A 56,944-nucleotide genomic window follows, 5' to 3' on the forward strand; every position below is an offset into this window, starting at 1 on the left:
CGCCGCCGCGTAAGACGCCCGAGCACGTCCGCAAAAGCGTCGAAACCATCCCGCAGAACAGGATAGAGTTGTGCACCCGCCTCGGTCAGCACGACCTTGCGGGTGCGGCGCTCGAAGAGTGCTAGCCCGCTATTCTCCTCAAGCGCGCGAATTTGGTGACTGACGGCAGTCGGCGTGACGGCAAGTTCCTGGGCAGCCAGCTTGAAGCTACCGGGGCGAGCGGCCGCCTCGAAGGCGCGGAGCGCCGAGAGTGGCGGAAGGCGTCGTGCCATGGCTGAGCATGCCTCATCTGTCGGATGACGATTCGGCGTTTGTCATAGACGAGCCGGATGCCGATCTTCCAGCCATCAAGGCGGGTGACGATCAGTCCACTTCGCTTGACCCCGATGGAAAGGAACAAGACGATGAAGCTGGAGCGTGTAGAAACCACTCCCGACAATTATGCCCCGTTTCTGCTGTCGCAGGGCATAAAGTTCGGCAATCTACTCTTCATTTCCGGTCAGGCCGGCGCCGGTGATGACGGGAAGGTCGTCGAGGGTGGCTTCCGGGCGCAGGGAAGGCAGGCCTTTGCGAACCTGCGCCGCGCGCTGGAGGCTGGCGGATCAAGTCTCGATGACGTCATCAAGGTGACGATCTTCATCACGGACATGGGCAATTTCAAGGACGTCGTCGAACTGCGCCGCGAGTTCTTTTCGGAGCCTTATCCCGCCGACACGATCGCGGAAGTACGGGCGCTCTACGACCCCGAGGTCATGATCGAGATCGAGGCCATCGCCGCAGTCCGCAACAGCAAGGACGATTGAGATGGACGTCGTCGCAACGACGGAAGGGCGCGCCGCAGCGGCGCGTTTCTTCGATCCCCTGACGATCGGCGGGCTTGCGATCCGCAACCGCCTCGCGGTCGCGCCGATGACCCGCGTCAGTGCCACGGATACGGGACACGCAACCGGTCGCATGGCCGATTATTACGCCGCATTCGCCGACGGCGGATTCGGCCTGATCATCACCGAGGGCCTGTATCCGGACGAGATCTGGTCGCAGGGCTACCTGCACCAACCCGGGCTGGCGGATGACACGCAGGGCGACTCCTGGAGGCCGATCGTCGAGCGGGTCCATGCGGCAGGCGCACGCTTCATCGCCCAGCTCATGCACGCCGGCGCCATTTCGCAAGGCAATCGCTTTCGCACCGACACCCGCGGCCCCTCAGCGATCCGACCGGCGGGTCAGCAGATGCCCTTCTATCGTGGATCGGGGGAGTATCCGGTTCCGGTCGAGATGACCCCGGCCGAGATCGAAGAGGCAGTCGCGGGCTTCGCATCGGCAGCGATCCGGGCGCGCGAGGCGGGGTTCGACGGGGTCGAACTGCACGGCGCCAATGGCTATCTGCTCGACCAGTTTCTGACGGAGGGCGTGAACCAGCGCACCGACGCTTATGGCGGCGACGCCACAGGGAGGCTGAGACTCACGGTCGAGACGGCGCACGCGGTGCGCGCGGCGGTCGGGCCGGACTTCATTGTCGGCGTCCGCAGTTCGCAGGGCAAGGTCAACGACTTCGTACACAAATGGCGTGGGGAGGATGAAGCAGCGGCCATATACGACCTGCTCGGGCAGCTCCCCATCGACTATCTTCACACCACCGAGTTCGAAGCATGGCAGCCCGCCTTCCGCGACGGCTCCAGCCTTGCCGCGCTTGCTAAGCGGCATAGCCGCCTGCCGGTGCTGGCAAACGGATCTCTTCATGATCCGGCACGCGCGACCGAGCTACTCTTGGAACATGGGGTCGACATGGTCACGCTGGGGCGTGGCGCCTTGACGCATGCCGATTGGCCGCGACGGGTGGCAGCGGGGGCTCAACTCGACGACTTCGACCGGCGCATCCTCGCACCGCTGGCCGATCTCGCGAACGCGGATCGCTTCCATCAAGCCCGAGACTAGCGCGTCCTCAAAGGACTCGGGCCGGGCATCGCCATGAAGCGGTTCAACGGCGAAGCATGTCCATCACCAGGGTGTCGGCCCGACAGATACTCGAACGCGCATCCACGTGTGCCCTTCATGAGCATGACCGAGGTGGGATCTGGCGATCCCGGCGCTAGTCTCGTGCAGCGCATGAAAGGGCAAGGTATCATGTTTCCTCAAGTTCATGAGGGAGGTGCGACACTACAGCGAGGCCTGCAATCGCTCCTGTTGCAGCTCCCGGTGGCCTTTGTCCTCGCGAAGACACACCTGACCTTCACCTGCTAAGGCGACGAGTTGAATAGTGAAACGGACTGGCCCGCGTTCTCCGGCGGGACATGTGGCTGCCCACCGTACCCGGCTTACCGGTTGTTGCATCGGCCCGACAGTGCCGTGACGGAAACAGCAAGTCAGCACGCCGTCCTGATGATCACGCGGCATGGCCCTGCGCATCCATCAGACCGCGCGACGCCACAGGTTCGCCGATCCGCGGCAGGATGAGGTGGATGAGCGCGAGCGCGATCAGATAGGCGCTGCTTGCCCATAGCAGGACCGGCCAATACGAGCCGATCGTATCCAGCACGTGCCCGACATACTTGGCCATGATCATGCCGCCTACCGCGCCTGCGGCGCCGCCGATCCCCATGACCGACGCGACCGACCGGCGCGGCACGCTGTCGGATACCATCGCGTAGAGGTTGGACGACCAGCCCTGGTGCGCCGCGGCGGCAAGCCCGAGGATGGCCACTGCCATCCACAGGTTCGCCGCGCCTGCCGCGGCGAAGACCGGCACGACGCACAGCGCACAGATCAGCAACGCAGTCTTCCGGGCGGCGTTGACGCCCCAGCCCCGCTTCATCAGCGCCGAGGAGAGCCAGCCGCCGCCGATGCTGCCGGCGTCCGCGAGCAGGTAGATGACGATCAGCGGCGGGCCGAAGGTCTTCAGATCGAGGTCGTATTGTTTCGACAGCAGATCGGGCAGCCAGAAAAGGAACAGGTACCAGACCGGATCGGTCAGGAACTTGGCGACCGCAAACGCCAGCGTCGATCGCTGCCGGAACAGGGCGCGCCACGGCACATGCGGCTGGAGCTCGACCGTGGCATCGGCGTCGATATAGGCCCGCTCCGACGCAGATACCCGCGGGTGGTTCGCGGGCGCGCGATAGAAGACTAGCCACGCCGCGAGCCATGCGAAGCCGAGCAGGCCGGTAACGATGAACGCCGCCTCCCACCCGAAATAGATGGTGAGGAGCGGCACCACGATCGGGGTCGCCAGCGCGCCGACGTTCGCGCCGGCATTGAGGATGCCCGCCGCCAGTGCGCGCTCTTGTCGTGGAAACCATTCCGAGACGGTCTTGATCGCAGCGGGAAAGTTTGCCGACTCACCGAGACCGAGCAGGAACCGCGCGCCCGAGAAGCCGAACGGAGTACGCACGAACGCGTGGAGTACGGAAGCGAAGCTCCACAACGCGATCGCGGCGGCATAGCCCAGTCGCGAGCCGAGCCGGTCGATCAGCGGCCCGCATGCGAGCAGCCCTATCGCATACGCCGCCTGGAACCAGAAGACGATCGTACCATAGTCGCTTTCGGTCCAGCCCAGTTCGCCCTGCAACGTCGGCTTCAGGATGCCGATGATCTGTCGATCGATATAGTTGATCGTGGTCGCGAGGAACAGCAATGCGCAGATGATCCATCGCACATTGCTTTCTGGCCGGATTGCCGTCGCGGTCCTGGCCGGCGCCGCCCCTGAACTGTTCCGCGTCGCCATGCCGCTCCCCTTTTCCTTATGTCGTTCTCGTGCCCTGGTCAGGCGAGAGCGTACGCGATTCCGTGTTCCAGCCCGCGCAGCTCGGCCAGCCCGCGCATCCGGCCCAGCAGCGAATACCCGGGATTGGTGCGCCGGCCGAGATCGTCCAGCATCTGGTGTCCGTGATCGGGGCGCATCGGAATCGAGCGTCCGCTGACGCGCTGCAACCGGTGAAGCGCGGCGACGATTGCCGCCATGCCTGCATCGCCCTCTAGATGCGCGGCCTCGTGGAACGAGCCGTCAGGTTCGTGCGCCACCGATCGCAGGTGGACGAAGCCGATGCGATCGCCGAAGCGCTCGACGATCCCCGGCAGGTCGTTGTCGCGCCGCGCGCCGAACGAGCCGCTGCAGAAGCACAGCCCGTTCGACGGGTTCGGCACGCGCGCGAACAGCGCGGCGACATCCGCCTCGGTGCTGACCACGCGTGGCAGTCCGAAGATCGGGAAGGGCGGATCGTCGGGGTGGACGACCAGTCGCAGGCCGAGCTCGTCGGCGACCGGGCAGACCGCCTCCAGGAACACCGCGTGATGCTCGCGTAGCCGCGCCTCGTCCACATCGGCGTAGCCGTTGATGGCCTCGAGCAGCCCGGCGGAGGTGAAGCTCTCCTCGCTGCCCGGCAGCCCCGCGATCACGGTCTGCTCCAGCGCTTGCCGCGCGTCGTCGTGCATCGCGGCGAACCGTCTTTCGGCCGCGGCCTGCACCGCCGCGTCGTAATCATCCGCCGCGCCGCCGCGCCGGAGGATGTGGATGTCGTACACTGCCAGCGCGAGCGGCTCGAACCGGAGCGCCAGCGCGCCATCCGGCATCGGCCAGGCGAGATCGGTCCGCGTCCAGTCGAGCAGCGGCATGAAGTTGTACGTCACCACTTCGACCCCGCCAGTCGCAAGATTGCCGAGGCTTTCGCGATAGTGATCGATATAACGGTCGCGGTCGGCGGTGCCGAGCTTGATCGCCTCGTGCACCGGCAGGCTCTCGACTACCGTCCAGCCCAGCCCGGCCGCCTCGATCTCGGCGCGGCGGGCGCCGATCGCCGCCGCGCTCCAGACGGCACCGTTGGGCACCTCGTGCAATGCGGTGACGACCTCGGTCGCGCCCGCCTGACGGATGTCGCGCAGCGATACCGGATCGCGTGGACCGAACCAGCGCATGGTTTGCGTCATCAACATCGTACCGGCTTCCCACCCCGTCTTTCTCTCTCGAACGGTCGGCACTATGATTGCCGAAATGTCGCCACGCGGGCGCCCCGTCCGTCGATCGATCGTACACACTGGTCAGGCCACACACAAGCTATTGCCTGACATACCACCCACTCCCGCATGGCGTTCGGCTATATCGCTCTCGCCACCTTTGTCGACGGTGCCACTTCCAAACCGCCTGCGCATGTCGGCGGTCGAGCGGCTCGTCGTAGTCTCAACCGGAAACAGCATGACACGACCGGCCTGCGAACAGCGCGACGCGGCTCGGCGCCCGACGCCGGACCGCTGTCAACTACCCATGTCAGCATCGCTACCGCTACTGGTCAGGCCGCTTTCCTGCTGCTAACCAGTCAAGCAGGGAGAGTTCAATGCGCAATCGACTGTCCAGTCACGACTGAACGCGGTTGCGGGAGATTGTTATATGACTCGGCCACTTCGGCTCCACCCCGACCGGCTGTTCGCCAGCGATGCCCGGCAGCGCGATATCGCGCGCGCGCTCTATCGTGAGATCGGCGATCTGCCGATCATCAGCCCGCACGGTCACACCGATCCCGCCTGGTTCGCCACGAACGAGCGGTGGACCGACGCGACAAGTCTGCTGCTGCAACCCGACCATTATGTTTTCAGAATGCTTTACTCGCAGGGTTGCGACCTCGACGCGCTGGCGATCCCGTCGCGCGCCGGCTTGCCCGCGACCGACCCGCGCGCGGCATGGCGGCTGTTCGCCGAGCATTACCATCTCTTCCGTGGCACGCCGTCGCAGCTGTGGCTCGACCACGTCTTCGCGGAGGTGATCGGGATCGACGTCGTGCTCGATGGTAGCACCGCCGATCATTATTACGATGCGATCGGAGATGCACTCGCCAGCGACGCCTTCCGTCCGAGGGCGCTGTTCGAGCGGTTCCGCATCGACTTCCTCGCCACCACCGAGGGTGCCCATGACGACCTTCGCCATCACCGCGCCATTCGCGATTCGGGTTGGTCGGGCCGCGTGGTGACCACCTACCGTCCCGACGGCGTGATCGACGTGGAGCACGAGGCGTTCGGCGAGGCGCTGACCCGGTTCGCCGAATTGACCGGTGAGGACGTCTACGGCTGGTCGGGCTATCTCGCCGCGCATCGGGCGCGCCGTGCCACCTTCCGCGCGATGGGGGCGACCGCGACCGACCACGGCCACGCCTCACCGGCAACCGCGAACTTGTCGACGGCAGAGTGCGAGGTGCTGTTCGCGCGGATCATCGGTGGCAGCTGGACCCCCGCCGACGCCGAGTTGTTTCGCGCGCAGATGCTGACTGAGATGGCACGGATGAGCGTCGAGGACGGCATGGTCATGCAGATCCATCCGGGCAGCTACCGCAACCACAATGGACGCCTGTTCGCCAGCCACGGCCGCGACAAAGGCGCCGACATCCCGGTCCAGGCAGAATTCGTCCGCTCGCTCAAGCCGATGCTCGACGTCGTCGGCAACGAGCGCGACCTGACGATCATTCTCTTCACGCTCGACGAGGACAGCTACACGCGCGAACTGGCACCGCTCGCGGGCCACTATCCCTGCCTGCGGCTCGGCCCGGCGTGGTGGTTCCACGATAGCCCGGAGGGGATGCGTCGGTACCGCGAGATGACGACCGAAACCGCGGGCTTCTACAACACCGTCGGCTTCAACGACGACACCCGCGCCTTTCTCTCGATCCCGGCGCGCCACGACGTCGCGCGCCGCATCGATTGCGCCTATCTCGCGCGACTGGTGGCGGAGCATCGTCTTGCCGACTGGGAAGCGGCGGAACTGGCGCACGAGCTTACCAGCGGCCTCGTCCGCCGCGCGTACCGGGTATGAGGCTCTCGGACGAAACATCCGGGCATCTGCCCGCCCACGTGGCGCGGCCGGGATATGATCGGACGGCGCAGCGGCGCGGCATCGTCCATCTCGGGATCGGCGCCTTCACCCGCGCGCACCAAGCGGTCCACACCGATGCGGCGATGGCGGCGGGCGATCGGGACTGGGCGATCACCGGCGTCTCGCTGCGCTCGGCAGGGGTCGCCGAGGCGCTGGTGCCGCAGGACGGGCTCTACACCGTCACCGGGCGGAGAGACGCGGGCGCCCGGGTGCAGCTCGTCGGCGCGGTGCGCGAGCTGCTCGTCGCGCCGCGTGATCCGGCTGCGGTCATCGCGGCGCTGGCCGATCCGGCGACCCGCATTGTGACGCTGACCGTAACCGAGAAGGGCTATTGCCTCGCGCCGGACCGCTCGCTTGATCTGGCCGCGGTGCGCGCAGCCGATCCCGGCATCTACCATTATCTCGCACAGGGAATGGCGGCGCGCCGTGCGGCCGGGCTGCCCGGCTTCACGCTGGTATCGTGCGACAATCTCGCGGGCAACGGCGAGCGGTTGGGACAGGCGCTTGCTGAGTGGCTCGACGCGACCGACCCGGCGCTCGCCCGCTGGTGCGCGACCGAATGCGCCTTCCCCTCCACGATGGTGGATCGAATTGTCCCCGCCGCGACCGCCGCCGTGCTCGATGACGCCGACGCTCGGCTGGGGATGCGCGACGAAGGGGCGCTGATCACCGAGCCCTTTCACCAGTGGGTGATCGAAGACCGGTTTGCCGGTCCGCGCCCCCGCTGGGAAGCGGGCGGTGCGCAGATCGTCACCGACGTCCGCCCGTTCGAGACGGCGAAGCTGCGGATGCTCAACGGCGCACACTCCGCTCTCGCCTATCTCGGGCTCGCGGCGGGATACGCGCACGTTCACGAGGCGATCGGCGATCCGACGATCCGACGGACGGTGGAGCGGCTGATGCGGGAGGAGGCAGCGCCGACGGTCGATCGCGCACCCGATCAGGATCTCGACGCCTATGCCGGCGCGCTGCTCGGGCGGTTCGCCAACGCCGCGCTGCCCCACCGGCTGGCGCAGATCGCGACCGATGGATCGCAGAAGATCGGACCGCGATGGCTGGAACCGCTCCGGATCAATCTCGCGGCAGGGCGACGCTCGCCCGCAACGCTTGCCGCGCTGGCGGCGTGGCTGCGGTTCGTGCGCGCTGATGCGCATCGCGTCGACGACCCGATGGCCGACGCGCTGGCGCGTTGCTGGACGATCGCAGGCACGCAAGGGGTGGTCGACGCGATCCTCGGCCCGCGCGGGATCCTCCCCGCAGGCGCCGCGATCGACGATACCGATCGCGCTGCGCTCACCCGACTGCTTCGATAGGAATGGCACCGATCGCCGCCGACGGTGCGGGTTGCGCAGGCTTGTTCCGCTGGCCTGCACACACTGCGGCGGACCCGGTGATGGATCTCGCCGTCGGGAGGTACGCGGGACGGCCAGGGACTCGCTAGCGCCCTGACACCCGCCGGCAGTCGGAGTCAGGCACGGGTGGCCTTCGCGGTGGCGGTCAGCACCAACTCGGCCGCGAGCAGCGCGCCTTCCTGATCCTGCGCGACCGACGTTCGTTCGACGATGTCGGTGATGAATTGCGGCCCGAACGGCAGCGGCACCTTCGAACAGTCGAGATAGCGGGCGCCCTTCCGGTCGGCGATGAACAGGTGGTTGCCCCCGGGCCGCCCGGCGATGTCGACGTACTTGCGCAGCTCGATATAACCCTCGGTGCCGAGAATGAAGAGACGACCGTCGCCCCAGGTGGGCAGCCCGTCGGGGGTGAACCAGTCGACCCTGATATAGCCCGCTCCGCCGTCGCCATGCAGCATCACGTCGCCGAAATCCTGGAATTTCGGATGCTTGGGATTGCCGAAATTGCTGACCTGCGAGGCCAGTACCTGCGCGCGCTTGCTGCCGGTCAGGTAGACGAACTGGTCCGCCTGATGGCTGCCGACGTCGGTCAGGATGCCGCCGTTCAGCGCCGGGTCCCAGAACCACGCCGGGCGGTTGGGCGCGGAGAGGCGGTGGGGGGCGAGATTGATCGTCTGGATGACCCGCCCGATCGCCCCTTCGTGAACGAGCTGCCCGGCCATTACGGCGGCGGGCACCTCCAGCCGCTCCGAGTACATGATACCGAACTTGCGCCCGGTCGCCTTGATCGCGGCGCGCACCTCGGCGAGTTGCTTCAGCGTGACGACCGCCGCCTTGTCGCTGAGATAGTCCTTGCCCGCCCGCATCACCTTGATGCCGAGCGGGGCGCGCAAAGCAGGGATGGCGGCGCTGCACACCAGCTTGATCCGCGCATCCTCGACGATCTCGTCTTCGGACCGCGCCAGCCGGACGCCGGGATAGCGCCGCTGGAAGGCGGCGACCTGCTTCGGATCGGCCGCGTAGAAGGCGGTGAGGACACCACCGCCACGGATCATCGCATCGGTGATCGCATAGATGTGGCTGTGGTCGAGCCCGATGACGCCGAACGGCAGCCGGTACTTCGCCTCGGGCACAGGACGCGCCGGCGCGGCCTCCGTCGGCGCATCGCCGCGGGCGGCGGATTGCGCGAGCGCCTCCCCCGCCAGTCCGGAGAGGCCCGTGGCGAGCGCAAGGCCGATCAGGTCGCGGCGGCTGGTATCGGTCACGTCTCTACTCCCCGGACATTTGGACGGCGACCAGGTCGGTCGGCCATTTCATCGCCTCGCCACGGTCCATCGCCTGCTCGCCCAGGAGCGAGGCGACGCTGGCGTAATAGGCCTGCGCGAGCAGCCCCGGCAGCGGCCTTCCCGCACGCACCGCCTCGCCGAACCCCTCGAACTGGAGCATCGTCTCGTCATATTCGCTCCAGCCTAGCGACTCGCCCGGCGTCGTGACCGGCAGTTCGGGAAACCAGGTCGCGCCTCCGATCGGCACGGTGCGCTTGTGCCCGCGCGCGATGTCCTGATGCATTCGCTGTAGCTGCAGCTGCTTGGGCGGCACTTCCTGGTAGATCCGGCCGAGTTCGGGCTCGATCGTACCCTTGCTCCCCTGGATCTGCTCCTCGCAGCCATAGCGTGCGTTGTTGAGGAGCGAGGTGTAGATCACCTTCCGGCCGCCGCTGAACTCATAAACGAGCGCGACATGGTCGTAGACCTCACGACCGTCCTTCCAGAAGCAGATGCTGCCCGAACCCATCACCCGCGTCGGCACGCCGCCCAGAAACCAGTTGGCGACCTGGAGCTGGTGGGTGGCGAGTTCGGTCATCAGTCCGGCCGAGCGGTCGCGATAGAGGCGCCAGTTGATCTGCCGGTCGGTCGCATCGGCGGGCACGACGCGGCGCCAGCGATTGTTGCGGTGCCAGCTGGCGCGAATCTGGGTGATGGTGCCGATCTCGCCAGCCTTGGCGCGCTTCAGCGCGTTCAGATAGGTCGGATGGAACATCCGCTGGTGGCCGATCTGGAGTACCTTGCCATGCCGCTGCGCGTTCGCGATCATCGCCCCGCAATCGGCAATGGTCCGTGCCATCGCCTTCTCGCACCAGACGTGCAGCCCGGCGTCGAACCCATCCGCGGCGTGGCGTGCGTGAAGGTCGAGCGGAGTGGCGATGACGAGCGCGTCGAACCCGCCCGCCTCGATCATCCGGCGATGATCGGCGAAGGCCGGAACGCCCGCGCCGGCGATGTCGCGAGCCTTGGCGAGATTGGGCGCATAATCGTCGCACACCGCGGCGACGGTGCAGTTGCGCGTCTTCTGGATGTTGCGGATCAGCGTGCGACCGCGATCACCGGTGCCGACCACCGCCAGCCGCACCCGGTCGCCCGGTTTGGGAGCCGGCAAGGCGAGCGTCGCCGCCGCCGCTTCCGCCGCCCAGGGCGCCGCTGCGGCTATCCCCGCCCCTGCAGTCACGCTCAGCATCCGGTCGAGGAACAGTCGCCGCGACCACTCGAACTTCTGATCGGTCATCCTACGCACACATCCTTGTCGGTCGCGCCGGCGAGGCGGCACCAAGTTCGAAACGGAAACGCCCGTTAGGCGCCGTATGCAAGAGGCGGCGGGCACGCACCGGGTCGGCGGCCATCAGCGCGGTGCTCGCCATCTCGGCGGCGGCGCCCGTTGGCGCGATTGCGACGGTACAGCGCGGCGCGATAACGGCGTGCGCGTCGTGCGGCCGAATGGTGGCGGCGCGCTCGGGCGCCAGCGTGCCGGCACCGACGCTGGCCGAGACCGACAGCGCCTCGTCGTGCAACTCCACCTCCACCAGCTGCTCGCGCTCCATCAGCGGATGCGGTATCGCGAACGGCCATCCGCCGCCCAGCGGATGCGCACCGACCACGACGATCGAACTCTCGCCCGCGCTCAGCAGCGCGGAGCCGACCCCGCCCGCGCGCAGCAGCGTCGCCGCTCGGTCGAGCGCGAACCCCTTGCCCATGCCGCCGAAATCCAGCGCCAGCGGGGCCTCGGCGCAAATGCGTCGCATCTCGCGGTCGAATGTCACCCAGCGCCAGCTGCCGCCGCGGCGCGCATCGGCGGCGACGTCGAACAGCTCGAGCGTCGCGGCATGCCCCTCATCGACCAGCACCAGCGCATCGAACAACAGCGGATCGTCGATCGCCGCGGGCTCTCCCGCCATCAGTGCCTCGTTGAGCGCGGTGGTCGGCGACGGACGGTGGATCGTCAGCGCGTCGTCCACCGCCTCGACCGCGCGGCGGGCGGCGGCGAGGAGATCGGCCTGTTCCGGGAGGCTCCCGAACGCGTGCAGCTCCACCCGCGTGCCCATGGCGGCGAACCGCTCGACCGTGCCGACTCCCGACGCCATTGTCAGACCTTGATTTCCCAGCCGGGCTGATAGGCCACCGACCAGAGCTTCATCGCCTCTGCGCTTGACGGCCGGCCGCTCGCCGGATCGATCGTCAGCGCCGCGCCGGTGCGGTACGCCATGTTGCCCAGGTGACAGATCGTGGTGCTGACATGTCCCTCCGCGATCGGCGAATTCAGCTTGGTTGCCTTGCCGCGGATCACGTCGACCATGTTGCCGGCGTGATAGACGTCGAGAATACCCTCGCCAACCGTGCCCGTCGTCTCCGATGCGGCGGCGGCCTTCACGGCGCCGCGCTGCTTGCCGTCGAGGTCGTACAGTTCGTACCCGTTGCGATCGACCACTGCCGACCCTTTGGTCCCGAGCAGCAGCACGCCGCGCCCCCGGCCGTAGCGCGCCATGCCGTTGCCGCTCTGCCCGTTCCAGGTGATCGTCCGTTTGCCGTCATAGCCGAGCGTCAGGTCCATGGTATCGTACATGTCCCAATCGTCGTCGTTGAAGAACTGACGCGAGCCGCGCGCGACGACGCTTTGCGGATAGGCGAGCCCCATCAACCAGCGGGCCACGTCGATCTCGTGCATGCCGTTGTTGCAGATCTCGCCGGTGCCGTACTGCCATACCCAGTGCCAGTTGTAGGGTACGAGGTTCGACCGATACGCGCTTCGAGGGCGCGGCCCCTGCCACATGTCCCAGTCGAGCGTTGCCGGTGGCGCCACCTGCCGGCCGTGGCCGATCGTTTTGCGCGCGTTGGCGTACCAGGTCTGCGCCTCGTAGACGTCGCCCAACTCGCCAGCTTTCACCAGTTCGCCGAGCTGACGCGTCTCGGGGCTCGATCGCTGCTGGTTGCCGATCTGAAGCTGGCGCCCGGTACGCTTCTGCACTGCGATCATCGCCTCACCCTCGGCCGGCGAGATCCCGACCGGCTTCTCGCAATAGACGTGGCGACCGGCGTTCATCGCATCGGTCGCGATCTTGACGTGGCTGAAGTCGGGGGTCGCAACGGTCACGATGTCGACATTGCGGTTTGCGATCAGCCGGCGATAGTCGCTCTCGGTCGCGGGCGTCGCGAGCCCACGCGCGGCGAAAGCCCCGGCGCGCTTCGCCAGCACCGCCGAGTCGCAATCGACGATGTGGCTGACCGCGACGTTGGGCAGCTTCGAAAAGGCAGCGATATGCGCCTGCCCTCGCCCGTTCACCCCGACCACCGCAACGTTGAGGCGATCGTTGGCGCCCTTGATCCGGGCATAGCTCTTTGCGCTCATGGCGGCGCCAAGCGTGACGCCGGCTCCCTTCAGCACGGTACGACGGTCCATCATCGACCTGATCTCCTCAGAAACTACGCAGCTTGATCGAGCGGAAATCGACTTTGTCGCCGTGATCCTGCAGCAGGATCGGGCTCGCCGCCCAGCTGCCGAAGCCGGGCACCCGGGCGAACTTGCTCTGCGCTACTGCCGCGGCGAAGGCGGAGGCGCCGCGATCGAACTCGACCAGCTTGAAGCCGTTGAGCCAGTGTTCGACATGGTTGCCGCGTACTACCACTGCCGCCCGGTTCCACTCGCCCGGCGGGTTGATCCGCTTGCCCGGGCTGGCGGGATCGAGCAGGTTCGCGGGCGGGATCAGGTCGTAGAGCGCGGCCAGCGTGCGGTTGCCGTCGCGCCCCATCTTGGCATCGGGGTGACGCGCATCGTCGAGGAGCTGATACTCCAGCCCGACCCCTGAACCGTCCGGTGCGATCCGGTACTTGATGCCACTGTTTGCAGCCTCGCTCAGCCGGAAGTCGACCGAGAGTTCGAAATCGCGGTAGGATGCGGCCGTCACCAGATCGCCGCCGCCGCCGGTAACGGACAACATTCCATTCGCCATCGACCAGCCCGCAGCCGGGAAACTGCCGCCCTTCAGGCTCCGCCAGCCGGTACCCGTGCGCCCATCCCAGAGCAGCGTCCAGCCGGCGCGCCGCTCGCCGGGCGCCAGCCGATTCATAAGATAGCCCTGCTGCTCCAGCCCCGTATCCGGCAGCGCGAACCGACCCGGCCGATCGGTAATGATGCGGACCTTGCGGAACCGCACCTCGGGATGCCGGGCCGCGTCGGCATCGGGAATGGCGTGGACCTGGAACGCGATGAAGCCTTGCGCATCGGTGTCGTCGACGGTGTCGGTCGCGGGCACGCCGTTGATCCAGGTGCGCAGCCGGTTGCCGATCGCCTCGATCCGATAATGATTCCAGTCGGCCGGACGATAAGTGTCGCGCGCCGCCTTGTTCCGGCCGAGCGAGTAGAGCCACTGGCGACGTTGCTCGTCGTACATGCCGCCACTCCACCGCCGCGGCGATGGATCGATCTCCGCCTGGTATCCATGGACGACGCCATCGCGATAGTCCGGCCTGCTCTGCCCGCGGACCATTACGCCCGAATTCAGGAGCGGATCGGTCTTCGCGTCGAATTCCATGATATAGTCGCCGAACCGCTGGTCCGAGACGAGCCAGCTGTTGGCCTTGCCCGGCATGGCTCGGCCGATCAGCTCGCCGCCGACTACCTCGTATTGTGCCTTGCCCCCGGTCGAGTGCCAGCCGGCAAGCCCGGTGGGTGGCGTGAGGTCCCGCCATGGCGCAGCCGTTGCCGCGATCGCCGGCAGAGCGCCGAGTTGAGTCGCCCCCGCACCGATCAGGCCGGCCAGCGCGGCAGCGCACATTATCCGGCGCCGTCTTGAAGTTCGGGATTGTGCCAATTCCGTCTCCTGCCGTCCACGCGCGCCGATCGTTGCCGGCGCATCCTTGTCGGAATGGATATCGGTTGGTCGGACCACATGCAAGAGATTGTCAGGCATTTTTCAACGGGATACTTGACGTGGCGCCGCAAACGGAAAATCCGTAAAAGCGTGGCACGCCGCGCGGCAACGAATAACTGGATAAGCACTTCATGTCGGATCAAGGTGGCGGCAAGCTGTACCGCCGGATCGTGCAGGCCATCGTCGCGGACATCGCCGGGGGCGTGTTCCCGATCGGATCGCGGCTTCCGGCCGAGCGGGATCTTACCGAGCGGTTCGGCGTCAGCCGTCCCACGATCCGCGAGGCGATGATCGCGCTGGAGATGCAGGGGCTGGTAGAGGCGCGCAAGGGATCGGGCGTGTTCGTCCTGGCGACATCGAGCGCGTCGGAGAACGACGAATTCGATATCGGCGCGTTCGAGATCACCGAGGCACGCCGGCTGATCGAGGGTGAGGTGGCGGCGGTAGCGGCGACGGAGATAGACGAGGTGTGCCTCGCCCGACTGCGCGGGCTGCTCGACGATATGGCGCTGGACGACGATGCCGCGGCCGAGGCGGCAGACCGCAGTTTCCACATCTCGATCGCGGAGGCGACCGGCAACGCCGTGCTGATCGGCGCCGTCACCGATGCGTGGGACATGCGGTTCCGCTCGCCACTCGCGCGCCAGACGCTCTCGAAGGCCGGCAGCCTGGGAACGAAGGAGCGAATGGAAGAGCATGGTCGCATTCTCCGCGCACTGGAAGCGCACGATCCGGTGGAGGCGCGCGCAGCGATGCGCGACCATCTGACACGGGTCATCGATCATCTGTTGCACGTCGACGAGGCGGAGGCGGTCGAGAGGGTTCGCGCGGAGACAGCGCAGCGTCGCCGCGCCTTCGCCCGTCGGGCGGTTTGACCCGTCGGGCCAATTTGGCCGAACAACTATCGCGCGGGCTCCGACGGTTTCCAGACGGGCGCTGATCGCCTGCGACCGACGGTCACGAGGACAAAGAAGCAACCGAGAGATGGCATCTACCGTAAACACCATCCGGTGTTGCCCGACCACTTCAAGGCTTATTGTCATATAGCTTTGGCAGTGATACGCCATCCATCCTGAGAGAGCCGACATCGTCGGCCGGCCTGTACCGTTCAAGATCGGACGGATGGGCAAACAGGGGGAGAGGGCATGAAGCTGACCGCGTCCGACAAGTATCGACTGCTTGTGTCGACCAGCATCGCCGGGATCGCACTGGCGACCACCGCGCAGGCGCAGACCGTCGCCGCACCGGAACGCCGCTCCGACGAGGTCTCGGCACAGGTGCCCGCCCCCGCAGCCGGAACCGACCAGACCGGGGTCCCCGCCGACGTACCGCAAAAACGCACCGAGGACTCGCAGGAGGCCGACATCGTCGTCACCGGCTTCCGCGCGTCGCTCAACAGCGCGCTCGCGGTGAAGCGCAACGAGACAGCGGCAGTCGACAGCATCGTGGCGGAGGACATCGGTAAGTTTCCCGATTCCAACCTGGCCGAATCGATGCAGCGCATCCCCGGCGTAGCGCTGTCGCGCGGCGATGGTGGCGAGGGCCGCAACATCTCGGTTCGTGGACTTGGCGCGCAGTTCACCCGCGTGCGGATCAATGGCATGGAAGGCGTCAGCCAGGTCAGCGGCACCGACATTCGCGGCGGCGTCGCCACCGGGCGCTCGTTCGACTTCGTGACCTTCCCCACCGAAATCTTCTCGGCGCTGTCGGTCCGCAAGACGACCTCGGCCGACGTGGAGGAAGGCTCGCTCGGCGCCACCGTCGACCTGCGCGCGCCCAAGCCGTTCGACCAGAAGAGCGACCTCGTCATCTCCGCGACCGCGCGCGGCATCTACAACGATATTCGCAAGGACGTGGATCCGCGCCTGTCGGCGTTGGTGTCCAAGAAGCTGGGCGACAGCTTCGGCATCCTCGGCAGTGTCGCCTATTCCAAGCGGCGCATCGACGAGTTCGCCTATTCGGCGGTCGATGTGGTGCCGACGACCGTCTACGGCCTCGCCCAGCCGGCCGGCCGGCCCAATGCCGGGATCATCTTTCCCTTCTGCACCCCTGTCGGGTACACCTATCGCGGCGCGGCGACGAACAGTCCGATCGCCGGCTACACCCAGCCGAACGGGGTCGCGATCGGCGCCGACGCCAATAATTGCAGCACCAACAATCCGCGCACCGGCAACGCAGCAGCCTATGATTACATCATGAGCCGCACCGGGGTGAACGGGCGGCCGGGCGGCGGCGTCTACCTCCCCCGCCTGCCGCGGCCGGTGAAGAGCAGCCAGACGCAGGATCGCCTCGCCGGCACGCTGACGCTTCAGTGGAAGCCGTCCGACGCCACCGATGTGTCACTGGACGGGCTCTATTCGCGATTCAAGGTCGACCGGCTAGACACCTATTTCGACGCGCGCTCCTTCGGTCGCGCGATCTCGAACAACGGTCAGCCGCTGACTTCGGTGCGCGAGATCGAGGTCGACGACAACGGCTCGCTGATCCACGGCCTGTTCGACGGGGTCGATCTGCGTTCGGAGATGCAGGACGAGCGGTTCACCTCCACCTTCAAACAGGCGAACTTCAACATCGACCACCGGTTCTCCGACACGTTCCGCGTATACGGACTGGCGGGAATCAATGAATCGCTCCTCGACGTTAACCGGCTGCAGGTGGCGATCGATTCGAACGACACCCGCAACTGGGCGATCGACTTTCGCGACAACCGCGATATCCCCAAGATCACCTACGGCATCGACACGACCAACCCCAGCCTGTTCCAATACGGACCGCCGCTGGCCAATGGCGACCAGCGCGGCCAGCTGTCGAACTTCATTCGCCGCAACCGCATCACCAGCAAGACCTTCGAGCTGAACGGTGAGTGGGAGGCAGCGCACAACTTCACCCTCCAGGTCGGCGGCCAGTACCGCACCAACAAGTACACCGCACGAGAGCGGCAGCTCGCGACGAACACCCCGCTGGCGCTGCCGGCGGGCGTGTCGCTGGCGGACATCACCTTCGTGACCGGCGGTATCTCCAAGAACCTCGACGGCCAGCTCCAGGATTTCATTTCGGTCGATCCGGACAAGTTCCGCTCGGCGGCGGACCTCGACAGCTACGTCTATTGCAGTCTCGAATGTGCCAAGGGCACCTATGGCGGCGTCTACGAGAAGTACGGCTCGGGCTACTTCCTCGTAAAGTTCAACACGGAGGACGTGCTACCGTTCAAACTCCGCGGCGACGCGGGTGTCCGCTACGTCCACACCAACCTCGACACCTATGGTCCGATCACCACCGCCAATCCGGCAGGGTCTCTCTACTCGTCGCGCTTCGTGATCTCGAACGTGGGTCGCAGCTACGACGACTGGCTGCCGTCGGTGAACCTGGCGCTGGACATCACGCCGGACCTCATCTTGCGCGCTGCGGCGGCGCGGGTGATGTCGCGTCCGTCGTATGGCCAGCTGATCCCCGCCGGGTCCGCCAATCTGGTGATCCAGACCGCCAGCTTCTCGAACCCGTTCCTCGATCCGATCCGCGCCAACACCTTCGACGCCTCGCTCGAATGGTATTTCGCACCCGGTTCGCTGCTGTCGGTTGCCTATTTCCACAAGAATATCGAGACCTACATCCAGACGACCAGCCAGCAGGTCGCGTTCCAGGACATCGGCCTGCCGCTGACGCTGCTCAACGGTACGCAGCTGCGCCCGACCGACCTTTTCACCGTCCAACGCAGCAACAACACGCCCGGCGGCCCGCTCAACGGGTTCGAGGTGAACGTGCAGCTGCCGTTCCGCTTCCTGCCGGGAGTGCTCAGCAATTTCGGCGCGCTCGCCAACTTCACGCGCGTCCGGTCGAACATCAACTACATCATCTCGTCCTCGCTCTCACGGACCGCGCCGCTGGTCGGGCTGTCGCCGGAAACGGCGAGCGGCACCCTCTACTATGAGGACAAGAAGTTCAGCATCCGCTCGACGCTCAACTACCGGGCAGGCTTCCTGACCGCGGTACCCAGCGGCTCGGTCGACGCCGACTCGAGCGCCAACGCGAGCTCGATCTTCGTCGATGCCTCCGCCTCGTACAACCTCAACGAACATATCAAGCTGATCGCCGAGGTATCGAACATCACCAACGAGACCAACCGGCTGACGGTCGACTCGATACGACAGGATCCACTGTACACCGCGTATTTCGGCCGGACCTTTGCCCTCGCGGTAAATTTTCAGTTTTGAGCTGAAGAACCAAGCGGATCACGATTCAACCTTCCGCAAGGTGCTATCACCGCGCGATGGCAGGTCTTCGAAGCTGGCAGCCCAGCTCGCGAGGACCTGCCATTGCGTCAACGCAGGAGCAGCCGGCAAGACGGATTGGTTTATCGGCAGACCGCGTTCCTCGATGGCGGTTCCGTTGATCTCCTCCGGCTGTAGCGCCCGTATTCAGGACCCGGGTGGAGTTGCGGGCACTGGCCACCGATGCTGCGGCGACATGGTCCGAAACCACACGAGGATATCGAAACCGGTCATGAGAGGACTGGATTCCTCGGCAACATTCCCCTTCTGGAATTTGGCAGGATCGACGATCCATCCCACGCTGCCGTTCCACAGCGGCTGCGCGAGCCATCGCCGCGCATCCGATCTGCCCCGGTCGCGGCAGCGTCGAACCACCACACATCGCCGGGCAAGGCGGCGAGGACGCGCCCGGTCGAGTGCGGACTATTGTTGTCGAGCGGTATCGCAACGTCGTGCTGCTTGCCCACGAGCTGCTTCAGGTCGATGTTCGTGCCGCGCGTCGCGGTGACCGTCGCTCGGGTGTAGGTGAACCCCAGCGTTCGATACGCGACACCCAGCCGTCGCCGCACCTCCACGCCGAGGCCGGTCGCGCCGAGCTTGATCCACTCCGCCGTATAGGTGTGCATCACATGATCGTCGTGCGCCCAAAGGACGGCGCGGCGCCCATCGCCAAGCCGTTCCAGCAGATTGTCAGCCATGAAACGATCCCGGCGTGACCAGTATTCACCCGAATGGTCCTTCAGGTCGGCGCCTTTCACGTCCAGTTCGAAGATGCGAACGTTCTGCCATACCAGCCGGGCAGCATAGGCGGCCTCCGAATAATCCGGATCTGCCCGCCAGTCGGTGGCATGGGCGGCAAAGGTATCGCGGAGCTCTGCCGCTGCGGCCAGCACCCGCGCAACGTCGGCCGTCCCGTGCTCGGCGATCCAGTCCGAAGGGCGGATCCGCGGCGCGCCGGGTGCCGGCAGCATCGTGCCGAACGACTGCCGCAAGCGCTGCGCGGTTGCCGGATCATGGCGGGCCAACACCCCCAGCGCGAAGTTGGCGTCGACGGCACCGTCCTGGTCGTCGATCGCGATGACGCCGATCATCGCGTCGGGGTGCGCCAGGTTCCAGGCTCGCAACCACAGCAACACGGCCGCGAACTCGTCATTCTTGAAGATCTTGAATGCGGAGGGCGACAGGATCAGCGCGGCCGGATCGCCGGCACCCTCCCGCACGAAGCGGTCGAAGCCAACGCCGACGATGCGGTTCGCCTCGATCGCGAGCGTGTCGACGGCCCCTGCCTTCACCAGCTCGCGAAAGAGCAGCGCTTTGAAGGCAACGTCCTCATGCGTGCCATGCGTCACCTCACCAAGTCCTATGACCCGGGCGCCTGCGAGCCTCGACACCATGGGCGCCATGTCGGTGGCAGTGGGCTCGGCCGCGGCAAGGCGGTGACCCGAACGCTCCAGAAAACGCGCCGCCGCGGTCTCCTCAGGGCCGAGTTCCGCAACCGCCGGTGCCGGGAGCGCCAGAGCGAGCGCGCCTGACAACAGCCATCTGCTCATCTCGCTATCCCCCCGAGTCGCTGCTGCCCTAACATCCGCTCGCGGGAGCCCGGGCGCAAGAAGCCGGACGCGATTCGCATCCATGGCGATCAGCTTCCGGGGTGACCGGCCGTCGGTTTCGGCTATGGCAGGCAGTCGGCGGCCTTGCCGGGCCGATCAGCCTTCAGGAGATGATACGTGCTGTTCCACACCATGGTCGGGTCGAACGACATCGAGCGGTCGAAGCGCTTCTACGATCAGGTGCTCGGCGTGCTTGGCGTGGGCGAGGCAACGCTGAACATAGCGGACAGCGGCCATACGCGCCTCTTCTACCGCAGCGGGAAGGGGACCAACTTCATCGTCTCCCAGCCCATCAACGATGAACCGGCCACCGTGGCGAACGGCAGTACTGTCGCCTTCTCGTGCGACTCGCCCGAACAGGTGAAGCGGTTTCACGACGTCGCCGTCGCTGCCGGCGGTACCTCGATCGAAGCGGCGCCTGGACCGCGCAAGTCGGCATCGCTGGGCGTGATCGAACTGGCCTATGTTCGGGATCCGGATGGTAACAAGCTCTGCGGGATCCATTTCCCCAGGTGACCTACGGCGCCTTGCCCCTGCTACGCGATCTCTATTGCGGCACTGTGCGAGGGAGGATGCATCAGGTCCATCCATCCGTGCTTGGTGCTCGACCCGGTCGGTAACACATTCGACGAACGCCGACACTGACCTGCCGGATGGCCGAACAGATGGCCCGAACGCCTGTGTCGTATCGGCGAGCTGCCAATTGCAAAGACGATAATTGTCGTGCGATCGTCTCATCGCACTCGGGCAGGGCGATTGGCAGGCTTTCCCTATGATATTCGATCGTCGTGCGCGCGTCGTCGCGACCACCCTCGCCCTTGTTCTGGTCGGAGCGGCCAACTCGGATGTCAGGCCGCGCAATCCAATCGTTGCCGGGTGGTATGCCGATCCTGAGATCCGTCGGTTCGATGGGCGATACTGGATTTACCCGACGGTCTCGGAAGCACCTGTCGACGCCCCGACGCCGACGCTGAACGAGGCCCAGCGCAGGATGCGTGCCGCACCCGACATCCGGCCTGCCTTTCTCACCCAGACATATCTCGACGCCTTCTCATCGACGGATCTCGTTCATTGGACCAAACATCCGCGCGTCCTCGACACGACCGGGGTGCGCTGGGCGGCCTACGCCATCTGGGCACCGTCGGTGATCCGGGCTAACGGGCGCTTCTATCTGTTCTTCGGCGCGAATGACGTTCACGAGGGTGAAACCGGCGGGATCGGTGTCGCCGTTTCGAGCACGCCACAGGGACCGTTCCGCGACCTGATCGGCAGGCCGCTGATCGGCGGCATCCACAATGGTGCGCAGCCGATCGACCAGTTCGCGTTTCGCGACGATGATGGCCAGCTCTACCTCTATTATGGCGGCTGGGGACACCTCAACGTCGTGCGGCTCGCGCCGGATCTGAAGAGCCTCCGCGCCTATCCGGATGGAACCATCTATCGCGAGATCACGCCGCCGGGTTATGTCGAGGGGTCGTTCGTCGTGAAGCGGAACGGGACCTATTATCTGATGTGGTCCGAAGGTGGCTGGACCGGGCCGGACTACCGCGTTGCCTACGCCACCGGGCCGACCGCGCTGGGTCCCTTCACCAAGAAGGGTACGATCCTCGCGCAGGACGAGCGCGTGGCCCGCGGTGCGGGGCATCACTCGGTCATAAAGGAGCCGGGGCGCGACAGATGGTGGATCGTCTATCACCGCCGGCCGCTGAACGAGACCAAGGGCGATCATCGGATGCTGGCGATCGATCGTCTGCACTTCAACAAGGACGGGACGATCCAGCCGGTGGTGATGACAGGACGGTGAGACGGGGTACTCGCATCGGGGCGATCCGTTTTACATCCTTGCTTTGCCCATCAGGAGCAGCAACACTGCACCATGGATGAGGCAAAGCGGGCGACGCTCGCGGGTCTGACGGCGACCGCCGTCTCGGCGGCAGCACCACCCGGCCGGTGCGGGAAACGACGACACCCCGACATTGATGCGCTCGACCGCCGCATGGCTGCCTATGACCCGGTCTGGCGCAGCCCCAGCCGGAATGCAGGCGGGTCGATGCCGTGCGGGGCTGGAGATATCGGGCTGAACGTCTGGGTCGAAGGCGAAGAACTCCTGTTCTACGTCGCCCGCAGCGGTGCGTTCGACGAGACCAACAGCTATCTGAAACTCGGTCGCATGCGGCTGCGCTTCGACCCATCGCCGTTCGGCGAGGGAACCTCGTTCGAGCAGCGCCTGCGCCTCGTCGATGGTGAGATCGTGGTTACCTGCGGCGACCTTACCGTCGCCATCTGGGCCGATGTCGAAACGCCGATCGTCCATGTCGCGGTCGGCAGCATCGTGCCGGTCGCGATCACCGCCAGTTGGGAAAGCTGGCGAACCCGTGACCGCGATTATGTCCCCGCCGAGATGTCGATGCATCGCTCCTACGACGGCGCACCCGTCACTCCGCGCCAGTACGCGGACGAGGTCGGCTTCGCCGAGGGCGGGGTCCTCAGCCGGCATCACAATCGGGACGCCGGCGTCTTCGACCTGCTCGTCGCGCAGCAGGGGCTGACCGGCGTGAAGAAGGGATTGTGGAACCCCCTCGCCGGGCTCGGTTTCGGCGCGTTGATGCGCGGCGACGACTTCGCACCTGCCGGCACGGTCGAGGGCCGTTACGCCAGCACCGATTTCACCGGCTGGAGACTTGCGAGCCGTCGCCCCCGACGGAGACATGCTCTCCGCCTGTATTGCCATGTCGCCCGGACCGGCTCCCGCGACGACTGGCTCGCGGGCCTGCGGCGGCTGGTCGCCTCTGCTCCGGGAGCAGCAGCGTCGCGCCGTCGCAGCCGTCGCTGGTGGCGGGCCTTCTGGAGCCGCAGCTGGATTGCGATCGAGCCGGGCGATCCGCGACCGGACAGCCAGCGATGGCGGATCGGCCGCAACTACCAGCTGTTCCGCCACCAGCTCGGCACCAACGCGGCCGGCCTGTGGCCGACCAAGTTCAACGGCGGCAATTTCACTGTCGATCCGGAGTTCACCAAGGCGGAGCTGCGCCTTTCACCCGATTATCGCGCATGGGGCGGTGGCGAGTTTACCGCCCAGAACCAGCGACTGGTCTATTGGCCGATGCTGAAGAGCGGCGATGCCGACATCATGCAACCACAGCTGGACTTCTATCGTCGCCTGCGCCGCACGGCGGAGTTGAGGACGGAAGTCTATTGGGGGCACAAGGGCGCCTGCTTCGTCGAACAGATCGAGAATTTCGGTCTGTGCTGCGGCCAGGAATGGGGCTGGGAACGCACCTGGAACAAGCCGGCGGCACGGCTGCCGGGTGTCGAGGACAGTGCCTTCGTCGATTACCTCTGGGACACCGTCCTAGAATTCTGCCTGATGATGCTCGATGTCGGTCGGTTTGCCGGCCGTGACGTATCCGGCGATCTGGTCTTCATCGACAGCTGCCTAACCTTCTTCGACGAGCATTATCGCCGTGAACACGCGCGCATCGCCGGGTCCGAGCTCGATGTGGATGGCAAGCTGGTGCTGTATCCCGGAACCGCCTGCGAGACGTACAAGAATACGCTGAACTCGACCGTGACGATCGCGGGCCTGGACGCGGTGCTGGCTGCGCTGCTCGCACTGCCCGATCGGCTGCTCGGCCCCGCGCTCCGCTCGCGTTACACCGCGATGCGAGCGACCTTGCCACCCTTCCCGATCCGCCGGCTGGCCGGCCGCCGCGTCATCTCGCCCGCGGCGCTATGGGACCGCATCCAGAACGTCGAGATCCCGCAACTCTACCCGGTTTTCCCCTACCACCAATACGGCGTCGGCCTGCCGGATCTGCAGATTGCGATCGACACATGGCATCACGGAGTCGACACCCCGATCCAGAAGGATTTCAAGAGCTGGCATCAGGACGCGATCTTCTGCGCGCGTCTCGGCCTGACCGACGAAGCCGCCAGGCTCATCGCCCTGAAGCTCGAAGATTCAGCCCAACGCTACCCGACTTTCTGGGGCCCCGGCCACGACTGGACTCCCGACCATAATTGGGGCGGATCGGGCATGATCGGCTTGCAGGAAATGCTGATGCAGACGCCCGGCGATGCGATCCACCTATTCCCCGCCTGGCCGCGCGAGTGGGACGTCGACTTCCGCCTGCACGCTCCCCACCGAACGCGCGTCGATGCGACACTGCGCGCCGGCGAGCTGGTCGCGTTGTCGGTCGAGCCACCCGCCGCCCGATCGAGGATCATACTGCCGAAATGGATGGACGACACCCGGGCAGGATGACCCGGCAACGGACATCCCGAGCCGCTCCATCGCTCCCCGGCTTCGGAACCGACCCAGCAACGCCACGACAGGCCGAAATCATCCCGCCACTTTGCCGAGCATGCTTTCCAGCCAATCTCGGTGAGTCGGCGCCGCGCTCGCCAGCTTCGTCACGTCGCGAGCCATGCGGCCGAAGGCGCCCTGGATCTGATCCGGGGCGAAGCCGTCGGCCAGTGGGTCCCAGCGCTCCGGCTCGATCCCCATGCCGATCAGGATGGAAAGCCAGCTGGGATCCGCGAACGTCTCCCATTCCAGCCGGACCATTCGGCCGCGCGCCGCGAACAGGCGGATCTTGTGCGCCAGCGGTTCCGGCAGAACGGTATCGCGCCGCTCGCGCCAGAACGGCTCCGTCCGCCCGTTCGCCCAGTAATGCAGCACCAGGAAGTCGCGTACACGCTCATATTCCAGGGCAGTGATGCGATTATATTCGGCTGCCAGGGCAGGATCCATCGCCGTATCCGGAAACAGGGACAGCAGGCGCTGCAGCCCCGAATAGATCAGGGTGATACTGGTCGACTCCAACGGCTCCAGAAACCCCGCCGCCAGGCCCAGTGCGACGCAGTTCGACACCCAGGCCCGCTCCCGCCGCCCGGTGGTGAAGCGCAGGAGGTTCGGTTCGGCCAGCGCTTCCCCCTCCAGCGTCGCTCTCAGCGTGGCGCAAGCTTCGTCGTCCGATACATGGCCACCCGCATAGACATATCCGTTGCCGACGCGGTGGCGCAGCGGGATACGCCACTGCCATCCCGCCGGCCGCGCAGTTACCCGCGTGAATGGTTCTATATTCTCTTTCCCGCCCCTTGCGGCGCAGGGGATCGCGACGGCGCGGTCGACGGGCAGCAGGGCCGTCCAGTCGATATACGGCTCACCCAACGCCTCGCCCGCGATCAGCGACCGGAAACCCGTGCAGTCGATGAACAGGTCGGCGGCGATCCTGCCCGCCCCGTCCGTATCCAGTGCCAGGATGCGACCGGTCTCGACGCAGCGGTCGACGTGGCGGATGCGCGCGTCGATGCGCGTCACGCCGCGGCTCAAGGACATGTCGCGCAAGTGACGGGCGAACAGCGCCGCGTCGAAATGCACCGCCCAGTCGAAATAGGCATAGTCGGGCGCGGGACGCAGCGGCGTCATCATCCGGCCATGCAGGGCAAGCTGGCAGGCCAGGCTGTACCGGTCGAGCGGGGTTGCATCGCCCGCGGCCCGCAGCTTCAGCCAGTAATGGTGAAAGTCGACGCCGTTCGACGGCGTGCCGTACAAGCCGAACGGATGAAAGAAGCGGTTGCCGTCGCCTGCCCAGCCGTCGAACAGGATGCCCAGCTTGGCGGTGCCCTCGCTCGCGCGCATCACCGCCGCCTCGTCCAGCCCCGCCTCGGCGAAGAAGTCGCGGATCGCCGGGGTGGTCGCCTCGCCGACACCCACCGTGCCGATCGCCGCAGACTCGATCAGCGTGATCGCGATGCCGAGCGGCGCGAGCCGCCGGGACAGCAGGGCCGCCGCCATCCATCCCGCCGTTCCGCCACCTGCGATGACGATCGATCGCAGCGGCCGGGCGGTCAAACGTCGCGCCCTGCCTGCCCATCGATCGCGCGCAGGAACGCGGCACGCGCCGGCGAGGGTGGCCCCGCATAGCCGCGCGCATGCTCGGGCAGGTGATCGGCCATGGCTGGTGCGGCGTCATCGAACACCATGCGATCGAACCAGTGGCGCCACGCCTGGCGATGCGCCGGCGGCAGGTCGCGCACCGCCCGAAGGGCGGCGATCATCGTCGGGATGACCGAGCGGCTGCCGGGCTCCTCCCACCAATGGTTGACCATCACGTTGAAGCCGCCCTGCGCGTGGACGGCATGCCACCAGATCGGCGGGATGTAGAGCGCGTCGCCCGGTTCAAGATCGGCATGGAGCGCGTGTCTCTCCGCCTCGGCATAGCGCGGATATCGATCGAGGTCGGGCCTTGCCACATCGACCATGCTGACTAGCGGCCCGGCGATGGTGAGATGCAGTGGGCCGAGATACAGATTGTCGACCTGCTCCGGCGGAAACAGCGTCACGCGGCGTCGCCCGGCCACGACGACCGCGATGTTGCTCGACTCGTCGAAATGGGTGGCGACGTGGCTCTCGTTACCGATCCAGACCCTCGCCTGGGCGGTGGGCAGATCCAAGCCCAGGGGATTGTCCGCGCTCCATCCCGGCAGGACCGCATCGGTGGCGGCCGCCCCGGCGTACAGCGCGGTGGCCTGATCCCGGTCGCGCTGGCGCAGCAGGTGGGTCAACAACCCGGACACCGTGGTCGATCGCTTCTGGAAATTGCAGCCGTGCAGCCCGTCGTCGTAGAAATAGCGGCCGCCGATCTCGGGCGGGCCGACCAGCAGCTCCGTCTGTCGGCCGCTATCGAGGGAGGCGATGTAGGCGGCCAATGCCTCGTCCGACTGGCGAGCCGCCTTTACCGCGGGCCACCCGGCGGCATGGCCCCGCAGCACCACGGGCCGGTAGGACGCCACCACCTCTTCCCCGAAGCGGGCCGGGTCGACCGGCCCCCGTTCCGCGACCGACTGGCTCATCTCCGCTCCCGAAGTACGGGGGTGCCGCGACCGTCCATTGCGTCCGTCACTGCCGAGGGATCAGAATTTCACGCGCGCGCCGACGGTGAAGCGACGCTCGTAGATATTGTTGTATGCCTTCTGATCCTTCCAGACCAGATAGTAGCGCTCATACTCGCTGGTGAGGTTCGAACCCTGTCCATAAATGGTCAGGTTGGACGTAAGATCATAGCTGATCGACGCGTCGACGTAGCTGACCGGCGATTGGTAGAGCTGAAGGCCCCCGACGCCGCCAAAATTCTGCGAGACTGCGCGCTCCGATCGGTAATTCCAGGCGAGGCGGGCCTGCAGATGGTCGTCCTGATAGAAACCGGTAACGTTGGTCTGGATCTTGGAATTGTCCTGGAAGGGAACGTCGCGGCCGGCGAGATCAACCGCCCCCGATTTGGACGGCGAGTAGGTCAGGTTGAGGTCGAAGCCGAAGTTGGACAGCAGCGTCGGCATGAAGGCCAGATCGCGGAACGACTGCTTCCACTGCGCCTCGACTCCCTTCAGCGTTCCGGCGGCACCCTGGATGGGCGTGTTGATCGACACGGGGCGGCCGCGCACGACGCCGTCGTTGTCGGGCAGGTCGGTGCGCACGATCGTGCCGTTCTGCGTGAAGCTGTCGACCTTGATGTAGAAGGCGGCGACGCTCAGCAGGCTGCCCCGACCGATGTAATATTCGGCCGACAGATCGAAGTTCGTCGCCCGCCACGGGTCGAGCTGCGGGTTGCCGGACGAACTGCCGCCGGTGACGCGGAAGATCGGTGTCGGTCCGCTGGTGTCGATCGCATAGGTCGGGTTGAGGCCACCGCCCCACTGACTGAGGTTCAGCAGCGTCATGGTGCGGGTGACCGCACCGCGCAGGCGCAGATTGTCGGTGATATCCAGCGCGACGTTGACCGACGGCAGATAGTCCGTGAAGCTGCGCTTCGTTTCCGTCGTACCCTGGAACGTGTTGGCAAGGCCGTAGGGACGCGGGATGCCGGTGATGTTCTGCACGACATCGAGACGGGTATCGATCACCTTCAGCCCGCCATTCGCGCGGATCGGCATCCCCAGCAACTCACCCTCGCCGTTGATCTGGAAATAGCCGGTGATCTGGCGCACGCCGACCGCATAGGACGCACCCGGATTGGCGACCTCGACGTTCCCCGGATAGAAGGAGTCCTGGAACGCCTGCGCGTTGTCCATGGCCTTGGGATCGAGGACGTAGAGTGCGGGCACACCGGCGGTCGGCGGGGTCACCTGCTTCAGGAGGCCGTCGAAGCGCGGATCGTTGCCGCGAAAGGCGATGCCGGCCGTGTAGAAGCCGCCGGCACCGTCGGGCACCGAACAGGCGGCCGGGTTGGTTGCCGAATTCGAGTTCAGCGCGACGTCGAACGCCTTCCACTTGACCAGGCACGCACGATCCGCGGTGGCACCCGGACCCTGCGCCAGGCCCGGATAGAGCGGCGCGGCACGATCGAAGGAGTAGTTGTCGGCATCCCGGTCGCTGAAGCGGCCGCCGAACTCGAGCGTCAGGTCGTCGCTCACCTTGTACGACGCATCCAGTCGGCCGACCTTCAGATCCGCGTCCCGGCGGTAGTTGGTTTCCGAAGACGTTCCCTTGAACCCGATCTTGGACGGGTCGCCGAGCTGGGTCAGCAGCTGCTGCGGCAGCGTAAAGGATGGACGATCGCCGGTATAATCGACGATCGAGTGCAGCGATCCCAACCCTGCCAGCGTGTTCACGGTATAGCCGTCGGGATTGAACGCCCGGTCGCCGCCGGCCGACGCCGGGTAGTTGCCGATGCCGTTCGGCTGCCACTGCCGCCCGTTCGACGGGCTGAACGCGGCGTAGCTCTGGTCGTAGGTCTGGCTCGCCTTGCCATAAAGGCCGCGGGCGACGACCTTGAAGTTGTCGTCGTTGTCGAACTTCAGCTCCACGTTGTAATTCTGCGACTCGGTCACCGAATGGTCGTTCTGCGACCATAAGGTGAAATCACCCAGATCGTAGTCGTAGACGCTGACGGTGTTGAAGTCGAAGGTGCCGCGCACCTTGGCGCCGGTGTTGCGCGTCTGCGTCGGCACGAACTCGGCGGCCTGCCAATTGATGTTCGCCTGCTGGAAACCGGCGATACGCGCGCGCTCGTCCTGCCGGGCGTAGAAGCCGTCGCCGGTCAGTTCCAGATTGTCGCTCAGCTTGAACTGGACGGACCCGTTGATGCCCAATCGCTCGCGACGGTTCTCGGTGTTGTAGCCCTGAAACCCTTGCGAGACGAAATAGGCGTCGCCGATGTCGCCGTCGCCGTTGACGTCGGCGCCACTGGTACCGAACCGGGTGCCGCGCGGCCGGAACGACGGCGAGAAGCCGCTGGTGCCGAGCGCGTCGGTACCCTCCGAACGGATCGTGCCGCCATAGCCGGCGATGATGCCCTCCTGCGAATTGGCAAGATGGATCTTCGTGTAGGCGGCAGCGAGGACGACGCCGAAACGCTCGCCGCTATACGCCACCAGCCCGTTGACGTTGGGCTCCCACCGGTCGGTCTTCTCGCCGTGCTGGATCTCGCCCGCGGCCGAGAAGGTCAGCGTCTTGGTGAAATCGAACGGACGGCGCGTGCGCAGGTTGACGGTGCCGGTGATGCCGGCGTCTAGCAGGTCGGCGGTCGACGATTTCACGACGTCGGCGCCGGCGAACAGCTGCGAGGGGATGTCCTGGAAGTTCGGCTGGACGCTGGTGATCGAGTTGCCGCTGAGATAGGATTCGCCGTTCAGCAGCGTCGTCACCTGCGGCAGGCCGCGGACGTTCACCGCCCCGCCCTCTCCCGCGCCGCGACGGATCTGGACGCCGGGAATCCGCTGCAGCGAGTCGGAGATGGTGACGTCGGGCAGCTTGCCGATGTCTTCTGCCGAGATCGAATCGATCACCGACGCGGCGTTGCGCTTCAGCGAGATCGCCCGCTCCTGAGAGCCGCGGATGCCGGTGACGACGATGTCCTCGTTCTGGCCCGCGTCGTCGACCGTGGTCGGCGTGGGATCCGCCGCCTCGCCCCGGGGCGACGAAGGACCGGTCGCGACCGGCGGCGTCTGCGCTGCGGCGCTTCCTCCGATAGCCAGTGTCGACACCGTCGCCAGCAGCGCCAGCCGCCGCACCAGAGGCGCGTTCCGCATGTTCTGTCCCCTTGTTTTCACGTTCTTGTCTTTACGATGATGATGGGCGCGGGCGATCGCCGCCGGATCGACCGTCACCATCCCCCGTCGATCCCGATATTCTGGCCGGAGATCATGTCCGACTGCGGCGACGCCAGGAAACAGACCAGTTCCGCCACATCCTCCGGCTGGATGCGCGTCTTCAGGCTCTGGTTCTCGAGGATCCAACCGTTGTATTCGGACAGGCGGTCGCCGAACACGCGTTCCTCGGCATCCGATACCACCGCCCCGGGGGCAACAGCGTTCACCCGGATGCCGAACGCGCCCAGTTCCCGCGCCAGCGACTTCGTCAGGCCGAGCACTGCGCCCTTGGACGCGACATAGGGCACATAACCGTCCCAGCGGCCGTTCAGCACCAGCGAGCAGAAGTTGACGATCTTGCCGTAGCGGCGCGCCTTCATGCCGGGCGCGAGCGCGCGGGCGAGCGCGAAGGCGGCCGATGCGTTGACGCGCATCTGCTCCTCGAACTCGGCCGGCGAGAAGCTTTCGAACGGCTTGTTGACGATCAGCGCGGCGTTGTTGACGAGGATGTCGACCGGGTGCTCATCAGCCAGCGCGGCGACGCGACGCTCCGCCTCGTCCAACTGCGACAGATCGACACCGATGTAACGCGCGTCTGCTCCCATCCGTCGGGCGATCTCGTCGCCTTCGCCCTGCCGGTCAGGCAGGTCGAGCAGGATCAGGCGCGCCCCCGCCGTGCGGAGCCGCAGCGCCTCCGCACGGCCCAGCGTTCCAAGCGCACCGGTGAGAAGCGCGGTCTTGCCCGCAAGCAGCCCCTCCGACATTCCGATTATCCTCTCTAAGTTGCTGAGATTTCGCAGTGCTGAGACAGCTTGTCAACAACCTGTGTCATAGGTAGACGTTTATCTTGCTCAATGCCGTATCGTGCCTGCTGGTGTAGAGGGAGAATACCGACCATGAAGATCACCGCGATCGAGACGATCCGGGTGGCGGAATTCCCCAATCTGCTGTGGATTCAGGTACATAGCGACGAGGGCATCACTGGCCTGGGTGAAACCTTCTATGGCGCCGCGGCGGTGGAGGCGCATATCCACGAGGTGGCGGCCCCGCTGCTGATCGGTCGCGATCCACTCGCCATCGACGCGATCTCCCGCCTGCTCGCCGGCTATGTCGGTTTCCGATCTACCGGCGCGGAGATGCGGGCCGCCTCTGCCATCGACATCGCGCTGTGGGATCTGTTCGGCAAGGCGACCGGCCAGCCGATCTGGCAGTTGCTGGGCGGCCGGACGCGCGAATCGATCCGCACGTACAATACCTGCGCCGGCTCCCACTACGTCCGCACGACGCGCGGCCAGTCGACCGAGAATTGGGGCCGCGGCGCCACCCAAGTCACCGGGCAAGACGACCTGAATGCGTTCATGACCCGTGCCGACGAACTGGCCATCGATCTGCTGGAATCGGGCATCACGGCGATGAAGATCTGGCCGTTCGATCCGGCCGCGGAACGCAACATGGGTGCGTACATCTCGCCGGCCGAGATGCGCGAGGCGCTGCAGCCGTTCGAGCGCATCCGCAAGCTGGTCGGCGACAGGATCGACATCATGGTCGAGTTCCATTCGCTGTGGCTGCTGCCGCCCGCGATCCGCATCGCCGAGGCGCTCGCGCCGTTCGACACCTTCTGGCACGAAGACCCGATCCGCATGGACAGCCTGGCCTCGCTGAAACGCTATGCCGAGCGCAGCCGGGCGCCGCTGTGTGCGTCGGAGACGCTCGGGTCGCGCTGGGCTTTTCGCGACCTTCTCGAGACCGACGCCGCGGGCGTGATCATGCTTGATCTCGGCTGGTGCGGCGGCCTGTCGGAAGCACGCAAGATCGCCGCCATGGCGGAGACCTGGCACCTGCCCGTCGCGCCGCACGATTGCACCGGACCGGTCGTGCTCGCCGCCTCGACCCATCTGTGCCTGAATGCCACCAATGCGCTGGTGCAGGAGTCGGTCCGCGCCTTCTACACCGGTTGGTATCAGGATCTGGTCACGCAGTTGCCGCCGGTCCGCGGCGGGATGATCACCGTGCCGGACGGCCCCGGACTCGGCCTCGAGCTGCACGACGATCTCGACCGGAGGCTCACGGTGACGCGTCGCCGGTACGACGCGGGAAGCGCGGCATGACGGAGATCACGCGCAAGGACCTGCTGATCGGGATCGGCGCGGCGGCGGTTGCCGGCGTGCCTGCTGCGGCCGCGGCACCGCACCGGAAGCGCCAGCGGCCGCTGGCAATCGCGATGTGGGATTTCTCGTGGCTCGAGCGGCGCTGGCCCGGCGCCGGGTACGAGGACTGGGACGTCGCCCTGCGCGAATTGGTGGAACGCGGCTACGACGCCGTCCGGATCGACGCCTATCCGCACCTCGTCGCGGCGGACGGGACGCGCGAATGGCTGTTGAAACCGGTTTGGAACAACCAGGACTGGGGCGCGCCGACGTTGACGCGGGTCAGCGTGCTGCCGTCGCTCGTCCAGTTCATCGGGCGATGCCGTGCGCACGGCGTGCGCGTTGCGCTATCCACCTGGTTTCGCGAGGATGCCGACAATACCCGCAATCGCATCACCAGCCCCGATGCGCTGGCCGACATCTGGCGACAGACGTTGCGCGCGATCGAGCGGGCGGGCCTGCTCGAGCAGATCGTCTATGTCGACTTCTGCAACGAATGGCCGGGACCGATCTGGGCCACGTTTCTGGATCCTCCGCTGCAATGGGGGGCGTGGCGCGACCCGCGGTCGCTCGATTGGATGCGGCGATCGATCGCATCGCTGCGGGCGGATTATCCCGATATGCCCCTGCTGTTCTCCGGCACCGCCGGAGAGATCGCCGATTATGCGAGCGGCGATGCCGCGATGATGGATGCATGCGAATATCATATCTGGATGGCCAACGGTAACCGCAACGAGTTCGCCAAGGCGGTCGGCTACAAGGGTGATCGCTTCTCCGACGAGGGCTATCGCAATCTCCAGCTGAAGGCGTACGACACCTATGCCGGCCGGCGCGATTACTGGCGCAAGCTGCTGACCGACCAGATCGCCGCGGCGGCAGCGGCCTCGCGCACCGCCCGCCTGCCGATGATCACCACCGAATGCTGGGGCATCGTCGACTACAAGGACTGGCCGTTGCTGCGGTGGGACTGGGTGAAGGAGCTGTGCACGCTCGGCACGCTGACCGCCTCGCAGACCGGACGATGGCTGGCGATCTCCACCAGCAACTTCTGCGGCCCGCAGTTCCAGGGCATGTGGCGCGACATCGCGTGGCATCGCGCGCTGACCCGCGCGATCAAGGCGGGGCCGGTCGATCCCGCCTTGCAATCGGGCAGGCTTTGGGCGCAACTTGGCACCTGACATGACGCGCTCGATCCCATCCCTTCTGTCCCGGCTCGCGGGCCTTTCTGCGTGAGTGAAGGAACCCAGGCCGTTATCGATGCGGTGACGGGCTACATCGCCGAACAGCGCCTGCGCAGCGGCGATCCCCTGCCCAGCGAGAATGATTTCGCCGGTACGGTGGGGGTCAGCCGGACGGTGGTCCGCCAGGCGTTCGGCGCGCTGGGTGCCCTGCGGCTGATCGAGACCAGCAACGGCCGCCGCCCGCGTGTCGGTCGCATCGACGGTTCGGTGGTCGCGATCCCGATGGCGCACGCCGTCAGCACCGCCCAGGCGACGGTGCAACAGGTGTGGGATGCCCGCCGTGCCCTGGAGCGGCGAACCGCCGAACTGGCGGCGATGCAGCGCACCGATGCAGAGGCGCTGCGTATCGTCGAGCTGTCGGGCATGCTGCGCAAGGCTGGCGACGACCTGCCGCAGCAGGTCGAGCACGACATCGCCTTCCACGCAGCGATCGCGGAGGCGACGCGCAACCCGCTGCTCGCCCTGCTGATCGGATCGTTCGCCGAACTGATGCGCAAGACGTGCCCTATCGGCTGGCAGGCGCGCCGTACCGATGCGGATCGCATGGCCGTGTTCGACCAGCACGACCGCATCGCAAATGCGATCAGGGCGGGCGATCCGGTCGCGGCGCAAGCGGCGATGGACGCCCATTTCGAACTCAGCCTGCGCGCGCTGGCCAGTTCGGGCTTCAACTGAGTTCCTTACCGCACCGTCATCCGCAGCATCGGTCCGATGTTCGAAGATCATCTCAATCCCCCACGCAGCCGGCCCCTCATCAGCCTAAATCGACCGACGTTTACCGATACCTGTGCTACAGGTTATTGACGTGATCCGTTGCGGCGGTCCACTGGCAAGCCGAACGGCGCGTTGGAGAAGCTGGGTGAGGATCACGAAGGCTGGCTGCGCGACGACCGCCCCGCCCGCGACCGGCGGCACCTTCCGCCGGGGCATACCGGCACTGATGTCGCTCTGGCTTGTGGCATCGACCGTCATCGGCACACCGGCCCCGGCACAGGTTCGCGGAGAACAGGGCCCCGTCCTGCTCGCCCGCATCTTCGGCGATCACGGCGTTCTTCAGCGGGATCGCCCGATCCCGGTCTGGGGCCAGGCCGCACCGCGTGCCGAGGTCATCGTCACGCTCGGGGGCAACAGCGTCACCGTCCGCACCGGGGCGGACGGACGCTGGCGGACGACGTTGCCGCCGATGGCCGCCAGCGGTCCGTACCGACTGATCGCCAGGTCCGGGGCCGCCATCCAGACCCTCACCGACATTCTGGTCGGCGACGTCTATCTCTGCGGCGGCCAGTCGAACATGGAATTTCCGGCCCGGCGAGCCACCGGCGCCTGGGGCGGCGTCATTCCCCGCGCCATCCCGGTGATGCGTTACGCCCATGTCGAGCGTGACAGCCAGCCGGGACCTCTCGCCGATTTCGCCGCGCCGGTGCCGTGGAAGATCGTCGATCCGCAGAGCGTCGGCGATGCCTCTGCCGTGTGCTTTCACATGGCGGCGACGTTGCAGCGCCATCTGAACGTGCCAATCGGCTTCATCGAGTCCTTCTGGGGCGGTACCACGATCGAGAACTGGATTCCGGCGCCGGCACTTGGCACGATCCCGTCATATCGCGCCGGGCTGGGGACGCTCGCGCTGGCGGCACGCGATCCCGACGCTGGTCTACAGAGTCAGAGCGGGCGGGACGACGCCTGGTGGCGTACCCATTACCCGTCATGGCAGGTGGAGCGGGTCTGGCGGAATAGCGATTTCGATGCATCGGCATGGCGCACCGTTCGGCCGGGCGTAAGTGAAGACAGTGTGGCGAAAGAGCCGAGTGTCAGCTGGTATCGCCAGACCATAACCCTCACCGCGGTACAGGCCGCCGCCGCAAGCCGTATCGGGCTCGGCACGATCGATCGACACGACACCGTGTGGATCAACGATCGCTGGGTCGGCGCCAACGACGCCGACTGGTTCTGGCGCGACTACCCGCTGCGTCCCGGTGTGCTGCGCGCGGGGCGCAACGTCATCGTCCTTCGCGTGGTCGGGCGCGCTGGCCTGACCGGTGATCCGGCCCAGCGTGCCATCGTGCTGACAGACGGCCGCCGCGTGCCGCTGAGCGACATCTGGTCGTATCACGAAGGCGGCGCAGTTCCGGCCGCGACACCGCCGATCGCTGCCTGGCAGGTGCCCGACAGCCTGTCGACGCTGTACAACGGCATGGTCGCGCCGCTCGGCAATTACGGCGTGCGTCTCGTCGCGTGGTACCAGGGCGAGGCCAATGTTGGCGACCCGGTGCGCTATCGCCAGCTTCTGCCCATGCTGATGGCGAACTGGCGCCGCCAGTTCGATCAGCCGGGCTTGCCGTTCATGGTCGCGCAGATCGCCTCCTTCGGCTCGCCACCGATCCACCCCGGCGATGCACCGCGTGCTGCCTTGCGCGATGTCCAGGCAAAGGTCGTGCGGGCCGATCCGGCCGCCGGCCTTGCCGTGACCTTCGACATCAGCGATCGTTTCGACGTCCACTCGCCCCAGAAGCGCCTCGTCGGCGAGCGGCTGGCTCGCGCCGCCCGTGCGATCGTGTACGGCGAGGCGATCAGCGCTGGCGGGCCGCAGGTGCGTACCGTCTCGCGCGACGGCGGCGATCTGGTCGTGGCGTTCGACGGCGCGCAGGGCGGGCTGTTCACCTATGGCGGCGACGTTGCGCTCGGGTTCGAAGCTTGTGTCGGCAGCGACTGCCGCTATGCCGCCGGTCAGGTGGAGGGCGGCATGATCCGGTTGCGCGGCGCGTATCGACCCGGCACCGATCGCGTTCGCTATGCCTGGGCCGATGCCCCTTTCGCGAACCTCTATGGCGCCGACGACCTGCCAGCCGTTCCCTTCGCCGCCGAGGTGCGCTGAACGGAGGTCAGATCGCGCACCGGTGAACGCGCCCGTCCCGTCATTGACGCGCATGAAGCGTCGACGGGACGGGTGCCGCGGTCACTTCTTCTTGTTCTGGCCCGAGGCGTCCGAGACGGCCGATCCGGCCGATTTCATGTCCTTGCCCGCGCCGTTGACCGTGTTGCAAGCCGCGAGCGACACCATGCCGGTCAGCACGAGCGCGAGGCCGATCTTCTTCGTCATGACAGTCTCCTTCCTTGGTGAAAAGCGATGCGGCGGGTCCGGTACGCTGGACCCGCCGCGGACACTCAGCGCAGCCGGCGACGGGTCGCCGCGGTTGCACCGAAACCTGAAGCCGCCACGCCGATCAGCAAGGCCAGCACGAGGATGAACGAGGTACCGGCCGCCGCGCCTGCCGCCTTGTCGGTCGCCGACTTGGCGGTCGCGATCGTGTCATTCTTGGTCTGGACGAACTGCTGCTTGGCGCGCGTCACCTGGGCCTGCGACTCGGGGCGGCTGATCTTGCGCTGCGCGGCGACGATATCGACGATCCGGCTCTCGGCCTGCTGCCCGTCGCTGCCGCCACGCGCGAGCGCGGGGAGCTGCTTGGCGATCTCCTTCTGCGCCTGTTCCGGCGTCATCTGCGCCGGATCGCTGGGAGCGTCCGACAGATAGGCCGCAGCCTCGCTGCGCACGTCGCCCTCGTCGATGCCCGCGATCGATGCCGCCCTGGGCGCCGCCGCCCCGACCGTCGTCCCCGCCGCGCCGGCGACCGCACCCACCGTCCGGAACGCACCGCCGATGATGCCGCCGACGGCCGAGGTCAGGAGATACAGCGTCAGGATGAGGGTCACGCCCCAGACGACGAGGCCGTGGACCAGCGCATCGAACCGCTCGTGCACCCCGGCCACGCGCGCCGCGGCATAGCCACCCGCGCCCAGCGCCAGGATCGTGGTGATGAGCCAGTAGATACCGGCACCGAGCCCGAAGCCGGTCGCGCCCGGTGTCGTGCCCTCCACCGGATCGACCATCGTCAGACCGATACCGGCGCCCAGAATGCCGAGGACGAGCTGCACCGCGACGGCGATGACGACACCGGCGAAGATCGCGCCCCATGACAAGCGGGTCGGGGTCTTGCCGAGACGTGCTTCATCGACCGGCGCGAGGCCGGTGGTTATGTGGGTCGCCATAGTATCTCCTGTTGAAACGAATGTGTCGCCGCGGTCAGGGCCGCGAGGATTTCTGGATGTCGGAGGCATCGGTCGCGCCGGCTTCCTTCTCGGCGGTGCCACGCTCGCGCGCGGCATCGTCGCCGATCAGCTTGCCGATCGCCTCCTGGACCGAACCCTTGGCTTCGCGGGTCGCAGCAGCCTTCGTCTGGTCCTCGGTCGACTTTTCCGTGCCGCTACCTCGAGCAGTCATGCTGCCGTCTCCTGTTCGGTTCTGTCGTGCCGAACGCCTTCGCCGTCGAAGCCGCGCGCCCGTGCCCAGGCGACCGCGGCGATACGGCGGTTGACGCCGATCTTGGCGTAGATGCGCGCCACATGGTTGCGCACGGTGTTGCCGGCCACGTCGAGCGTCCTCGCAATCGTCTTGTCGTCATAGCCGCGGCAGATCAGCGCCAGCACGTCGCGCTCGCGCGCGGTCAGGTCGTCGAGTCCCGGGCCGGCGGCGTCGGGCTGGGGCGCGCGGAGCCGTGCCAGCTTGTCCATGATCGAGCGGCTGAACCAGCTCGTATCCTTCATCACCGCCTCGATCGCCTCGACCAGTTCGAGTTCGGTCGCCTTGCGCTGGGTGATGTCCTGGAAGGCCCACAACACGCAGGCGTCATCGCCGAGGCGGATCGCTTCGGTCGAGACGATGCAGTCGATCGTGGTGCCGTCCTTGGCCTGGACGCGCGCTTCGTGGCCGCGAAGGTCATGACCGCCGTCGATCGATGCCTCGATCTCGCGACGTTTGGCGTCGCTCTCCCACAGCTCGATCTCGCCGAGCGGACGATCGATGATCTCGGTCGGATCATAGCCGGTCATCTCGGTGAAGCTGGCATTGACCTCGCACAGCAGATGTCCGTCGCGCACGCCGATCGCCATCGGCACGGGCGCGAGCTGGAAGGTGCGCGTGAACCGCTCCTCGCTATGCCGCAGCGCGCCTTCGGCCTTCCGGCGTGGCTCGAGGTCGGCGAAGGTGAACAGCATGCAGGGCTGGTCGCCCATATCGATCGGCTGTCCCGCGACGATGACGAGTCTGGTGCTGCCATCGGGCAGTTCGAGTTCCGCCTCCATCTGCGGGATGGTTCGCCCCTCTGCGAGGCGTTCCTTGGCCAGGTCGCGCTTTTCCGCGGCACGCAGCACATCGATGTCGTACACCGTCTTGCCCAGCACCTCGTCGCGTTCGTGCCCGGTCATTTCCAGGAACCCTTGGTTCACCTTCACGAACCGCAGGTCGCTGAGGCGGCAGATCACCGCCGGCGCGGGATTGGCGTTGAACGACTGCTCGAAGCGGTCTTCCGCCTCGAAGCGTGCCGACACGTCCTGGATCACCATCACCAGGCAGGTCGGTTCGGCTTCGTCGGCATCGTTCAGCACGAGACTGCGCACCTGATGCACCCACCGCGGTGCATCCTCGCCCGCGACGGTCACTTCGACCACGACTTCCGAGAAGGCGTCGCCCGCAACCACGCGTTCGATGGGATAATCGTCGGCCTCGAGCCGATGATTGTTGCGGTAACGCAGCTGGAAACGCGAGCGGTACTCGTCCACCGTCGCGCCGAGATCGCCGATGGCCTTCACGCCGTGCATGGCCAGGGCAGCGTCGTTCGCCCAGAGCAGACTCTGGTCGGGATCGATCAGGATCACGCCCTCGTCGAGACCGACGATGATCTGCCGCAGATGCCGCAGATCTGCGGTTTCGCGCAGGGATTTGAACGACGCCTCGGCCATGAGGTATCAGTCGCGGCGACCGTGGACGAACCAGGCAAGGCCATAGCCGACGAGCGCCGCGGCAACAGCCCAGATCACGGGCTGATCCTGCGCGGTACGAGCTGCGGCCCTGCCGCCCTTCTGTGCCCCGTCGGCGACCCGCTCACCGGCTGCCTTCAAACGGTCGCGCGCCTCCTCGACCAATTCGGGTGCGCTGTCGATCGCGTCGCCGACGATCGACTTGGCACGGCCATAGGTGTGCTGCGCGCCGCCCGCGACCTGATCGACGACGCCGTCGACCGTCCATTCACGACTGTCGACGGCATCGCCGACCGCCTTCTCGACCTTGCCGCCCATATAGCGGGCGCCGCCCTGGAATTCGTCCTTGTTCATGATCGTTTCCTTGGTGAAATGAAGATACGAATGACCGTCACGGCGCGACGCCGCAGCCTGCGGCGGCCTTTCCGACAGCCAAGACGATCGCGGGATCCTTCAACTCTCCCGCGACCCGCAGGAGATCGCCGACCGTCAACACACCTGGCGTGGTGTCGCCTTGGCGATAGGCCGCCGCGGCACGACCCAGCTTCTGAAGCTGGCCCAGCGACAGGTCCGATTGCAGGCGATTGCCGACACAATCCGCGCGCTGCTGATCGAGCCCGTAGCGTTGAAGGCCCGTCGAGATCCGGGTCGAGGGAGCGGCACACGCGCCGAGCGTCAGTGCACCCACGAACGTCATGACCAATGTCTTCATGCGCTGTTCCCTCGGCCGGTATCGCTTCGTCGCGGCCGGTTCGAGCGTCTCAACCGTCGATGGGATCGCCCGTTCCTGGTACTTTTGCCGGCGCGGCTGGTTGGAAAATACCATCGCCATCGCCGCCAGCCCGATCCCGATAGAGCTGTTCGAAGCGCTCGTGGAGAGATCGCGAGCCCGGATCCGAACTCCTGGCCGCGAGCCGGCGATGATCCTCGGCACGGCTGAGGAAATAGTCCCGCTCCTCGGCGCCGCTTCGTGGAGTGGATTGGGACAGGGCAGGATCGGTCATGACAGCAATGGCTATCATCGCGGCACGCCCGGCCATATCATCCAGAAATACCCGGCGGCTGGTAGATTTGCGCCTGAAGCCACTGGAATCTCATCCGCGCCGCGACAGCCGCATCAGGCCCGGTTTCCACTTATGGTGGGCGGGAAGCGAGCATCGAAAGGGGAATGATCGCATCAAACGAACGGCCATGACCGGGATCCCGGATCGCCAGCCTGAGCGTCCACATTCAGGCGCTCACCAGCCTTGCGAGGTCGATAAGCGCGTGTGCCATCCCGAGCCGACGCGGTGTCGCGATGTAGCGTGCAGCCCAGCGCGGCTGGAACTTCGCCTTGAACGCGCGCAGGCCGGCGAAGCCGTAGACACGCTCGCCATTCTGGAACAGCGCCTGGCCCAGCTTCGACCATAACGGCGCGAGCCGGCCGCCGGTCAGTCCGGACAGCGGCGCCATGCCGAGATCGAAGCGTGAATAGCCTTGTGCGCGACCCCATTGGAACAGCCGCACGAACATGACGTCCATCGTGCCGTAGGGCGCATCGGGAAGGTGGCGCATGAGGTCACACGACAGCTCCTCGCCGTGGGGTAGCGACCAAAGGTTGGCGAAGGCGATCACCGCGCCCTCGCGGCGGATCACCGCACAGTCGAACCGCGCGAGATAGTCGGGGTCGAACGGCCCCAGGCTGAAGCGCTTCTCGGCCCCCGCCTTGGCGGCGAGCCACGCATCGGAGACGGCGCGCAACTCGTCCATTGCCAACGGCACCTCGGCCGCGGGGAGGACCGCAAAGGACAGGCCGGCCTCGTCGCCACGGCGCAGCGCGTGACGCAGCGTCTTGGCCCTGGGTCCATCGAGCGTGAATTCGTCCAGTGCAACCTCCGCCTCCTCGCCGTACTTGATCGCCTCCAGCCCCAGCTCGACGACCAGCGGCAGCATCGCCTCGCTCACCTGGTAGAAGCACAGCCGCCCGCCGGCCGCATCGGAGGCGCGGCGCACGGCCCAGGCAAGCTCGCTCCATGCCGCGCGGGGGCCGACCGGATCGCCCATCACGACCCAGGTGCGGCCCTGGACGCGGTACATCAGGAAGGCATCGCCGCTCGCCGAGGTGATGAAGCTCTTGTCGCCGGTGAACGCCAGGTTCGCGTCTGTCCGCGTCGCTGCCGCCAGCGCGCGCGCTGCCACGGCGGGATCAAGCGCGCCGGTTGCGGCTGGCATCCGCTGCCATATCAGCAGCCGCCACAGCGCTGCTGCGGCGAGCAGCACGGTCGCGCCGAGGCTGGCGCGCAGGAAGCGCGGCGCGTTGGCATCGACCGCGAACTGCCACCACAGGTCGTTGCCGTAGGGCGTCCGCGCATAGGCGAAGAAGCCCACCCAGACGCTGAGCGTCACCACCGCGGCCGCAGCCGCCAGCCAGCGGCTGCTGAGCGGCTCGGCGGCGAGCCCGCCGCGCCGGTAGAAGCTGCCCTGCGCGTACTGGAGCACGCCAAGGATGACGAGCTGGAGCAACGCCTCCTCATAGTCGAACCCCTTGAGGAGCGAGAAGACGACACCGCCGACCAGCAGCGCACGCGCCGCCTGGAAGCCGCTCCTGAGCCGCGCGTTGAGTGCGGGCGCGACCAGCAGCAGCGCGGTGCCGACCAGGCTGCCGGCAAAGTGCGATCCCTCGATGAAGGGTAGCGGCAGGATGTCACCGAGCGTGCCGAGCCGGCCCTCGACCCCCGGCAACGCGCCAGAGACCAGCAGGACGAGTCCGCCGCCGAACACCAGCAGCGTCACCGCGCCCGGCGCGACCAGCTGCACGGCGCGGTCGACCACGCCCAGTCCGCGGCCGATCGGGTGGCGCAACCGCCAGCCCTCGCGCAGGCCCAGGCCGATGCCGGCCACGAGCAACGGCAGCAGGTAATAGACGAGGCGATAGAGCAGCAGTCCGGCAAACACCGCCGCATGGTCGCCGGGGACCAGTGCCAGCATCACGCTTTCAAACACGCCCAAGCCGCCTGGCACGTGGCTGACCTGTGCAACGACGATCGCGACCGCATAGGCGACGAAGAAGCCCGGGAACGACGCCGGGCCGAGCGCGGGCACCAGCACGTAGAGCGCCGAAGAGGCAGCCGCCATGTCGACCACCGAGGCGGCGATCAGCACCGCCTGTTGGCGCAACGTCGGGATCGGCAGCAGCAAGCCCGAGGCGGAAATCGACCGGACGCCGACGGCGCCGAGCACCGGCAGCGTTGCGACCAGCGATAGCAAGCCGATGCCGACCAGCCGCGTCGCCCCGCCCGCGATCGTCACGCCGGCGATGGCGATCGGCGGAGCGGCGATCGCCATCGCAGTCCCCGCGGTCGCGAGCACACCCGCCCAGAAGGTGGCGCCCGCGATCACTGCGACCTGTGCGACCTGGCCGAGGTCGAGCCCCGCCGCGCTGTAGAGCCGGTACCTCGCCCAGCCGCCGGTCAGCAACGAGAGGCCGAGATTGTGGCTGAGCGTGTACGACACGAACGAGCCCGCCGCCGCCGTGCGCCATGGCAGCGGCCGGCCGACCGCCGCCAGCGACATCGCGTCGTAGCCGGTGAGCGCCAGGTAGCTGACGAGTGTGAACACCAGCGCCATGGCAATCCGCCAGCCACGCACCGCAGCGACTGCGGCGCGCACGTCGGCGAAGCGGATTTCGTGCAGCGCCAGCCGCAGCGCCTCGAACCCGAGCAGCGCGACGGCGAGCACCGCGGCGCCCACCAGCCAGCGCCGATGGCGCGACGCCCCCCGCCGCGCGCGGCGGACGATCCCGATCACGGACAGCGACGTCACGCCTTGGCGAAGGCCGTCGGGGCCGAGCGGCGGATCGCATCCAGCACGTGGCGAACCAGTCCGTCGGAATCGTGGTCGAGGAAATGCCCGCCCGGCATCCGCACGATCGTGGCGCGCGGCAGGCGCACGGCCGGACACAGACTGTCGGTCTCCGCGACGCCGTAGATGCAGGTGAGCGGCGCCCAGGTGATCGCATTGACCGTGTTGACGCCCAGACTGTCCGGCGTGCCGCGATATTCGAGGCCCAGCGGGTCGGCGCGGAAGAACGCGCCCTCACCCGGCACCACCAGTACCACCGCGACGATGCGTGGGCGCAGGTCGGCGGGCAGCGCGGCGAGGCCGGTCTGGAGGATGTCGGCGCCATAGGACTGACCGATCACCACCAGCCGCTCGCCACCGGTGCGCGCCAGCGCCTCGCGGATCGCGCCCGCGACCGCGGCGTTCACCTCCGCGCGCGTGCGATGGACGCTGAAATAGGCGGGCGAGCTGAACCCCGTCACCGCAATGCCGTGCTCCGCGAGCGCCTTGGCAGCGTAGGGACCCATGCCGAAGCGCAACCCTGAATCACCCGAGAAGTAGAGCGCCGCAACCGGCTTCCTCGGCCCGGTGGCGGCGAAGAAGTCTATCGGATCGCGGTCGAGATAGCCGCCGATCGCGATCCAGGCGGCAAGCGCGGCGACGACCGCGGCAAACACCGTCAGGATGCGCGTGCGGCGACGGGATGGGCGGGTGTTCATCGCAGGCTTCATCGGGTCGCTCGACTGTCCGGGTAGTGGCGATCGCGTGAGTTCTGCGTCATGTTCGCCGCGCCGGTAGGGATGACGTGGAGTTCACCGGATCGCGCCGTGGTGATCGACGCCAGCACTATGGCCGAGGACAAGCGGCCCAACCGGGCGGACGCGATCATCGTGATGACGCTCTCCGTCGTCATGGCGCTCGGCAAGATCGTCCAGAACAGGCAGCAGGAAGAGCAACGCGGTCGACGCCTGGAGTGAGTATCAGGGCACGAGGCGTGCGATCTGGCGCACTTAGCAGCCGGCGTGCCTTTCGTTGCAGGTTTCTTTCGCCCAGATTTTGAGCTCGTCTCTCGGCGAATGGCCCTGGCAAGGCTATGCAAGAGTCCGACGAACAGCGAAATCGAGGACGCAACGATGACCATCGACGGCCGATGCCGGTGCGGCGCATGTAGCTATCAAATCGCGATCGACGAATTGCCGCGTGTGTATGCTTGCCATTGCCACGTCTGTCAGCGGTGGACAGGTAGCGCGTTCAGTGTGCAAGCGCTGGTGCCGGACGACCGGCTCGCTGTAGCGGGGCCGGTCGTCGTTCAGGAAATCACGACGGAGGACCGCACCTCGGTTCAGCGCTTCTGCGGCACCTGCCACTCGCGCCTTTACAACACGAACACGCGGCGACCGGGGATTGCAGTGGTGCGCGCTGGCACTCTCGACCGATCCGAAGAACTCGACTGCGTGGCGCACATCTTCACGGCTTATCGCCAGCCTTGGGTCGTCATTCCTGCCGACGTGCCGAGCTGGCCGGAATCACCGCCGCCAGCCGACTTCATGCGGGCCTTGGCCGCCTGACTCCCCGCCTTGACCCGGTCACGGACGTTCGAGGCGTGCTTCGCGCAAGCCGATGTCGGTGCGTTCGGGCGGCGGTCGCCCTGCCGAACGCAGGAATGATCCTTTGTCCGCCCCCGCCCGACGGCGGGGGCGGACAGCCGAGCTCAAAAGCGTGCCGGCTGGGCGTAGCGGGTGCGCTCCTCGCGCACCTGATCCGAGGTATAGGCAGGGGCATCCGGGTCGAACGAACTCCAGCCGCTCTCGCGATAGCTGGCGCCCCGCGTCGCCGCCGTCACCGAGCCGTTCCGGTCGAGCACGGCTTCGGCCTCGCCGACCAGTTCGTCCGGCACCTTCGCGCTGACCAGCGAACCGCCGCGACGGACACCCTCGGCGTAGACATGGGCGTCATTCTCGTCGTGACCGGCTTCCTTCAGCGCACCGACGATGGTGCCCGTCGCTGCGCCGCCCGCTGCGCCGATCCCGGCGCCCGCGGCCGTCGCCGCCAGCCAACCGGCAGCGACGATCGGCCCGAGCCCGGGTATGGCAAGAAGCCCGAGCCCGGCGAGCAAACCGCCCGCCCCACCCAGCATCGCACCGGTCGATACACCACGGCTGACATCGCCGTGATCGTTGACCCCGTCATGATCGCGTACGGCATGGTCGTCGTGATGCCCGTCGGCATTGCTGGCAACGATGCTCAGATCGCCCTGCGCAATCCCGATTTGCTCGAGGTCGCGCACCGCGGCAGTGGCGTCGGCATAATTGTCGAACAGTCGCGTGATAGTCTTTGACATGAATTCTCTCCTGATGAAGGCGATCAGCGCGTGGTGATGTTGCCCTTATAGTCCAGCATCACCGTGAGCCGCTTTCCGTCCTTCGTCGCCGCACCCTGCCAGAGGCCGTTCTGCTTGCTCAGCTTCGAGGCGACAGTGTAGCCTGCTTTGGCAAAGCGACCGCGCGCCTGATCCTCGGTGAATGAATTCGCGCCCTTGGCAGGTGCTGCGACGCCATGCGGCGCGCCATTCTTGATCGCGGGGTTATGAGAGCCATCCTGCGTCTGCGCCGGTGCGGCGCTGGCAAGCAGGGCGACGGCCGAAGCGGCCACCAGATGTCGAACCATAGAACTCTCCTGGGTTGATCTTGTCGTATTCATGCAGGTTGGGCGGGCGACACCGACGATGCGCCGCCGCCGATGCCTGAGCCCTCACCTTCGCGCCGGTACGCGCTGCGTCCGGCGCCTTGCGTAGGGGGAGCGATCGGCTTGACGGCGATGCCTGCGAGTCGCCCGCGCTTGCGCGGCGGGCCGACGTTTCCGCCCGGGCGCCGGTCCGACCGTATCGCCCGCCGAGATCGGGCGGGGTCCACGGCCGGAATCCCGCTCAGCGCACCGCGCCGCGGCGAAAGAGGTTGATGATCGCCAGCAACACAACCGCGCCCAGCAGCGATACACCGACCGACTGGATGCTGATCGCGCCGCTGGTGATCGGTGCGCCGCCAATCAGCGGCGTGATGAGAAAGCCCGCCAGCAAGGCGCCGACGATGCCGACGACGACATTCAGGAAAATTCCCTGCTGCCCGTCGGTGCGCATGATCATGCTCGCCACCCAGCCGATCAATCCGCCGACGATAAGAAGTACAATGAGTCCCATTGGTGGTTCCTTCACATCCTAGTTTCGTGGACGTTCAACGGGCGGCGGGACGATGATGTTCAGATCGGCACCGGATCACGGGTCCCCGCTATTGGTGCGGCAGCACTAATAGGACTAGTGCCGGCCGGGAACGTCGGTGCCGGTCGAGCGCTTGTGAGACCATGCCGACACCCCCCTCCGCGCCGACGCTCCGCCACCTCAAACAGCTGATGGCGCAGCTGCTCGACGGGGTGATACTGCTGGACTCGACCGGCGTGATCCTGAGTGCCAACGCCGCGGCCCTGCGCATGCACGGCATCGACAAGCTCGAGGATCTGGGTGCGACGGCCGAAGGCTATGCCGAACGCTTCACGCTCCGCTCCGCCACCGGCCGGCGGCTCAAGCGCCGCGACTATCCGCTGTTCCGGCTGCTGGCCGGCGAAAGCTTCCCGGACGAGATCGTCGAAGTAATGCCAGCGGGCGAGGACGAGGTTCGCTGGGTGCATCAGGTTCGCGACGTCACGATGGATGTCGATGGGGGCGAGCCGGACTATCTCGCACTCGTTCTCTGCGATGTCTCCGCGCGGTTCGATGCCGAGGCGCGGTTCAAGGCGATGTTCAAGGCCAACCCGGCGCCCGCGCTCGTCGTCCGCCTGTCCGATCTGCGCGTGATGCAGGTCAACCCGGGATTTCTGTCGCTGACGGGGTTCAAGGAAGACGACATCATCGGCAAGGCGCTGTTCGGTCTGGATCTGCTGGCCGGACTGGAAGACGCGAAAGAGGTCAAGACGTCGATCGAGGAGGGACGGGTCGTGCCCCAGGCCGAAGCCGAACTGCTCGTAGCGGACGGATCGCGGCGGCTGGTATTGTTCGCCGGCCAACCGATCGACGTCACGCAAGAGGACGCGCTGCTGCTCACCTTTGCCGACCTTCAGCCGCGACGCGAGGCAGAGCACGCACTTGCCGCCAGCGAACGGCATCTTCTGACCGTGTTCGAGATGGCTCCCGTCGCGATGGCGGTCACGCAAGGGGCCGACCGCTCGATCACCCGCGTCAACGCCGCGTTTCGGGAACTGACCGGATATGAGAGCGCAGAGCTGACCGGGCCTGTGACCGATCGCCTGGGTGTGTGGGACGCCAGCGACACGTACCACGGGGCAGACCGGCTCGTGGCGGAACACGGCACACTGCGCCACCACGAAGCGCGGTTGCGGTCCCGCGCGGGCGAATCGATCGACTGCCTCGTTTCCGGCGAGACCATCAACGTCGATGGCACGGACTGCGTGCTGTGGGTCTATCAGAATGTGACCGAGCGCCGGCGCGACGAACATGAACTGGCCAAAGCCATCGACGAGGTGATGCAGGATACGAGCTGGTTGAGCCGATCCATCCTGGACAAGCTGGCCACCCTCCGCCGACCCCGGATTCAGCCTTCCGCTGAAGACCTCAGCCCTCGCGAGCGCGAGGTGCTCGGCCTGATCTGCGACGATCTGTCCGATACGGACATCGCCGGGCGCCTGGGCCTGTCTCGCAACACCGTGCGCAACCACGTTGCCCGGATCTACGCGAAATTGGGGGTGAGCCGGCGGAGCGGCGCAGTCATCTGGGGCCGGGAACGCGGCATGGGCTCCCACGGCTCATAGCTCGCGGCCCGCCTGCAACACATGGACCCGCAAGGAGCCATTCGGAACGGGTTGAGGCTTGCCGGGAAGCGGTCGCCCGTTAAGCACGTCTCTGTTGATGGCCGACGGCGCCGCTACGGTGCAGCTGTTCGACTTCGAGAGTAAGACCAATGCCGCTCCGCCACCTTTTACTCGCAGCCGTCGTCAGTGCCGGAATGGGTGCGTCCGTCGACGCCGTGCCGCCGATGTCTTCGCTCCGTCCGGCAAGCTTTGCAGCCCATGAGGCGCAATGCGCGGGCAGGGACGGCTGGAGCGATGCGGCGCCCCCCGTCCGCATCTTCGGCAACGTCTACGACGTCGGGAGTTGCGGGATCACGGTCGTGCTCGTGGTGGGGGACAGGGGTGCGGTCCTGATCGACGGCGCCACAGCCGAAGCGGCACCGATGATAGCAGCGAATATCGAGCGGCTGGGTTTGCGGTTGTCCGATGTGAAACTGCTGCTCTCATCCCACGAGCATGCCGACCACGCTGGCGGCCTGAGCGAACTGAAGCGCCGCACGGGCGCGCAGATGCTCGCGACCGCCGCTGCCCGCCCTTCGTTGGAGAGCGGCGTGATGGCTGCCGACGACCCGCAGCGCGAGGGCGATCGACCGGCTTTCCCCGGCGTTCGCGTCGATCGACTGGTTCGCGATGGCGAGGTTGTCCGGCTTGGCTCCCTGCGCCTCACGGCACACGCCACACCGGGGCATGCGCCGGGCGGCACGTCCTGGTCGTGGCGGTCGTGCCAGGGCCAGGTCTGCCACGACATCGTCTTCGCCGACAGCCTCAGCGCCGTCGCGATCGATCGCTACCGCTTCTCTGACCATGCCGAGCGCGTGGCGGCACTCAGGGCCAGCTTCGCGACCGTGGCAAGGCTTCGCTGCGACCTGGTCATCACACCGCATCCGTCCGCGAGTAACCTGTACGCCCGTCTTGCCGGCAAAGCCTCGCGCGTCGACCCGCGCGCGTGCGCCGATCTGGCAGCCATCAGCGCGACCAGGCTAGACGAACGATTGCAGAAAGAGCGAACCGCTGGACGGCAGCTGTAGCCGTTGCTTCGCTGCGCGCCCGCCTCGATCGTGGCAACTCCGGATCGCGAGACCGGGCTCGGCGTCTAGAGCGGTTTCCGACCAGGTTGGATCATCGTCACGGAGTCGATGTCGGTTCGGGGCAAGGCGCGAGGAGGGAGCGATGCCGAGGCATCGTGACCGACGAGCAACGCCGCCCCGGATCGACATCGGTCCGCCGCGTACGCGGTCGCCCGCAGGGCGATGACGGTGGTGCAACCTGATCGAAAACCGCTCTAGAGGCTGATGTTCCGCTTGCGCATCTCGGCCGCAGCGATTTCGGTCAGCGGCGTCGTCGCCGCTTCCTTGAAGATGTCGGCAAGGTCGAGCAGGTCTTCATCGCCAAGCGCCTGCACCGACGCTTCGATCATCCCAAGCCGTACCATTGCCAGCGCTCCCGCCCTTTTGTGGCGCTTGAGTTTCATCGTGAGCATGGACGTACCCTTTGAACATGTAAAAACTTGCCGGATGGTCGGCGAGCCGATGCCCCCCAAAGCGATGACCAGCTGGCGAACGTTCAAGGGCAACTAGCTCGCCCACTACTCCAGACGCTTGTTCGGCTTCACTAGTCCGGATTCCATTAGCCGGGAAGTCGAACCGGCTCGCGCCCAAGCTGTCGCCTCCGCGTTCGTCACATGCGCCGACGCGATGCGATCCAGCCATCGACCTGCCGCTCCAGGATCGGCAGCGGCAGCGAGCCGGAGCCGATCAGAAGGTCGTGAAAGCTGCGGATGTCGAACTGGGGCCCGAGTTCCCGTTCCGCCTTGCTGCGTAGCTCGACGATCTTCAGCATGCCGATCTTGTAGCCCGTCGCCTGTCCCGGCAGGGTGATGTAGCGGCGCACCTCCGACCGGCCCTGATCGGGTGCGGCGCGGCCGGACTTGACGAGATAGTCGATCGCCTGCTGCTCGGTCCATCCTTCGGCATGGATGCCGGTATCGACCACCAGCCGTGCAGCGCGGAACAGCTCCGCATCGAGCCGCATGAAATCATCCGACGGTTCCGGAAAGGCGCCCATCTCCTTGCACAGCGCCTCGGCGTAGAGCCCCCATCCTTCGCCGAACGCGACATAGCGTGTGCTCTGCCGGAACTTCGGCCCGCCGCTTTGACCGACCTGGATATCGCCTTGCATCACGTGACCCGGCACCCCTTCGTGACACATCAAGTCGCGCAGCGCCGACGGCGGGGTCGCATCGGTGGTGCCGAGCAGGTGGACATAGACCCGGCCCGGGCGCGCACCATCGCGGCTCGGCCCTGCGGCATGTGCCGCGCCGCCAGCCACCTCGCTGAACGAGGGCTCGCGGACGACTTCCATCGAGTGAACCGGCAGCTTGCCGAAATATTTCGGCAGCAACGTGCGGTTGAAGGCGAGCGCGGCGTTGGCGTTCTTCAGATATGTCGCGCGCAGGTCGTCGTTCCAGGGCACCACCGCAAATCGGCGCGCAATCTCCGCGTAGAAGGCCTGGCGATCCTTCAATCCGGCGGCACGCGCCAGCGCGTCTTGCTCGCCCTCGATCCGCTTCACCTCGGCCAGGCCGATCTTGTGGATCTGGTCGGCGGTGAGGTCCGTGGTGGTGTTGAGCTTCAGCGCGGCCGCATACCAGGCGGCGCCATCGGGCAGCGTCAGCGCACCGACGCGTCCGCCCGGCGCGGTCGGTAAGTCCGACTGCGCCCACGCGATCACGCGGTCATAGGCCGGCTTGATCGTCAGCAGCGCCGCACGCGTATCGGCGAGCAGCGCTGCCGCCGTCGCTGCGTCGACCTTTCCCCCTGCCTGCAACTTGGCGACCTTGGCCTGCGCATCGGCCCATAGCGGCGACGCGGCGCCGGCGTCGAACGGTGCGCCGGTCACGATCGCCCGGCTGCCGCTGATGATGCGCTCGACCTGGAATTTGGGCGCGTGGACGCCGGCAGCATCGGACGCGCGGCTCTGCCGGATCGCGGTGTCGAGCACGGCCGGGATCGCCCTCACCCGCGCGGCATAAGCGCGCATGTCCGCCGCGTCCTGGACAGTATGTGTGTTGATCAGGAAGTTCGGCAGCTGTGCATGCGTCGAATAGAGGAAGGAATAGAAAGGCGGGGTTTGCAGCCGGAAGCGGTAGCTGAGTTCGGCACGGTCGAGTTCCAGTGCCCAGATATCGTAATTGACCTGCGCCTCGGGCGATAGCGTCGCCCGGTCGAACGCAGCCTTCATCCGCGCGACGCTGGCACGACGCCATTCGAGGCGGCGCAGCGCGGCGGCGTCGCTGTTGTCGTCCAGCCGATCCTGCCCGTCCTTCATGCCGAGCTGCGTGGCGAGTTGCGGACGCTCGCGGAGCTCTTCGGCAAACTCCTTGTCCAGAAAGGCATAGAGCCGGGCATCCTCCGCCGGAGCCGTAGCCGGCGCCAGGGCGGGAGCCTGCGCGGCAACCCCGAAGGGAGAGGCGATCACAAGGGCGGCGGCTGTGAGCCAAGGCAGTTTGTGCATCGTGATCCCCCGATAATTGATGTCGGAGCCTAGTATCGTAGCGGGCAGCGGTGAAGTGCTAACCGGGCCTCTACCGGGTACCACTTTGTCCGAAACGCCAAGGACGACCCAGCACGCGAGCCAGAGAAGACGCGGTTGTAGGTATTGCGGACAGCGGTGCGGGCAAGATGCCTGTTCGGCGTCGATGAGGGCGAAACTTCACAATCCGCCCCTGAATTCGAAGGTGAAGCGATAGGCAGGGCGACGGCTGCCTTCGCCGGATCGCCGGAGCGGGGTCGCGGATACGAGCTCAAGGGTGCCATCAGCAACGGGGACGGCTTTGCCTAGCTCGAGATCGATCGTCCTGACCCATCCGCCCCCGAACACGGTCGCCTGCACGATCACCCGCCCGGCCCAGACGCAATTCGCTTCGACCGGACAGCGACTGTCCTCGACGACGCGATCGGGACGTACCCGGGGACCGTTGACGTAGGCGATCTGGCCAAGCCGCACCGGTCCCTCGACGGGCCTGTCGGACGCGCATCCGACCGTCGCGGCTCCGAACGCCACAACGAGGATCCCCTTCAGCCAGCCCGGTACTTCAGCCACACGAGGCGGCTACTACCCGGCCATCCGCAATCGTCACGGTGACACGCTCGACACGGTAATCCCTGGTGGTGGGGTCGCCGGGCGCGATGCGTCGGACGATCGTTCCTCCGGTCCTGCGCAGGATCTCGGTATCGTCCGGGGCGGCCATCCCGACCAGCGTTCTCGCGGCCTCGGGCTTGCAGGTCTCGCCGTGCGCGCGGCCGCCCGTCGTCGAGGACGCGCACGCCGCCAGGCTCATCAGCACCAACGGAATGCCCGCCTGTTCGATACGCATTGCCATGTCTCCTCTCGGCTCGATCGGCATTCAGAATAGGGGGGTGAACCTGAACGCTTGATCCCTGCCTGCGGAGCTGTGTGCCGCCGCGCGGTCCAACCCGCCTGCACGATCAGCGACATAGTTAACGGGAACAACGTTGGCTATGTCTCTCGTCATGGAGCCGCCGCCCCTCGATTCGATAAGTGCCCAGCAACGAGAGTGCCTCCGGCTGGTGTGGCAGCAGCTTTCGTCCAAGGAGATCGCCCTGCGCCTCGGCATCTCCAAGAACACCGTCGACGGCTATATCGCGGAAGCCGTCATCCGCCTGGGTGCGCGAGATCGCCGGCACGCCGCGAGGATCTGCTTCTCCGACACCCCCCCTGATCGGATCAGGGGGGACACAGCGCGGGTCGCAGGCCCGGCGCCGACTCCCGCAGACGTAACGACGCCAAAGGGGAGTTCATCTCCCTTTCGGCTTCCTCTTCGTCGCATGGGAGCTACGGACAATGACCTCACCAAAGCGGAACGTCTCATCTGGATCCCCGTCATCGGCATCGCCATTGCGGTCGGTTTCGGCATGCTCGCCGTCGGCCTTCGATCGGCGGGCGACGTCCTGCTCGCCCTCCGATCGCTCGGACGGTGATGGGGCGGATTCCTCGGCAATCGTCAATCTGACGGTCCTTCTTCGCCGCCTCGAAAACGCGCACGACACCACGATCGCTCTCGCGGGGGAACTTGCGTCTGCGCTGGTCGCGGCACAGGCCGAACAAAGACTGGGCGCAGCGGTCGGCCAGCCCGCCTTCATGGCCTTCAGTCAGGCGATGTTGCATCTCTCGACGGCGCGTGGTCACACCGTCGACGGACACAAGATTCTGGAAAAGATCGGTCGCGTGTTCCAGATCGACACGCCGGACGCCACCGTCACCGGGTTCGGTGATGAATTCAAATATCCACCGACCAAGGCCGCGAATACATCTTCCATCGCCGCTTGATCGCGAGCCGCGAACGTTGGTCTGAAACAAGCGAGATTGTCTGTGATCCGGATCATCATATTCAATCTCGTCCTTGTGGCGGTCGCGTTCTACGCGGTGAGAAGAGGCGGCGGACCGGAACGCGCAGTTGCTGCATCCATGATCGTTGCGGCTATCGCCAGTGCGCTCGTTTCACTCTCCACCCGGGCGAACTTCGAGGTAGTGGTCGTCCTGCTGCTTGTGGTCGACGTTCTCCTGTTTGCCGTCGTCGCCGCGATCGCCGTCTACGCCAACCGTTTCTGGCCCCTGTGGATCGCCGCGCTGCAACTGGATGCCATCGCAATTCATATCATCAAAGCTTACGATCGAGAGATCCTGCCTGTCATCTACGCCTGGAGCAGCGGCCAGATCGCCTACCCGATGCTGCTTCTGCTCGCGTGGGGCACTGCCCGGCATCGAAAACGCGTCGAAACGTCAGGACTCGATCGAAGCTGGAGCATCTAGAATGCAACACAACGATCTCCGTATCCTCTGCGTCGAGGACGACCATGACGTTGGCCATATCGTCAGATTGGCCCTGGCACTCGACACCGCGATGGAGATTCGCATCGTAGCGGACGAGGCCGGCGCCTTGAGCGCGGTTGCGGGCGGTTTCGATCCCGACGTTCTTCTGCTCAATGACGGGACCAGAACCGATCTTCCTGCAAGGATGGGCGTTGCCTGCGGCATCGAACCGCCGCCAGTGATATTCCTGACCACCGATGTCAGGGTATCGAACCTCACCCGGTTGAAGGCCGCAGCGGCCGGCGTCATCGCCAAGCCGTTCGATCCCTTGAACCTCGCCGCCACGGTGCGTTCGCTGATCGGTTGACGAACATCGACAAGCGCAGCTGCTTTGATTAGCGATGCCACATACTGCATTGTGAGGTTGCCATGGACGATCCTCATCGTCGCTCGGAGTTTGTGGCAGCACTGCGCCGTCAATTCGGAGGGCGTGCGATCGACGTCGCGCGCCGGCAAGCATCGTCCGCCGTCGGACCGGCAAGCGATGCATGGCGCCTCATACTGGAGGATCTCGAAGCGCTGCAGGGCGACCTTCGGGATGAGCGTTCAGCGCCCGACACGCCCCGTCAAAGCTGAGCGGCGATTCGCTGTGCCCGGCGCCAGCGGGCTCACTGCCGGCCCCGACCGGCCCGACGTACGATAATGTCGGGCTGATGGCTCGTCCCTCCTCGTCCGAGGAGTCCGGCTTCTCCTTCCTGGCCGTTGCGTTGCGCGCCGGCGCCTCTACCCTGACCGGAAAAAGGGGACCTTTCTCATGCGCTATCTGCTCGCCGCGACCGCGCTGTCGCTCATCGCCACGCCAGCACTGGCCGAGCCCGACTATGCGGCCGCAATCCGTGCCGACTACGACAAGACACTGGCCGCGATGTGGGACGACTTCCACCGCAATCCCGAACTCTCGTTCAAGGAGGTGCGCACGGCAGCCAGGATGGCGGCAGCGTTGCGGTCCGTGGCAGGCATGCAGGTGACCGAGAAAGTCGGCGGCACCGGCGTGGTCGGCGTGCTGCGCAACGGCAACGGTCCCGTGGTGCTGGTACGCGCCGACATGGACGGGCTGCCGGTCGAGGAGAAATCCGGCCTGCCCAACGCTAGCAAGGCGCGCCAGGTCGGCGCCGACGGCATCGAGGTGCCGGTGATGCACGCCTGCGGGCACGACACCCACATCGTCGGGCTGCTCGCCACCGCACGCCGACTCGCCGCGCTGAAGGATCGCTGGGCAGGTACGGTGGTGTTCGTCGTCCAGCCTGCCGAGGAGCGCGTCGGTGGCGCGGCGGCGATGCTGCGCGACGGGCTCTACACCCGTTTCCCCAAGCCGCAGTACGCGCTGGCCTATCACTCCAATTCCGAGGGGCCGGCGGGCACGGTCTCGGCATCGGAGGACATCCAGTACAGCTCCTCCGACAGCGTCGACATCACGGTGCCCGGCATCGGTGCCCACGGCGCCAGCCCGCATACCGGCAAGGACCCGGTGTATATGGCCAGTCAGCTCGTGATCGCGCTCCAGGGGCTGATCAGCCGCGAGCGCCAGCCGCTGCGCCCCGGCGTGATCACGGTCGGCAGCTTCCACGCCGGCCTCAAGCACAACATCATCTCGGACGAAGCCAGGCTTCAGGTGACGGTGCGCGCCAACGACGAGGCGACCCGCAAGCAGCTTCTCGCCGGGATCGAGCGGGTGGCCCGCGGCATCGGCGAGCTGAACGGCATGCCGGCCGACAAGATGCCCGTGGTCAAGGTGATGGAGGGCACGCCGACGACGATCAACGACGCGCCGCTGGCACGCCGGCTGAACACCGTCATGGCGACGACGCTGGGCACGGACAAGGTGATCCCGTTCCAGCAGAAGGGGATGGGGGCCGAGGACTTCGCCGCCTTCGTCCAGCCGGACCTGGGCGTGAAAGGCTATTATTTCGCGGTCGGGGGCACCCGGCAGGACGTGATCGACGCCGCCGCCAAAGGCGGGCCGCCGGTGCCCTCGCATCATTCGCCGCTGTTCAAGGTCGATCCGCGTGCCGTGGTGACGACCGGTGCGACCGCCATGACCGCGGCGGTACTCGACTTGCTCAAGCCGGGTCAGGCGAGCGCCGCATGACAGGACCAGGGCCGTTGCGCGCGACACCTCCGCTATGCCGGCGTTCAGGAGCGGCCGGCTAGATCGCGACGATGAAGCTCCGACGTTCGTTCTTGTACCCGCTGCTGGCATCCGCCGGCATGGTGGCCGTTGCCGTGCCCGCAGTGGCGGCTCCGGTGTCCGAGATCGTCATGGACGCACAGAGCGGTACGACGCTGTTCTCGTCCGCGGCGAAGCGGGTACGCCCCCCTGCGTCGCTCACCAAGATGATGACGCTGCTGTTGACCTTCGAGGCGATCTCGTCCGGCAAGCTGCGGCCCGGTGACAGGCTGGTGATGACCCGCCGCGGCGCACGGCAACCTCCCTCGAAGCTGGGACTGGCGGCGGGCCGATCGATGAGCGTCGGGGCGGCGATGCGCTCCGTCGCCGTCGTGTCGGCGAACGACGTGGCGGTCGCCCTGGCGGAGAAGGTGGGCGGCGGCGAGAAGGCATTCGTGCGCGCCATGAACCGGCGTGCGGCGCAGTTGGGGATGACCAACACACGCTTCGGCAACGTGACCGGCCTGGCCCCCGCCGGCGGAACCACGACCGCCCGGGACATGGCTGTCCTCGCCCGCTACATCATCCGGCGCTACCCCGAGCGGTACAGATTGTTCTCGGCCCGCTCGATCCGTTGGAACGGGTATGTCAGGCCCAACCACAACCGGCTGCTGGGCAGGGTGCGCGGCGTCGACGGGG

52 protein-coding genes and 1 pseudogene (2 of these 53 cut by a window edge) are annotated in these 56,944 nt (G+C 66.6%); 25 read left to right on the plus strand and 28 right to left on the minus strand.

Annotation, left to right across the window (positions count from 1 at the left end):
• On the minus strand, positions 1-272 hold the beginning of the coding sequence (locus ABC319_RS11340) for a LysR substrate-binding domain-containing protein (RefSeq protein WP_413070328.1). Its footprint begins 616 nt before the window's first position; 272 of the gene's 888 nt are visible here — the first part of the coding sequence; the start codon lies at positions 270-272; its stop codon lies off the left edge, out of view.
• A 57-nt stretch (positions 273-329) separates the two neighbouring features.
• Between ABC319_RS11340 and ABC319_RS11345 the strand changes: the two genes are divergently transcribed.
• Both ABC319_RS11345 and ABC319_RS11350 read left to right on the plus strand, forming a co-directional pair.
• The gene (locus tag ABC319_RS11345; protein WP_413070329.1) at positions 330-803 is read left to right on the plus strand and encodes a RidA family protein; all 474 of its coding nucleotides are present in this window, start codon (positions 330-332) and stop codon (positions 801-803) included.
• Between the two features lies 1 nt (position 804).
• On the plus strand, positions 805-1,935 hold the full coding sequence (locus ABC319_RS11350; protein WP_413070330.1) for an NADH:flavin oxidoreductase: 1,131 nt from the start codon (positions 805-807) through the stop codon (positions 1,933-1,935).
• Between the two features lie 448 nt (positions 1,936-2,383).
• On the opposite strand, the gene ABC319_RS11355 is transcribed toward ABC319_RS11350, so the two are convergent.
• Positions 2,384-3,652 carry an MFS transporter gene (locus tag ABC319_RS11355; RefSeq protein WP_413070331.1) on the minus strand — a complete coding sequence of 423 codons (1,269 nt, stop codon included), beginning with the start codon at positions 3,650-3,652 and terminating at the stop codon, positions 2,384-2,386.
• Positions 3,653-3,759: 107 nt separating this feature from the next.
• Positions 3,760-4,926, minus strand: coding sequence for a mannonate dehydratase (uxuA, locus tag ABC319_RS11360; RefSeq protein ID WP_413070332.1), 1,167 nt, complete (start codon positions 4,924-4,926; stop codon positions 3,760-3,762).
• A 451-nt stretch (positions 4,927-5,377) separates the two neighbouring features.
• Here uxuA and uxaC point away from each other — a divergent pair, with 451 nt between their 5' ends.
• Together uxaC and ABC319_RS11370 are read left to right on the plus strand one after the other, a co-directional pair.
• Positions 5,378-6,790 (plus strand): glucuronate isomerase, encoded by a 1,413-nt coding sequence (gene uxaC, locus ABC319_RS11365; protein ID WP_413070333.1) that lies wholly within the window; start codon positions 5,378-5,380, stop codon positions 6,788-6,790.
• The gene (locus ABC319_RS11370; RefSeq protein ID WP_413070334.1) at positions 6,787-8,163 is read left to right on the plus strand and encodes a mannitol dehydrogenase family protein; all 1,377 of its coding nucleotides are present in this window, start codon (positions 6,787-6,789) and stop codon (positions 8,161-8,163) included. The genes uxaC and ABC319_RS11370 overlap by 4 nt, the downstream gene beginning before the upstream one ends.
• A gap of 155 nt (positions 8,164-8,318) precedes the next feature.
• On the opposite strand, the gene ABC319_RS11375 is transcribed toward ABC319_RS11370, so the two are convergent.
• The 5 genes from ABC319_RS11375 to ABC319_RS11395 are packed head-to-tail and all read right to left on the minus strand — an operon-like array spanning position 8,319 to position 14,305.
• Positions 8,319-9,467 carry a Gfo/Idh/MocA family protein gene (locus ABC319_RS11375; protein ID WP_413070335.1) on the minus strand — a complete coding sequence of 383 codons (1,149 nt, stop codon included), beginning with the start codon at positions 9,465-9,467 and terminating at the stop codon, positions 8,319-8,321.
• 4 nt (positions 9,468-9,471) lie between these two features.
• Entirely contained in the window at positions 9,472-10,764 is a 1,293-nt protein-coding gene (locus ABC319_RS11380) for a Gfo/Idh/MocA family protein (protein ID WP_413070336.1), read from the minus strand.
• A gap of 1 nt (position 10,765) precedes the next feature.
• On the minus strand, positions 10,766-11,617 hold the full coding sequence (locus ABC319_RS11385) for an FAD:protein FMN transferase (protein WP_413070337.1): 852 nt from the start codon (positions 11,615-11,617) through the stop codon (positions 10,766-10,768).
• Between the two features lie 2 nt (positions 11,618-11,619).
• Positions 11,620-12,933, minus strand: a complete 1,314-nt coding sequence (locus ABC319_RS11390; RefSeq protein WP_413070338.1) for a Gfo/Idh/MocA family protein — start codon at positions 12,931-12,933, stop codon at positions 11,620-11,622.
• A 13-nt stretch (positions 12,934-12,946) separates the two neighbouring features.
• A complete protein-coding gene (locus ABC319_RS11395) occupies positions 12,947-14,305 on the minus strand; it encodes a 3-keto-disaccharide hydrolase (protein WP_413070339.1) in 1,359 nt (452 codons plus the stop codon).
• Between the two features lie 227 nt (positions 14,306-14,532).
• Here ABC319_RS11395 and ABC319_RS11400 point away from each other — a divergent pair, with 227 nt between their 5' ends.
• Positions 14,533-15,276, plus strand: a complete 744-nt coding sequence (locus tag ABC319_RS11400) for a FadR/GntR family transcriptional regulator (protein ID WP_413070340.1) — start codon at positions 14,533-14,535, stop codon at positions 15,274-15,276.
• A gap of 270 nt (positions 15,277-15,546) precedes the next feature.
• Positions 15,547-18,612 (plus strand): TonB-dependent receptor, encoded by a 3,066-nt coding sequence (locus ABC319_RS11405; RefSeq protein ID WP_413070341.1) that lies wholly within the window; start codon positions 15,547-15,549, stop codon positions 18,610-18,612.
• Positions 18,613-18,899: 287 nt separating this feature from the next.
• Here the strand turns inward: ABC319_RS11405 and ABC319_RS11410 are convergent, their stop codons facing one another.
• On the minus strand, positions 18,900-20,219 hold the full coding sequence (locus ABC319_RS11410; protein WP_413070342.1) for an erythromycin esterase family protein: 1,320 nt from the start codon (positions 20,217-20,219) through the stop codon (positions 18,900-18,902).
• 177 nt (positions 20,220-20,396) lie between these two features.
• Between ABC319_RS11410 and ABC319_RS11415 the strand changes: the two genes are divergently transcribed.
• From ABC319_RS11415 to ABC319_RS11425, 3 genes are all read left to right on the plus strand, one after another.
• On the plus strand, positions 20,397-20,795 hold the full coding sequence (locus ABC319_RS11415) for a VOC family protein (protein WP_413070343.1): 399 nt from the start codon (positions 20,397-20,399) through the stop codon (positions 20,793-20,795).
• A gap of 256 nt (positions 20,796-21,051) precedes the next feature.
• Positions 21,052-22,083, plus strand: a complete 1,032-nt coding sequence (locus tag ABC319_RS11420) for a glycoside hydrolase family 43 protein (protein WP_413070344.1) — start codon at positions 21,052-21,054, stop codon at positions 22,081-22,083.
• 192 nt (positions 22,084-22,275) lie between these two features.
• On the plus strand, positions 22,276-24,543 hold the full coding sequence (locus ABC319_RS11425) for a DUF5703 domain-containing protein (RefSeq protein WP_413070345.1): 2,268 nt from the start codon (positions 22,276-22,278) through the stop codon (positions 24,541-24,543).
• A 78-nt stretch (positions 24,544-24,621) separates the two neighbouring features.
• On the opposite strand, the gene ABC319_RS11430 is transcribed toward ABC319_RS11425, so the two are convergent.
• From ABC319_RS11430 to ABC319_RS11445, 4 genes are all read right to left on the minus strand, one after another.
• On the minus strand, positions 24,622-26,136 hold the full coding sequence (locus ABC319_RS11430) for a tryptophan halogenase family protein (protein WP_413070346.1): 1,515 nt from the start codon (positions 26,134-26,136) through the stop codon (positions 24,622-24,624).
• On the minus strand, positions 26,133-27,137 hold the full coding sequence (locus ABC319_RS11435) for a cupin-like domain-containing protein (protein ID WP_413070347.1): 1,005 nt from the start codon (positions 27,135-27,137) through the stop codon (positions 26,133-26,135). Before ABC319_RS11435 ends, ABC319_RS11430 begins: the two co-directional genes overlap by 4 nt.
• 60 nt (positions 27,138-27,197) lie before the next feature.
• Complete coding sequence (locus ABC319_RS11440; RefSeq protein ID WP_413070348.1) at positions 27,198-30,311, minus strand: TonB-dependent receptor; 3,114 nt, start codon at positions 30,309-30,311, stop codon at positions 27,198-27,200.
• 74 nt (positions 30,312-30,385) lie between these two features.
• Positions 30,386-31,135, minus strand: coding sequence for an SDR family oxidoreductase (locus ABC319_RS11445; RefSeq protein ID WP_413070349.1), 750 nt, complete (start codon positions 31,133-31,135; stop codon positions 30,386-30,388).
• Between the two features lie 132 nt (positions 31,136-31,267).
• Here ABC319_RS11445 and ABC319_RS11450 point away from each other — a divergent pair, with 132 nt between their 5' ends.
• The 4 genes from ABC319_RS11450 (at position 31,268) to ABC319_RS11465 (ending at position 36,631) form a co-directional block, all read left to right on the plus strand.
• A complete protein-coding gene (locus tag ABC319_RS11450) occupies positions 31,268-32,479 on the plus strand; it encodes a mandelate racemase/muconate lactonizing enzyme family protein (protein WP_413070350.1) in 1,212 nt (403 codons plus the stop codon).
• Positions 32,476-33,696 carry a cellulase-like family protein gene (locus tag ABC319_RS11455; protein WP_413070351.1) on the plus strand — a complete coding sequence of 407 codons (1,221 nt, stop codon included), beginning with the start codon at positions 32,476-32,478 and terminating at the stop codon, positions 33,694-33,696. The genes ABC319_RS11450 and ABC319_RS11455 overlap by 4 nt, the downstream gene beginning before the upstream one ends.
• Before the next feature lie 51 nt (positions 33,697-33,747).
• Positions 33,748-34,434 (plus strand): FadR/GntR family transcriptional regulator, encoded by a 687-nt coding sequence (locus tag ABC319_RS11460; protein ID WP_413070352.1) that lies wholly within the window; start codon positions 33,748-33,750, stop codon positions 34,432-34,434.
• 184 nt (positions 34,435-34,618) lie between these two features.
• A complete protein-coding gene (locus ABC319_RS11465; RefSeq protein WP_413070353.1) occupies positions 34,619-36,631 on the plus strand; it encodes a sialate O-acetylesterase in 2,013 nt (670 codons plus the stop codon).
• Positions 36,632-36,712: 81 nt separating this feature from the next.
• Here the strand turns inward: ABC319_RS11465 and ABC319_RS11470 are convergent, their stop codons facing one another.
• The 6 genes from ABC319_RS11470 to ABC319_RS11495 form a co-directional block, all read right to left on the minus strand.
• Positions 36,713-36,856 carry an entericidin A/B family lipoprotein gene (locus tag ABC319_RS11470; protein WP_413070354.1) on the minus strand — a complete coding sequence of 48 codons (144 nt, stop codon included), beginning with the start codon at positions 36,854-36,856 and terminating at the stop codon, positions 36,713-36,715.
• 65 nt (positions 36,857-36,921) lie between these two features.
• Entirely contained in the window at positions 36,922-37,803 is an 882-nt protein-coding gene (locus ABC319_RS11475; RefSeq protein ID WP_413070355.1) for a hypothetical protein, read from the minus strand.
• A gap of 34 nt (positions 37,804-37,837) precedes the next feature.
• A complete protein-coding gene (locus tag ABC319_RS11480; RefSeq protein ID WP_413070356.1) occupies positions 37,838-38,035 on the minus strand; it encodes a hypothetical protein in 198 nt (65 codons plus the stop codon).
• On the minus strand, positions 38,032-39,552 hold the full coding sequence (locus ABC319_RS11485) for a helix-turn-helix transcriptional regulator (protein ID WP_413070357.1): 1,521 nt from the start codon (positions 39,550-39,552) through the stop codon (positions 38,032-38,034). The genes ABC319_RS11480 and ABC319_RS11485 overlap by 4 nt, the downstream gene beginning before the upstream one ends.
• A 6-nt stretch (positions 39,553-39,558) precedes the next feature.
• On the minus strand, positions 39,559-39,924 hold the full coding sequence (locus tag ABC319_RS11490) for a CsbD family protein (protein ID WP_413070358.1): 366 nt from the start codon (positions 39,922-39,924) through the stop codon (positions 39,559-39,561).
• Positions 39,925-39,961: 37 nt separating this feature from the next.
• On the minus strand, positions 39,962-40,282 hold the full coding sequence (locus tag ABC319_RS11495; protein WP_413070359.1) for a hypothetical protein: 321 nt from the start codon (positions 40,280-40,282) through the stop codon (positions 39,962-39,964).
• Here ABC319_RS11495 and ABC319_RS11500 point away from each other — a divergent pair.
• Positions 40,266-40,742 carry a hypothetical protein gene (locus ABC319_RS11500; protein ID WP_413070360.1) on the plus strand — a complete coding sequence of 159 codons (477 nt, stop codon included), beginning with the start codon at positions 40,266-40,268 and terminating at the stop codon, positions 40,740-40,742. The two genes, ABC319_RS11495 and ABC319_RS11500, sit on opposite strands and share 17 nt — an antisense overlap.
• 58 nt (positions 40,743-40,800) lie before the next feature.
• On the opposite strand, the gene mprF is transcribed toward ABC319_RS11500, so the two are convergent.
• Both mprF and ABC319_RS11510 read right to left on the minus strand, forming a co-directional pair.
• Positions 40,801-43,371, minus strand: coding sequence for a bifunctional lysylphosphatidylglycerol flippase/synthetase MprF (gene mprF, locus ABC319_RS11505; protein ID WP_413070361.1), 2,571 nt, complete (start codon positions 43,369-43,371; stop codon positions 40,801-40,803).
• Positions 43,368-44,108 carry an AcvB/VirJ family lysyl-phosphatidylglycerol hydrolase gene (locus ABC319_RS11510; protein ID WP_413070362.1) on the minus strand — a complete coding sequence of 247 codons (741 nt, stop codon included), beginning with the start codon at positions 44,106-44,108 and terminating at the stop codon, positions 43,368-43,370. The genes mprF and ABC319_RS11510 overlap by 4 nt, the downstream gene beginning before the upstream one ends.
• A 60-nt stretch (positions 44,109-44,168) precedes the next feature.
• Here ABC319_RS11510 and ABC319_RS11515 point away from each other — a divergent pair, with 60 nt between their 5' ends.
• Positions 44,169-44,366 carry a hypothetical protein gene (locus ABC319_RS11515; protein ID WP_413070363.1) on the plus strand — a complete coding sequence of 66 codons (198 nt, stop codon included), beginning with the start codon at positions 44,169-44,171 and terminating at the stop codon, positions 44,364-44,366.
• 156 nt (positions 44,367-44,522) lie between these two features.
• The gene (locus tag ABC319_RS11520) at positions 44,523-44,957 is read left to right on the plus strand and encodes a GFA family protein (RefSeq protein WP_413070364.1); all 435 of its coding nucleotides are present in this window, start codon (positions 44,523-44,525) and stop codon (positions 44,955-44,957) included.
• A gap of 143 nt (positions 44,958-45,100) precedes the next feature.
• Here ABC319_RS11520 and ABC319_RS11525 read toward each other — a convergent pair whose 3' ends face one another.
• The 3 genes from ABC319_RS11525 to ABC319_RS11535 form a co-directional block, all read right to left on the minus strand.
• Positions 45,101-45,730 (minus strand): hypothetical protein, encoded by a 630-nt coding sequence (locus ABC319_RS11525; RefSeq protein WP_413070365.1) that lies wholly within the window; start codon positions 45,728-45,730, stop codon positions 45,101-45,103.
• Between the two features lie 23 nt (positions 45,731-45,753).
• Positions 45,754-46,056, minus strand: a complete 303-nt coding sequence (locus ABC319_RS11530) for a hypothetical protein (protein WP_413070366.1) — start codon at positions 46,054-46,056, stop codon at positions 45,754-45,756.
• 259 nt (positions 46,057-46,315) lie between these two features.
• A complete protein-coding gene (locus ABC319_RS11535) occupies positions 46,316-46,585 on the minus strand; it encodes a GlsB/YeaQ/YmgE family stress response membrane protein (RefSeq protein WP_413071683.1) in 270 nt (89 codons plus the stop codon).
• A 161-nt stretch (positions 46,586-46,746) separates the two neighbouring features.
• Between ABC319_RS11535 and ABC319_RS11540 the strand changes: the two genes are divergently transcribed.
• Positions 46,747-48,207, plus strand: a complete 1,461-nt coding sequence (locus tag ABC319_RS11540; RefSeq protein ID WP_413070367.1) for a PAS domain S-box protein — start codon at positions 46,747-46,749, stop codon at positions 48,205-48,207.
• Between the two features lie 194 nt (positions 48,208-48,401).
• Positions 48,402-49,274, plus strand: a complete 873-nt coding sequence (gene bla, locus ABC319_RS11545) for a subclass B3 metallo-beta-lactamase (protein ID WP_413070368.1) — start codon at positions 48,402-48,404, stop codon at positions 49,272-49,274.
• A gap of 254 nt (positions 49,275-49,528) precedes the next feature.
• Here the strand turns inward: bla and ABC319_RS11550 are convergent, their stop codons facing one another.
• The 4 genes from ABC319_RS11550 to ABC319_RS11565 all read right to left on the minus strand — a co-directional run bounded on the left by ABC319_RS11550 (position 49,529) and on the right by ABC319_RS11565 (position 52,621).
• Positions 49,529-49,726, minus strand: a complete 198-nt coding sequence (locus ABC319_RS11550; RefSeq protein ID WP_413070369.1) for a hypothetical protein — start codon at positions 49,724-49,726, stop codon at positions 49,529-49,531.
• Positions 49,727-49,923: 197 nt separating this feature from the next.
• Positions 49,924-51,759 carry a DUF885 domain-containing protein gene (locus ABC319_RS11555; RefSeq protein WP_413070370.1) on the minus strand — a complete coding sequence of 612 codons (1,836 nt, stop codon included), beginning with the start codon at positions 51,757-51,759 and terminating at the stop codon, positions 49,924-49,926.
• 198 nt (positions 51,760-51,957) lie between these two features.
• Entirely contained in the window at positions 51,958-52,347 is a 390-nt protein-coding gene (locus tag ABC319_RS11560) for a hypothetical protein (RefSeq protein WP_413070371.1), read from the minus strand.
• Positions 52,340-52,621 carry an I78 family peptidase inhibitor gene (locus ABC319_RS11565; RefSeq protein ID WP_413070372.1) on the minus strand — a complete coding sequence of 94 codons (282 nt, stop codon included), beginning with the start codon at positions 52,619-52,621 and terminating at the stop codon, positions 52,340-52,342. Before ABC319_RS11565 ends, ABC319_RS11560 begins: the two co-directional genes overlap by 8 nt.
• 157 nt (positions 52,622-52,778) lie before the next feature.
• On the opposite strand from ABC319_RS11565, the pseudogene ABC319_RS11570 reads away from it, so the two are divergent.
• The 7 genes and pseudogenes from ABC319_RS11570 to ABC319_RS11600 form a co-directional block, all read left to right on the plus strand.
• Positions 52,779-52,952: pseudogene (locus ABC319_RS11570) on the plus strand (helix-turn-helix domain-containing protein); the annotation flags it as partial.
• 157 nt (positions 52,953-53,109) lie between these two features.
• Complete coding sequence (locus ABC319_RS11575) at positions 53,110-53,595, plus strand: hypothetical protein (protein WP_413071763.1); 486 nt, start codon at positions 53,110-53,112, stop codon at positions 53,593-53,595.
• 42 nt (positions 53,596-53,637) lie between these two features.
• A complete protein-coding gene (locus ABC319_RS11580) occupies positions 53,638-54,078 on the plus strand; it encodes a hypothetical protein (protein ID WP_413070373.1) in 441 nt (146 codons plus the stop codon).
• 1 nt (position 54,079) lies between these two features.
• Positions 54,080-54,445 (plus strand): response regulator, encoded by a 366-nt coding sequence (locus ABC319_RS11585; protein WP_413070374.1) that lies wholly within the window; start codon positions 54,080-54,082, stop codon positions 54,443-54,445.
• A 62-nt stretch (positions 54,446-54,507) separates the two neighbouring features.
• On the plus strand, positions 54,508-54,714 hold the full coding sequence (locus ABC319_RS11590; RefSeq protein WP_413070375.1) for a hypothetical protein: 207 nt from the start codon (positions 54,508-54,510) through the stop codon (positions 54,712-54,714).
• A 178-nt stretch (positions 54,715-54,892) separates the two neighbouring features.
• Entirely contained in the window at positions 54,893-56,227 is a 1,335-nt protein-coding gene (locus ABC319_RS11595) for an amidohydrolase (protein WP_413070376.1), read from the plus strand.
• A 71-nt stretch (positions 56,228-56,298) separates the two neighbouring features.
• A protein-coding gene (locus ABC319_RS11600; protein WP_413070377.1) for a D-alanyl-D-alanine carboxypeptidase family protein crosses the window boundary here: on the plus strand, positions 56,299-56,944 show its 5' portion. 218 nt of this gene lie beyond the right edge of the window; only the first 646 of its 864 coding nucleotides appear in the window; it begins with the start codon at positions 56,299-56,301; the stop codon falls past the right edge of the window.

Origin of the sequence: Sphingomonas phoenicis (genome assembly GCF_047238005.1) — a bacterium.
In the GTDB taxonomy this organism is placed as follows: Bacteria; Pseudomonadota; Alphaproteobacteria; order Sphingomonadales; family Sphingomonadaceae; genus Sphingomonas.

Excerpts from the sequence above, each read along its gene's own strand:
- ABC319_RS11515 (WP_413070363.1), top strand. The coding sequence starts at position 44,169 with ATGTTCGCCGCGCCGGTAGGGATGACGTGGAGTTCACCGGATCGCGCC.
- ABC319_RS11455 (WP_413070351.1), top strand. The coding sequence starts at position 32,476 with ATGACGGAGATCACGCGCAAGGACCTGCTGATCGGGATCGGCGCGGCG.
- ABC319_RS11435 (WP_413070347.1), bottom strand. The coding sequence starts at position 27,137 with ATGAGCCAGTCGGTCGCGGAACGGGGGCCGGTCGACCCGGCCCGCTTC.
- ABC319_RS11440 (WP_413070348.1), bottom strand. The coding sequence starts at position 30,311 with ATGCGGAACGCGCCTCTGGTGCGGCGGCTGGCGCTGCTGGCGACGGTG.
- ABC319_RS11480 (WP_413070356.1), bottom strand. The coding sequence starts at position 38,035 with ATGACTGCTCGAGGTAGCGGCACGGAAAAGTCGACCGAGGACCAGACG.
- ABC319_RS11380 (WP_413070336.1), bottom strand. The coding sequence starts at position 10,764 with ATGACCGATCAGAAGTTCGAGTGGTCGCGGCGACTGTTCCTCGACCGG.
- ABC319_RS11590 (WP_413070375.1), top strand. The coding sequence starts at position 54,508 with ATGGACGATCCTCATCGTCGCTCGGAGTTTGTGGCAGCACTGCGCCGT.
- uxaC (WP_413070333.1), top strand. The coding sequence starts at position 5,378 with ATGACTCGGCCACTTCGGCTCCACCCCGACCGGCTGTTCGCCAGCGAT.
- ABC319_RS11525 (WP_413070365.1), bottom strand. The coding sequence starts at position 45,730 with ATGTCAAAGACTATCACGCGACTGTTCGACAATTATGCCGACGCCACT.
- uxuA (WP_413070332.1), bottom strand. The coding sequence starts at position 4,926 with ATGTTGATGACGCAAACCATGCGCTGGTTCGGTCCACGCGATCCGGTA.
- ABC319_RS11425 (WP_413070345.1), top strand. The coding sequence starts at position 22,276 with ATGGCTGCCTATGACCCGGTCTGGCGCAGCCCCAGCCGGAATGCAGGC.
- ABC319_RS11500 (WP_413070360.1), top strand. The coding sequence starts at position 40,266 with ATGACCAATGTCTTCATGCGCTGTTCCCTCGGCCGGTATCGCTTCGTC.
- ABC319_RS11585 (WP_413070374.1), top strand. The coding sequence starts at position 54,080 with ATGCAACACAACGATCTCCGTATCCTCTGCGTCGAGGACGACCATGAC.
- ABC319_RS11475 (WP_413070355.1), bottom strand. The coding sequence starts at position 37,803 with ATGGCGACCCACATAACCACCGGCCTCGCGCCGGTCGATGAAGCACGT.
- ABC319_RS11485 (WP_413070357.1), bottom strand. The coding sequence starts at position 39,552 with ATGGCCGAGGCGTCGTTCAAATCCCTGCGCGAAACCGCAGATCTGCGG.
- ABC319_RS11370 (WP_413070334.1), top strand. The coding sequence starts at position 6,787 with ATGAGGCTCTCGGACGAAACATCCGGGCATCTGCCCGCCCACGTGGCG.
- ABC319_RS11385 (WP_413070337.1), bottom strand. The coding sequence starts at position 11,617 with ATGGCGTCGGGAGTCGGCACGGTCGAGCGGTTCGCCGCCATGGGCACG.
- ABC319_RS11550 (WP_413070369.1), bottom strand. The coding sequence starts at position 49,726 with ATGCTCACGATGAAACTCAAGCGCCACAAAAGGGCGGGAGCGCTGGCA.
- ABC319_RS11410 (WP_413070342.1), bottom strand. The coding sequence starts at position 20,219 with ATGAGCAGATGGCTGTTGTCAGGCGCGCTCGCTCTGGCGCTCCCGGCA.
- ABC319_RS11540 (WP_413070367.1), top strand. The coding sequence starts at position 46,747 with ATGCCGACACCCCCCTCCGCGCCGACGCTCCGCCACCTCAAACAGCTG.
- ABC319_RS11490 (WP_413070358.1), bottom strand. The coding sequence starts at position 39,924 with ATGAACAAGGACGAATTCCAGGGCGGCGCCCGCTATATGGGCGGCAAG.
- ABC319_RS11400 (WP_413070340.1), top strand. The coding sequence starts at position 14,533 with ATGTCGGATCAAGGTGGCGGCAAGCTGTACCGCCGGATCGTGCAGGCC.
- ABC319_RS11595 (WP_413070376.1), top strand. The coding sequence starts at position 54,893 with ATGCGCTATCTGCTCGCCGCGACCGCGCTGTCGCTCATCGCCACGCCA.
- ABC319_RS11565 (WP_413070372.1), bottom strand. The coding sequence starts at position 52,621 with ATGCGTATCGAACAGGCGGGCATTCCGTTGGTGCTGATGAGCCTGGCG.
- ABC319_RS11530 (WP_413070366.1), bottom strand. The coding sequence starts at position 46,056 with ATGGTTCGACATCTGGTGGCCGCTTCGGCCGTCGCCCTGCTTGCCAGC.
- ABC319_RS11390 (WP_413070338.1), bottom strand. The coding sequence starts at position 12,933 with ATGATGGACCGTCGTACCGTGCTGAAGGGAGCCGGCGTCACGCTTGGC.
- ABC319_RS11420 (WP_413070344.1), top strand. The coding sequence starts at position 21,052 with ATGATATTCGATCGTCGTGCGCGCGTCGTCGCGACCACCCTCGCCCTT.
- ABC319_RS11495 (WP_413070359.1), bottom strand. The coding sequence starts at position 40,282 with ATGAAGACATTGGTCATGACGTTCGTGGGTGCACTGACGCTCGGCGCG.
- ABC319_RS11535 (WP_413071683.1), bottom strand. The coding sequence starts at position 46,585 with ATGGGACTCATTGTACTTCTTATCGTCGGCGGATTGATCGGCTGGGTG.
- ABC319_RS11395 (WP_413070339.1), bottom strand. The coding sequence starts at position 14,305 with ATGTGCGCTGCCGCGCTGGCCGGCCTGATCGGTGCGGGGGCGACTCAA.
- ABC319_RS11555 (WP_413070370.1), bottom strand. The coding sequence starts at position 51,759 with ATGCACAAACTGCCTTGGCTCACAGCCGCCGCCCTTGTGATCGCCTCT.
- ABC319_RS11520 (WP_413070364.1), top strand. The coding sequence starts at position 44,523 with ATGACCATCGACGGCCGATGCCGGTGCGGCGCATGTAGCTATCAAATC.
- ABC319_RS11450 (WP_413070350.1), top strand. The coding sequence starts at position 31,268 with ATGAAGATCACCGCGATCGAGACGATCCGGGTGGCGGAATTCCCCAAT.
- ABC319_RS11350 (WP_413070330.1), top strand. The coding sequence starts at position 805 with ATGGACGTCGTCGCAACGACGGAAGGGCGCGCCGCAGCGGCGCGTTTC.
- ABC319_RS11445 (WP_413070349.1), bottom strand. The coding sequence starts at position 31,135 with ATGTCGGAGGGGCTGCTTGCGGGCAAGACCGCGCTTCTCACCGGTGCG.
- ABC319_RS11510 (WP_413070362.1), bottom strand. The coding sequence starts at position 44,108 with ATGAACACCCGCCCATCCCGTCGCCGCACGCGCATCCTGACGGTGTTT.
- ABC319_RS11470 (WP_413070354.1), bottom strand. The coding sequence starts at position 36,856 with ATGACGAAGAAGATCGGCCTCGCGCTCGTGCTGACCGGCATGGTGTCG.
- bla (WP_413070368.1), top strand. The coding sequence starts at position 48,402 with ATGGGTGCGTCCGTCGACGCCGTGCCGCCGATGTCTTCGCTCCGTCCG.
- ABC319_RS11405 (WP_413070341.1), top strand. The coding sequence starts at position 15,547 with ATGAAGCTGACCGCGTCCGACAAGTATCGACTGCTTGTGTCGACCAGC.
- ABC319_RS11575 (WP_413071763.1), top strand. The coding sequence starts at position 53,110 with ATGACCTCACCAAAGCGGAACGTCTCATCTGGATCCCCGTCATCGGCA.
- ABC319_RS11345 (WP_413070329.1), top strand. The coding sequence starts at position 330 with ATGCCGATCTTCCAGCCATCAAGGCGGGTGACGATCAGTCCACTTCGC.